Here is a 57,671-nt window from a genome sequence, read left to right as displayed (position 1 = left end):
TTGTAACTTACTTTCTTGAATACAAAAGATATCTGCATCTACTTCATTAAAAAAATCCAAAAAACCTTTTGTAACACAAGCTCTAATTCCATTAACATTCCATGATATAAGCTTCATTTAAAATTCTCCTTTATTGTTAAATTAGTTATTTATATTATATCATTTTATAGTTAATTAAATCATTTTTTAATGGTAATTATTATTGAACATACTCATTCAATCTCTCTGATAAAGTAACTAACTCATTTAAGGAATCTTTTGAGTTAATAACTTCTTTAAATAATAAATTTACTATAGAGCTTGTATTTTGAGAATTAGCTAAAGTTTGTTCTGAAACTGATGCTACATTCATAATACCTTCACTAACCTTTACATTATCTCTATTTATACTATTAATTTTTTCATTTACAGATTGAACTTTACTTGCAACTTCATCTATATCTAATTTTAAATTTTCAAGATTTATTGTAGTATCTTTCACTAAAACTTCTTCTTCTTTTATTATTTCTGTAACTTCTAAAATTGATTCTGCTACATTAACAACCTCTTTTTCTAACTCTTGTAATATATTATTTATCTCTTCTGATGATTTTTTGCTTTGTTCTGCAAGCTTTCTAATTTCTTCAGCAACAACAGAAAATCCCTTTCCAAACTCTCCTGCTCTTGCTGATTCAATGGCTGCATTTAATGCCAATAAATTTGTTTTTTCTGATATACTTTGTATTATATATATTATTGATAATACCTTCTTAGCCTTTTCTTTCAAATTATTTGATGTTTTTGACACTTTTTCATTCTTAGCTTTTATTATATCTGATTTCTTACTTAAAGCATCTACTATCTCAAATGTTTTAATAAATGTGGTTTGACTTTCATTGAAATTGTTTTCCATATCCTTTGAACTTATTACTGCATCTTCTATTTCTTTCTTTATATTACTAGTTGCTCTATTTTGTTTATCAATACTTTTAGTGGAATTTTCGCATCCATTTAATATTTCTCCTATTGCACTTTGAATATCACTTGAAGAACTTTCTATAGTAGTAAAAAAACATGAAATAGATTGAGTATTTTTGTTTAATAATTCAATTGCATCTTTTACGCCTTCTATTATTTTATTTTGTTCTTCAACTAATTCTATAGTCTTTAATGATTCCTCATTAGCTGTTTTTCTGATTTTATTAGAAATTTTTGCTACTACATATGCCATTATAAAAAACATAATTATACTTACAAGTTGTAATAAAATATATGAGTCTGTTATTGGATTTCCCATTTTTAAATAACTCCAAATTAAGTTCAAAATACTTGCCCCTACTATTGGAATCACTAAATACTTTTCATCTAAATATACCATACAAATAACTATTAATGGTACTATAGTAATAGGTGCTACTATAGAATTTGTAGCAAAAAGTGTAAGCCCGTAAACTACGGCATATGGAGTCCCTACTATATGTCTAATTTTAATATTATTTTTATCCTTTAAGTATCTAAAAAACATTGTACTTGTTGAAATTAATATTATTAACATTGTTAGTACTGCAAATTTTAATTCCATTGTATTTCTTTTTATCATGCTTACTAGACCAATAGTATTTACTGCTGCTAAAGCTGTTGTTGCCATTACAAAACATTTATTAGTAGCTTCATTCCCCCCTATTTTCATAACTACTCTCCTCCTTTATTTCCTATTATAATTTCGTAAATATTATCAAATTCTTAATATTTCTATATAATTTTTACCATCATTTATATTTTTATTATTTCATAACATATCTTCAAATTTATAAAATGATGTTATAATTATAAAGAGGTGTTTTAATTGGAAGCTATGAAAATATTAAATAACTGTAATTTATGTATAAGAAATTGTTCTATAGATAGAAATTCTGGAAAGGTTGGATTTTGTAATTCAAGTAATAAATTAAGAGTTGCAAAAGCATATCTCCACCTTTGGGAAGAGCCTTGTATCTCTGGAAAAAATGGCTCTGGAACCGTATTTTTCTCGAACTGTAATCTTAAATGTGTATTTTGTCAAAATCATATTATATCAAATGATGGGCTTGGAAAAGAAATTTCTATTGAAAGATTATCAGAAATTTTCCTAGAGTTACAAGAAAAAGGTGCTCATAATATAAATTTAGTAACACCAACTCACTATGTTCCTCAAATCATAGAGGCTTTAAATATTGCTAAAAATAAAGGATTATATTTACCTATAATATATAATACAAATGGTATAGATTCTTTAGATACTATAAAAAGGTTAAATGGTTATATAGATGTATATCTTCCAGATTTTAAATACTTTAACGATAAATATTCATTAAAGTATTCGAAGATAAAAGGGTATTCTAAAAATTTACTCACTATACTTGAGGAAATGTTTAACCAAGTTGATGAACCAATATTTAATGAAAATGGAATTATTCAAAAAGGTGTTATAATTCGTCATCTTATGCTTCCTGGGCTACTTTTTGATTCAAAAAAGGTAATTGATACTATTTATAATAAATTTGGTAATAAAGTTTATATTTCATTAATGAATCAATATACCCCTATGTATGATTCAATTAAATATCCTGAAATTAATAAACCTCTTAATCCCAAACATTATGATTCTCTTATTGATTACTCTATTGAATTAGGAGTTAAAAATGGATTTATTCAAGACACTGGAACTAATTCTAAAAGCTTTATACCAGACTTTAATAATGAAGGTGTTTAAATTAATAAAAGTCATATGAATTATATTTCATATGACTTTTATTATAAATTTTATCTTAAACATAGTCCTAATTTAACTCTAGTTCCAAACTCCTTATCTGCTTTCATAAAATTTTCTATTGCTTTTAATTGTATTCTCTTATCTACTTCCTTAAGATCATTAACTATATTATCAATTAAATGTTCTCTCTCAATTTTGTTGTATGATCTATATTGTCCTCCTGCTTGTTGAAAGTCATTTTCCTTTTCTATAGGTTTTTGCTCTATATATCCTTCTACATATTCTAAGCAAACTTTTCCTTTTTCCTTTGTAGGTTCTGGATTGCCATCATTTAGCAAATTAGGATTGTAATCAACAATGCCTGAATGCTTATCATACTGCATATTTCCTGCCCTTTGATTATTTACCACTGGTACTTTAGGCTTGTTTATTGGCAGTTGTGTAAAGTTTGTACCCAATCTATATCTTTGTGAATCTGGATATGAAAATAATCTCCCCTGTAATAGCTTACAATTTGACGCTTCTATTCCTGGAACAAAATTTCCTGGAGCAAATGCTACTTGTTCTGATTCTTCAAAAAAATTAGTTGGAGGATGTGTTAATACTAATTTACCTACTTTCATTAAAGGAAACTTATCTTCTGGCCATACTTTAGTTGCATCAATTGGATTAAATGATAATGAGTCTTCTAAAATAGGATCCATAAGCTGTACTGCAAGTTCGTATTCTACCTCTTCTCCATTATTCAAAACATCATATAATTCTCTTGTAGCAATATCAGGGTCTGAACCTGCTAATTTTTCAGCTTCTTTTCTATCAATTGTCTCGTCTCCAGCCATTGGAATCCAATGGTATTTAACATACATTCTTTTTCCTTTGTCATTTACCCACACAAATGTATTAACTCCAAAACCAGGCATATGAATAAAACTTTTTCTTGTTCCCTTATCAGAAAATACCCAAGTAATCATATGTGTTGACTCCGGAGAATTCACTATAAAATCCCAAAACCTATTTTTATCCATTAAATCAGTAACTGGTGATGGTCTAAAAGCATGAAACATATCTGGAAATTTTATTGCATCTCTTATAAAGAATACAGGAATATCATTACCAACTAAATCATAATTTCCCTCCTCTGTATAAAACTTAACGGCAAACCCCCTTGGATCTCTAGCTGTTTCTGCCGACCCTTTAGATCCTACTACAGTTGAAAATCTTACAATCACTGGTGTTATATTTTTTGTATCTGTAAATACCTTTGCTTTAGTATATTCCTTCATAGAATTATATAGTTTAAAGTATCCATGTGCACTTGAACCCTTTGCATGTGCTACCCTATCTGGAATTCTTTCTCTATCAAAATGAGCTAATTTTTCTATTAAATTAGTATCCTTAAGTAAAACAGGTCCGTTATCTCCTACTGTTAATGAATTTTTATCATTAGTAATTGGTGCTCCTTGATTAGTTGTTAGATATTGATCTCTAACTTCATTTCTTCTTGACATATCTTCCTCCAAACATTCATTACTTTATTATATTGTTGATCTTTAAAATTTATTTACTTATTCTATATTTTTATAAAAAAATAGATAAATAAAAGTATAAAATACCTTTATTTATCTATTTCAATAATTTTAGTAAAGAGAATGTTTATCACATAATCCCTTAACTCTATTTCTAAGTAATTCTACATCAATATCCGTATTTGAAAGGGCATCATTAATTATTGATGCTATTTCTTTCATATCTTCTGCATTAAATCCTCGTGTAGTAACTGCAGGAGTACCTATTCTTATTCCTGATGTTACAAATGGACTTCTTGTTTCGTTAGGAACAGTATTTTTATTAACTGTTATTCCTATACTATCAAGTACATTCTCAGCATCTTTACCTGTTATATCTTTATTTGTTAAATCAACAAGTATTAAATGATTATCTGTTCCTCCTGATACTATATTAAATCCATGTTTTATTAATTCATCTGATAAAGCTTTACAATTATCTACTACATTTTCCATATAAGTTTTATAACTTGGATCTAATGCTTCTTTAAAGCATACTGCTTTTGCTGCTATTATATGCATTAATGGTCCACCTTGAATTCCAGGGAAAATATTTTTATCTAATTGTTTTGCATACTTTTCTTTACAAAGAATTAGCCCCCCTCTTGGTCCCCTTAATGTTTTATGAGTAGTTGATGTTACAAAATCTGCATATGGAACTGGTGATGGATGTAATCCAGCCGCAATAAGACCTGCTATATGAGCCATATCAACCATTAATAATGCTCCTACTTCATCACAAATTTCTTTAAATTTTTTAAAATCTATAATTCTTGAGTATGCGCTAGCTCCTGCAACTATAAGTTTAGGTTTATGTTCTAAAGCAAGTTTTCTAACAACATCATAATCTATTACTTCTGTTTTTTTATCTACTCCATATGAAACAAAGTTAAATAATTTTCCTGAAAAGTTTACTGGTGACCCATGAGTTAAATGTCCACCATGACTTAAATCCATTCCTAAAACAGTATCTCCTGGTTCTAATATAGATAAATAAACTGCCATATTGGCTTGAGAACCAGAATGTGGTTGAACATTTGCATGTTCAGCATTAAATAATTTTTTTACCCTTTCTCTTGCTATTTCTTCAACTTCGTCTACTATATGACATCCACCATAATATCTTTTATTTGGATATCCTTCTGCATATTTGTTAGTTAAATATGATCCCATAGCTTCCATAACTGCTTTTGAAGCAAAATTTTCTGAGGCAATAAGTTCAATACCATTTCTTTGTCTATCTAATTCTTTTTCTACTAATTCATAAATTAATTCATCATCTTTTAATAATTCATTAAAATTCATTTTTTCACCCCGAATTCTTTTTTTCAATCTGTTAAGTTATATGAACATTGCTCTTCTCAACTCTAGGAAATACAATAAGTTTGACAAGAACTAATTTCCCCCTAGAAAAGGAGAGAAGAACAATGAACAAAACAAATATTAAATGTCCTCGCTGTCATTCAAATAACCTATATAAGTTTGGTTTAGACAAGCAGGCTAATCAAAAATATCAATGCCAAAATTGCAAGCGACAATTCGCTCCTGACAAAGTCAGTAGCCGAGTTTTAAAAAACTATCCTAGATGCCCTAAGTGCGGTAAAGGCACTTACTTACATCATTCCTACAAACATTATAATAGCTATAAATGTAATAATAAAAAATGTAACCATATTATAGTTAATCATCACAATTTTAACATTGATCCAGCTTCTAGCGAAGATATTACCGGATCACTTTCTATGAAAGGGATAAGATTTCCTTTACAAGTTATTATTACTGTCTTAACTTTATACTATCTAAACAATACATCAACTAGAGCTATATCTCAGTTTCTTATGAGTACATTTAATATCAAAGTATCTCATGTAACTGTAGCTAATTGTAGTAATAAATTTGCTCCTTACTTCAAACTGAAAGTTGATAAATTTAAACATCAAGTAGATTTACAATCTGACGACTGGCATGCCGATGAGACTATTGTTTTTATTAATGGTATAAAGCACTATCTATGGCTAGTTATAGACTCCGAAACACGTTTTATAGTATCTTTTCATTTAAGCAAATATAGTGATGAAAACTCTGCTTTTTCCCTAATAAATGAAGCTAAAAAATATGGCTCTCCATCTAACTTAGTAACAGACAGATGGCCAGCTTATAACGAAGCGATAGCTACGCTATTGCCGAATAAAAAACATTTACCTGTAAAACCAATGTCTAGTGATATAAACAATAATCTTATAGAATCCTTTAATAAAACCTTTAAGGCTTGGTATAAATCTAAAAAAGGATTTAATTCATTTCAAAAAGCTAATAATCTTATTTTTATGTTTATATTTCACTATAACTTTATTAGATCCCATGGTTCATTGAATAACCTTACACCTGCCGAAGTTGCTGGCTTCGCTAGCAATAATATATCAAGACAATCTTGGTTTATAGCTTCATAGTACCTTTAAATATTTTCGATTAACCTGCTGGAAAAAATTATATTTTTGCAGGTCTATTTCCTATACACAAAAATAATCAAACTTATATAATTTTCAAAAAACGGCAAATTCTAAGATTTATTAAGCTATTTTTTCATAACAGCTTAACAGATTCCTTTTTTTAAATTATATAAATTATAAATTTAATTGAAAGAATAATCAATAATTTAAAAGAATATTATCATATTTATTCATAATATTTATAAAATTAATAAAATATTTTATAAATAGCGTACCTTTTTTATTAATTTTTAATTTTTGTGCGTATTTATTTTCAATCTTCACATTTTGTAGTTTTGTGTGCAAGCTATTTATAGAATATATTTTATATTTTTTTATTTCATATATAATTTTTAAATGTTTGTGATATAATACTTTAAGAAATTTTAATATAGGAGCGAATATTATGGATGTAAATGAACTACTTCATGTAGCTACCTTTGCTGGAAAAATAATGTTAGAAAGTGGTGGAGAAACATATAGATCAGAAGAAATCATATGGAGAATTTGTAAAATTTATGGTGCTGAAGAAGCTGAAAGTTTTGTGACTCCAACAGGTATTATGGTATCAGTTTGCCATGAAAATAAAACCTTTTCCTTAATTAGAAGAGTTTCAACAAGAACTGTTGATTTGAATAAAGTAGATAAAGTAAATGATTTATCTAGAAATATTCTTTCACGCAATTTATCTGTTTCTGACTTAAAACGTGAATTGAAATTAATAGATGAAGGAGAACGATATAGTTTAACTACAAATGTAATAATTTCAGCTTTAGGTGCATTTTGTTTTGTTTTTTTATTTAATGGTACATTCAGAGATGGAATTGCTGCCTTTTTTATTGGTTTAGTAATTAAAATTATTTCAATTAAATTTTCAGAACTTAATATTAATCCATTTTTTATCAACAGTATATGTGCTGGTATTACTGCTATTATGGCAATTATTTTTTTTAAAATTGGATTGTCTAAAAATATTGATACAACTATTATTGGATCTATTATGCTCCTGGTTCCCGGGCTGGCAATTACTAATGCAATTAGGGATACCATATCTGGTGATTTACTTGCAGGATTAACTAGAGCTGCTGAAGCATTTTTAGTAGCTATTTCAATTGCAATAGGTACTGGTGCAGTACTTAGCTTTTGGCTAAATACCTTCGGAGGATTTTAATTATGATTTCTGAAACGCTAATAACATTTATAGCTACATTAGGATTTGGAATACTATTTAACATAAAAGGAAAAAAATTATTTTTTGCAGCTTTAGGTGGAGCTATCTCTTGGTTTACATATTTATTAGGATTACATTTTTATTTAACTCCTTTATCTGCATTATTTATATCCTCTATAGTTTTCAGCCTTTATTCAGAGATTTTTGCAAGATTTCTAAAGACTCCTGTTACTACATTAGTTATATGCTCACTAATCCCTCTTGTTCCTGGAGGTGGAATGTATTATACAATGTATGAAGCTATAACAGGCAATATAATGAAATCACTAGAAACAGGATTATCAACCCTTGCACGTTCTGGAACATTAGCTTTAGGTGTTATATTTGTTTCAACCTTAACTAGACTATTTGTATCTGCCAAAAGAAAAAGAGAAATAAAAGAATATTCTAGAAATAATAAATAAAATATACCCAAGTTAATTAAAACTTGAGTATATTTTTCTATTTAAAAATATTGAATATTCCTAACCCATAAAGAAAGATTATTAATATGGCTAATGGAGCTATATATTTAACTGATATTGAGTATAATCCTTTAAGTTTAAATTCAAATTTTCCATCACTAGATATTTCTTTTTCTGCATTATTAGTACCCCATACCCAAGCTACAAATAAACATATAAGTATTCCACCTATTGGTAAGAATATTTGACCAGTTATAAAATCCAATGTGTCAAATATACTTCTTTCTCCAAGTAATTTTAAATTTTTAAGTGGACCAAATGATAATACACTTGGTATAGCTAGAGCAAATAATCCTGATGTAATAATTAATATTGTCTTTTTTCTTGATAAATTAAATTGCTCTGAAATGAAAGTTACTGCCGTTTCCATTAAAGATACTGTTGAAGTTATTGCTGCAATTGCTATTAATACAAAAAACATAAATTCAAAAAATTGTCCAAATGGCATTGATTTAAACACTGCTGGTAAAGTTATAAATAATAGTCCAGGACCAGCCGTTGGTTCTAATCCATAAGCAAATACCGCTGGGAAAATAACCATTCCTGCCATCAATGCAATAATAGTATCTGCTATAGCTACTTGGTAAGATAAAGAAACTAGATTTTCACTCTTCTTTGTATAGCTACCAAAAGTAAGTATAATCCCCATACCTAAGCTTAATGTATAAAAAGCATGTCCTAAAGCTTCTAATACACCATGAACTGATAAATTAGAGAAATTAGGCTTAAATAAGAATTCTAATCCCGCTGAGGCTCCTGGTAATGTTACTGATCTAATTATTAGTAATACTATAAGCACTAATAATAATGGCATAGCTATTTTACTAAACTTTTCTATTCCTGTTTTTATTCCAAAAAACACTATAACTGATGTAATAGTCAAAACTAACAAAGTCATTATCATAGGTTCTACAGGGTTAGCTGTTAACACACTAAAATAATCTCCAAACCCCTCAGCTGCTACCCCTCTTAAAGCACCAGAAGTTGATCTCCATATATATGAAAATACCCAACCTGCAATAATTGCATAAAATGATAAAATTATAAATGCTGTTGCTGTTGCTAGATAACCCGTCCAATGCCATTTTGTATTAGGTGCAATTTTTTTAAAACTTTCTACCGCATTAACTTGGTTTTTTCTCCCAATTGCAAACTCTGATAGCATAACAGGTATTCCTATCAAAAATATACACCCCAAATATACTAATATAAATGCTGCTCCTCCATTTTGACCTGTTATATAAGGAAATTTCCATATATTCCCCAATCCTATTGCTGATCCTGCTGCTGCTGCAAGTAGCCCCAATCTTGAACTAAAATTCTCTCTGTTCATTTTTATTCCCCCTTTAATCTCAACCTTTTAACACTATATTATAAATGATATTAATTGTTAAGCATTCTGTCAATATTTTTTCTTATTTTTTAAATATTCATTAATAAATTTGCATTAAAAATATCTTTTTGTTAATTAAGTTATTCTTATATGAACTTTAATTATTACTTTCATCTTTCACCCTGTTACATTATAATCTTTATACTTTAGATATTTAAAATGGACAGGTATATCCCTGTCCATTTTATTTTGTAGTATATATTTTAAAATTTAATAAATTAATATCCCATTCATTTCTTGTAGTTTATTAACCAATATATAAATATTAATGTTATTTACTAAGAAATAGAAATAGAGGCATGATAGCCTCTATTTTTATTGTCCTTATTTTTTCTTTCTTGCTATTAATACCCCTAAAGAAGTTAATAATCCTGCAATTCCTAATACTGCTCCACTTGCTGTTCCTCCTGTTTTAGGAAGAATTCCTTTGCTTTTTACTTCTTTATTCTTCTTATTTTCATCTTTTTTTCCTGAATCAATTATATTTTTATCACTTTGTTCTTTTTCATTATCAGGTTTTATAGTTGGAATCTCTTCTTGTGGTGGTTGTGGTTTTTCTTCATTCTCATTATCTAACTTTTCTAAATTAAAATTCTTAACAACAGAATCAAAAGGTTTTTCTATTTCAACTTCTTGTAAATAATCATTTACTTTATAATCATCTAAATTCCCTGTATATATTATTGAATATACTCCTGGATCTAGTTCTACTTTTCCTTTACCTAAATTATCAGTAGTTATATTTTCTACTACTTCTCCATCTTTTATAACTTCAAAAACGCCTTCATTAACAGGAATATTAGAATTTGATTTAACAATTATATCTAAATTCCCCTTAGATGATGATTCTCCAGTATCTTTATATGAAACTTTAAATCTAGGTGTTGCTTTCATTCCTTGTCTTTTAACTTGAAGTATTATATCTCCTCCAGAATTATTTAATATAAGTGGTTGTAATACCGTTGACGTTTTATTATCTAATACTGGAATACTTACTTTAGTTGGAAATTCATCATCTATATTTTTATAGTAGTTTACTATATCTCCTGGCTTTAAATCCCCTATGTCTAGAGTAGCATAATATGAATTTAAAATAGATGATCTTCCATTTATTTCATACTTAGAAATAGTAAAATTATTTGGTATTTTAGTTACATCCCAATTTTCATTATCATAAGAAACACTTAATTTAATACTTTGCTCTTTACCATCTTGCTTAGTTGCGAAATATACTCTTCCTTCCTCCTCTCCAAAATCTAATCCTGTAAATCTAACTTCTCCCCCCTCTGATACTTTCTTAACAAATGGTTCTGTGTCCTTTATATTCTTATATAATAAAACTTCATATCCCCTAGGAACATTTCTAAATAGAACCTCATCATTTGCTCCAATATTATTTGTAGCTTTTACAGTATTCATTGGTATATTATCAGTTGTTGGTGTATAGCTATCTTTAAATAATTGGAATTCATATATTCTTATAGCTGCCCAAGGACTAATTCCCGGATGATCTATATATAATCTAAACACTTGTCCCGTTACAGGTTCTTTTAGATTTCTATCTACTATTCCTTCCTCATTATCTCTTACAACATCTACATCTTTAAATTCCCCATTCTTATCTAAAACTTGTAATCTAAAATCCTTAGTATTTGTATCTTTAGCTTCTCCACCAGCCTCTCCATGCATTGTGACCCATCTTTGTATTGTTTTTTCTTCACCTAAATCTACTTCTAACCAACCACCATACATTCCTGTTGTTGTACACCACTTACTATTATTTTCAACAGTTCCATCTACAGCTTTTATTGCAGGTTCTCCTGCATTTTGTGAACTTGCTTTCACATTTTTATTTAATGCAAGATTAATAGGCTGCTCCTTGTTAGGTACCTCTGTTGAATCTGCTGGAATACTCCATTTAAACTTTAATGTTTGAGCTTCTCCCCTATTGAAATTCTTATCAACTCCAACTACCTCAAAATTAAATTCTGATTCATTTTCATATCTATCAAATGGTGGTATATAATATGAATTATTATAAGTTGCTCCTACAAACTCCTTATTTCCATCTGGTTTTACTCGATAAATTTCGTAAAATTCTGCATTTTGTACATCATCCCAATATATTCTTGCTTCTGCATTTTTAGCATTATGAAGAAGCTGATCATCTAATACTACTTTATTAGGAGCTGGAAGAATAGTTTTTTCACTATTTTCTTTTATTGATATATTTCCTATATTTATTTTAAAATCATTTATATCTTCTTGACTTTCAAACTTTAATGATATTGCTGATATTTTTTGTCCAACATAATCTTTTAATGATATTTTAGATGTAGTCCATTCTCCTTTACTTCCATCTTTAACCTCTAAAAAAGTAAAGCTTGACTCATCATAATCATCACCAAAACATAATCCAATTTTCATATTATTCTTATTTAAAGGTGTCTTATAGGTAATAGATATTTCTGTATTTTCATTATTAATTTCCAAATTAGTACTATATAATTTAATATGATTTGGATTAGCAGCTTCTAGATTACCATTAACCATCAATGAGCTTCCTCCATTATACGCATCACTTCTATCAAATTCTGGAATCAATTTAGATCCATTAGACTCTACAATCCATCTCCATGTTGGTAAATAATCCTGAAGTGCTCTATTATTCCATTCTTTATTTCTTGATAAATTTCCATCTATATAATAAGATATACCATGTCCTAAATTAAAATTAGTTACAAACGGTAATTTATTGATAGCTGATTTATCTGCAACATAATTTGCAAGCCCAACCCATCTTTCACTTGTATCTGTTTTTGAAGGGTCCCCGGTTGGACCTACCCAAAACTTTTGATCATGCTTATAAAAATCTAGTATATCTTTTGACATAGAAAAAGTTGAATTTGGACAGTACATAGCCAAAGATAACTTAAGTTTTCCTTCAGCATCTAATAAATTTTGAACTGGAAAATTATCATTATATGCATTTTGTTGAACTTCCACTCCTGCATAGACATCATATTGACTTCTCCCTACTGACTTTGCAGTTTCTACACTTGTATTAACTTCATTAATACCCCAGTTATAATTTAAAAAGAATTCATCAATTACTCTTTTGCCATTGTTTTGAAAGAAACCAACATTTCTATGATTTAATGCATTTTGATAACTAACAGGTCCATCTGTTGTCATTGAATCATACCATCCAATTCTTATATTAGGATCCTTTTCATGCATGTATGTGAAGAATTCTACCATAAGATCTGCATCTGTTTTACTACATCCATAACTCTCTTGATTGATAAACCAACCATCAAATCCATAAAAACGAGCCATTTCAATCATTTTATCAGCAACCGGAAAACTTCCATCTTCATTTTTAAATAAGAACTCTCTTACTTGTTTGACATATTCACCTCCGGCACTTGATCCCCATGGAAATCCTACCGTTCCAAGTACTGGCACACCATTTTTATGTCCAACATCTATTACATCGGCTGTAGGTGGAACAAATATCCCCTTTGCAGACCCTCCCCAGTAAACATAGGAATCAATGTATTGCCAATAAGAAAATACATATGCATTTTCTGTATATCCACCTTGCGATGGTGCATTATCTGTTTGAGGATTTGTTAAAGCACAATTCATTATTTTAGCATTTGGATTGGCATTTTCATTAACAACTGGTCCTGTAAATCTATCCTTTAGCTTTACAGTTGCTCTATTATACCTTACTGCCTCATCACTTTCTGGAGTCCATTCTAGCAAAGTTTTAATACTATATGCATTTCCTATAGGTTGAAGTGAATCTCTTGCTACATAATTATTTGCTATTTCTTGACCTTCCACTAATTCTGCTCTTACTGGTACTGTGTATCCCGAAATAAATGATGTTCCAATAGCAAATGTAATTACATATGCCATTGTTTGTGAATGTCTTTTTTTTCTAATACTTCTTTTAGCCATAATAACATGCTCCCCTTTACCCCTAGATTTTTTTGCTAACTTTATTTATTAATATCGTTTACACTATATATTGTAAATTTTCCCTCATAATACTTATAGTGAATTTTTTCCATTTATACTGTACTTTTTATAGATTTTATAAAATATTGTATTTTTATTGAAGGATTCTTAATTTACATAAAATAATAACAATCTGCTAAAAATTTATATAAAAATAAAAAAGGTAAGATATTACCTTACCTTTTTATTTAACAAATGTATTAATTGTTTTTATTAACTTTTTCAAATTTTCTTGTTGTGCACTATCCTCTTCTATACCTAAACAATTATTAGCATAATGCTCTATAGTAAGTCCTCCAACTTTATTTATGGCGGATCTAATAGCTGAGATTTGTATAAGTATATCTCCACAGCAAACATTTTTCTCCATCATTCCTTGAATTCCTTTTACTTGACCTTCTATTCTTTTTAATCTATTTATAATATCTTTTCTTAATTTTTCATTTTCTTCAAACATTACTTTCCCTCCAATATAAATACCTATACAAGGTATTTATATTTTACCATTTATTTAGATAATTATTCAACTTTAATATTATGAATATCTTATTTATTTATAATAGTATGTTGAAAACATTTACTGGCTACTGTATTATATTATTAAATATAATATTGGAGGTTATCTTTTATGAAAAATTTTAATTATAAAAATGGTACTAAATTAATATTTGGAAAAGATACAGAACTTAAAATAGGAAAAGAAATAAAAAAATACTCTAATAAAATATTACTCCACTATGGCGGGGGTAGTATAAAAACTACAGGATTATATGAAAAGATTGTAAATTCCTTAAATGAAGAAGGAATCGAATTTATAGAGCTTTCTGGTGTTAAACCTAATCCTAGAGTTTCACTAGTAAGAAAAGGTATTAACATTTGCCGAGACAATAATTTAGATTTTATACTAGCTGTTGGTGGTGGTAGTGTTATTGATTCTGCAAAAGCAATTGCTGCTGGAGTAAATTATTCTAAAGATGTATGGGATTTATTTATGGATACTCCTATAAATCACAAATGTTTAAATCTTGCTACAATACTTACTATACCTGCAGCTGGTAGTGAAACTAGTTCTGGTACTGTAATAACTAACGAAGAAGGATGGTATAAAAAAAGCACAGGACATCCTACATTAAGACCTATATTTTCTATAATGAATCCAGAACTTACTTTTACTTTATCTAAATATCAAACTGCTTGTGGTATAGCTGATATGTTAGCTCATGTTATGGAAAGATATTTTACTAATGAACCTAACGTAGATTTAACTGATAGACTATGTGAAGCTACAATGAAATCTATTATAGATAACGGCTTAAGAGTTATCAATAATTTAAATGATTATAATTCTAGAGCTGAAATAATGCTTTCTGGTATGATAGCACATAATGATTCATTAAGTATGGGCAGAATTGGAGATTGGGCAAGTCATGATATAGAGCATGAATTAAGTGGAATATATGATATACCTCACGGTGCTGGATTAGCCATTATATTCCCAGCTTGGATGAAATACGTATATAAACATGATATAAATAGATTTGCTCAATTTGCAAATAGAGTTTTTAATATAGATATAAATTTAAACAATCCTGAAGAAACTGTTCTTTTAGGAATAAAAAAACTTGAAGATTTCTTTAAAGAATTAGGATTAAAAACTACTCTTAAAGAAATAAATATAAATAATGAACATTTTAGTGAAATGGCTAAAAAGTTAGTTGAACTAAATGGTCATGTTGGAAATTTCGTTGAAATAAAATATGAAGATGCCATTGAAATCTATAAACTAGCACTTTAATTATTAAATCTTTAAATATAATAGAATTATATTTTATAAAATATTATATAGTTTGATAAAATAAAAAACTATATAATATTACTTTATTAAAATAAGGTTACTCATTTGAGGAACCTTATTTTACTTAGTATATGTTTATGATTTATCTAATACATTTTCTAAATTCTAATATTTTAAGATACGTTAAAATACTCTTCTAAAATAACTGATCTAATTGCTTCATATTTTATCGTATCTGGCAATTGTTTTTTTATTAAGCTTACCTTATCATATCCATTTTTATTACAAGATTTAACTATTGCTTCTCTATCTCTCTCATTATAGTACTCTTTAAGATTCAAATTAAAACTAATATCTCCTGTTTCTTTTATATAATCTGTTACATATCCTAATATAGTTGATATAGATATTTCTATATCCTCTGAAATATCCTCTAATGATTTCCCCTCTTTTAAGCTATCTAATGCTATCTCCTCATTACTTCTTATTTCTCCATCAATAATTAGCTTTCTTCTCTTTTTATGAACCCAATTAGTTTTTATATTATTCTCTTCAACATATTTATTAACTTGAAGTATGATTTCTTCTCCATATAACCCTATTTTTTTAGGACCTATTCCACCTATATCTTTTAATTCTTCGATAGTTAAAGGATATCTTCCACTTATTTCTTTAAGGGTATTTTTAGATATTATTTTTTGTATAGGAACTGCTTCTTTTTTAGCAAAATCATTTCTTAGATTTATTAACCTTTTTAATAATTCATTATCTGAAGTTACCTCAAAAGGTAAATCCGATACATCATTTTCTATAATTTCTATTTTATTAATATCTATATTATTTTCTTTTATATATTTTTCTATTTCCTCTCTAAAATAAAGTCCATATTTTTGATACTTTCCTTCTCCTACCCCTGATATCTTAAGCATTTCTTCTTTTGTAGTAGGATATTTAATACTCATTTCTTTTAAGGTTCCATCCCCAAAAATAATGTAAGGTGGTAAGTTTTCTTCTCTTGAAATATTTAATCTTAATTCTTTTAAAATCTCAAATAAATTATTAGTATCTTTAATTCTTCTTTCTATCTTAAATTCTTTTAATTTAACTTCTTTTTCACTTTTTAATACCTTCATAGATAAACTGTTAAGTTTTAATGTTGGATATGTTCCTTGAACTAAATCTAAATACCCTTGAGCAACTAAAGTATTTATAAAAGTTTTAAGATCATCACTAGAATAATCTTTCATTATCCCATAAGTAGATAAACTATCAAAGCCAAATTGAATTACTTTTCTATTTTTTGATCCTCTAAGTACATCTACAACCATTGTACTTCCAAAGCTTCTTTTCATTCTATAAATACAAGAGAGAACCTTCTGTGCATCTATTGTTTTATCTATAACTTCTCCTTTATCTAAACAATTACTACAATTATTGCACTTTTCTTCCTTTCTATCTCCAAAATAATTTAATATATACTTTCTTAAACAACCATTACTATAAACGAAATCAACCATTTGCTGTAGTTTTTCATATTGACTCATTTTTCTTTCTGGATTTTCTACACTCATTTCAATTAAATATTTTTGAATTTGAACATCTCCAGGAGTAAATAATAATATACATTCACTTTTTTCTCCATCTCTACCCGCTCTACCTATTTCTTGATAATAACCTTCTATACTTTTAGGCATATTATAATGAACTACATATCTTATATTAGGTTTATCTATCCCCATTCCAAAGGCATTTGTTGCAACAATTATATTTACTCTATCATGAATAAAATCATCTTGATTTTGTTTTCTAACTTCATCTGATAATCCTGCATGGTATCTACCAATACAATATCCTCTGTTGTTTAATTCATCATAAATACTATCAACTTCTTTTCTTGTAGCTGCATAGATTATTCCTGATTGTTCTTTATTATTTTCTATATAATTTATTAAGTAATTTTTCTTAGTTCCTGATTTTATTATATTTATAGTTAAGTTTTCTCTATCAAATCCTGTTATAAATATTTTAGGATTTTTAAGGTTTAATAATTTTATAATATCTTCTTTTACTTCAGTGGTTGCAGTTGCTGTAAATGCCGATACTATTGGTCTCATAGGTAATTTATTTATAAAATTTGATATTCTTCTATAACTTGATCTAAAATCATGGCCCCATTGTGATACACAATGCGCCTCATCTATTGCTACTTGACTAATATTATTTTGTGTTACTGCTGTTATAAATTCATTTGAATCTAATCTTTCAGGAGCTATATATATTATTTTATATTTATTATTTGATATTCCATCTATTATAGAATTAAACTCTACTGTACTTAATGAACTATTTATATAAACTCCATTAATCCCCATTTCTTTTATTGCATCTACTTGATCTTTCATTAATGATATTAAAGGAGATATAACAATAGTAATTCCATCTAACATTAAGCCTGGGAGTTGATAGCATATAGATTTTCCTCCACCAGTAGGCATTATTGCTAATACATCCTCATTATTTAATATAGTATTAATTATCTCTTCTTGTCCTTTTCTAAAGTTTTTATATCCGTAAAACTTTTCTAATATATCTAGTGATTTACTAATCAAAATCCACAACTCCCTTAATTTTTAATTATATCTATAAACTATTATATCAAAATGATTTACTTAAACGTAGCTTTATAAACATTTATACACTACATTTTAATATACTTTGAAATATCATAAAATTATTTTATAATATGTGTATAATAATATTATAGGAGATATTAAATGTATAATATATTAAAAATTTATTTTATAACAATAAATTTATTTGCTTTTATTATAATGTTTATAGATAAACAAAAGGCTATAAAAAAACAATGGCGAATAAGTGAAAATAACTTAGTTTTAATAGCAATATTAGGTGGTAGCGTAGGTGAATATATTAGTATGCATATTTTTAGACATAAGACTCATCATATTAAATTCACATTTGGAATACCCTTTATAATATTCCTACAACTATTAATTGTATTTCTATATTTATTAAAATAATAATTTACATGCTAATAGTCTATACATTAGATTGATATACTAAAATTTTAAGAAAGGATGTTGTTATATGAATTATTCAGTTGATTTACATACACATACTATAATAAGCGGACATGCTTACAGCACTCTTTTAGAAAATGTTAATTTTTGCACTAAAAAAGGTATTAAAATTCTTGGAACATCTGAGCATGGTCCAGCCATGCCTGGTGCTCCTCACATATGGTATTTTCATAATTTACGTGTTTTACCTAGAACTATAAATGATGTAATTATTTTAAAAGGTTGTGAGGCTAATATTATAGACTCTAATGGTAACCTAGATATAAAAACTACATCATCTGCTCAATTAGATTATTTAATTGCTTCTTTACATGAAGCCTGTTTTCCCCCTAAATCGAAAGAGGAAAATACAAATGCTGTTTTAAAAGTAATGGATAATTATAAAGAAATAGAAATCTTAGGACATCTTGGTAATCCAAATTATGAATTAGATTACAAAAAAATATTAAAGAAGGCTCTAGAAAAAGATATAATGATTGAAATAAATAATAGCTCTTTACTTGGAAAATCTAGAAAAGGAAGCGATATTATATGCAAAGAAATCGCTTTACTTTGTAAAAAATATGGCAATAAGATTATTTTAAGTTCTGATGCACACTTTGGCTCTCTTATAGGTAATTTTGATTTAGCAATAAAAATGTTAAATTCAATAGATATGCCAAATGATCAAATTATGAATAATCCTGATAAGTTAATTAGACATCTAAAAAATAAAGGAAGACTTTTAGATTTAAGTTATTAAATTTAATAGCTAGAGAAAAAGATATAGGAAATTTTCCTATATCTTTTTTATATTTATTCTTCTTCTTTAACTTTTATATCTAAACCTAATTCTTCAAGTTGTTTTTCATCAACTATATTTGGTGCTTCACTTAAGTAGCAATAAGCATTTTGGTTTTTAGGGAATGCTATAACGTCCTTTATGTTTTCTGTTCCAGCTAAGAACATTATCATTCTATCTAATCCAAATGCCAATCCTCCATGTGGTGGTGGGCCAAATTTAAATGCATCTATTAAGAATCCAAATCTTTCTTTAGCTGATTCTTCTGTAAATCCTAATGCTTTAAACATTCTTTCTTGTAATTTTGAATTATGAATTCTTATTGAACCTCCACCTAACTCTTCTCCATTTAATACTAAATCATATGCTTTTGATCTAACCTTACCTGGATCAGTTTCTAACATATCTAAATCCTCATCCATTGGTGATGTAAATGGATGATGTGCTGCATGATATCTTCCTTCTTCTTCATCATATTCAAATAATGGGAATTCCGTAATCCAACAGAAGTTAAATTCATTCTTATCTTTAATTAAATCTAACTTTTTAGCTAATTCTAATCTTAATTGTCCTAAGCTTTGGAATACTACTGAATTTTTATCAGCAACTATTAAGATTATATCTCCAGTTTCTGCAGACATAGTTTCTATTATAGAATTCATTTCTTCTTCTTTTAAGAATTTAGCTATTGGTGATTTTATTCCTTCTTCTTTAAGAGCTATCCAAGCTAACCCTTTAGCCTTAAATGTCTTAACAAATTCACCTAATCTATCTATATCCTTTCTACCCATAGAAGCTCCACCCTTTACACAAAGAGCTCTTACAGAACCTCCATTAGCTAAAGCATCACTAAACACTTTAAAATCAACATTAGTTACTACTTCAGATAAATCTGTAATTTCCATTCCAAATCTTAGATCTGGTTTATCTGAACCGTATTTTTCCATAGCTTCTTTAAATTCCATTCTTCTAATTGGAAGTTTAACATCTACTCCTGCTACTTCTTTAAACACATGAGCTACTAACCCTTCATTTAAAGCCATAACATCGTCTTCTTCAACAAAGCTCATTTCTAAATCTATTTGAGTAAATTCTGGTTGTCTATTTGCTCTTAAATCTTCATCTCTGAAGCATTTTACTATTTGATAGTATTTATCAAAACCTGACACCATTAATAATTGCTTGAATATTTGTGGTGATTGTGGTAACGCATAAAACATTCCTGGATAATTTCTTGATGGTACTAAGTAATCTCTAGCGCCTTCTGGAGTACTCTTAGTAAGCATTGGTGTTTCAACTTCTAAGAACCCAGTATTATCTAGATAATCTCTAACAGCCTTAGTAGTTCTGTTTCTTATCATAAATATTCTTTGCATATCTGGTCTTCTAAGATCTAAATATCTGTATTTAAGTCTTATATTTTCTGCTGCATCTAAATCTTCCTTAATATATATTGGTGGAGTATCTGATTCTGAAAGAATTTTTATACTTTCACACTTAAGTTCTACAAGACCTGTCTCCATATTTTTATTTGGAGCTTCTCTTAAAACAACTTCACCTGTAACTGCAATACAAAATTCTGGTTTTACAGTTTTAGCCTTTTCAAAAGCTTCTGCATTAATTTCTTCACCAAAAACTATTTGCATTATTCCAGCTCTATCTCTAAGGTCTATAAATTGAAGACCTCCTAATTTTCTATTTCTTTGAACCCATCCCATAAGTGTTATTTTTTGTGAAACATTAGATTCTCTAACATCTCCACACATCATGGTTCTTTTTAAGCCACCTAAAGACTCACCCATTATAAATTCCTCCTTGCTATTTTAGCACTTTAGCTATTTCTTCTATATTGTCTAAATCAACTTCAAATTGTTCACCATCGCTCATTCTCTTAAGCTTAATAGTTTTATTTTGAAGCTCATCTTCACCTAAAATTGTAGTAAATAAAGCCCCAATTTTATTTGCATATTTCATTTCAGCTTTAACACTTCTTCCCATATGATTTACTTCTGTTTTAATGTTAAAGTTTCTTAATTTATTAGCAATAGTAAATGCAGCAAGTTTTGCTTCATCACCTCTAGCCCCTATATAAAGATCAAATAGATTTTCATTTGGAATATCTATTCCTTCATTTTCAAGTGTCATAATAAGTCTTTCAACTCCCATGGCAAATCCAACTGAAGGCATTTCTGGACCTCCAAGTTCTTCAATTAGTCTATCATATCTTCCGCCACCACATACTGTAAAATCATCATTTAATATTTCAAAAATTGTTTTTGTATAATAATCTAAACCTCTTACTATACCAGGATCAACAGTGTATGAAACTTCTAATGCGTCTAAGTATTTTTTTACATCTGTAAAGTGAGTATTACATTCTTCACACATATAATCTAATATTATTGGAGCATTCTTTGTGATTTCATTACATTTCTTTTCTTTACAGTCTAAAATTCTCATTGGATTCTTTTCAAATCTTGTTTTACACAAAGGACATAAACTATCATAGTTTTCTTTTAAATACTTCTTTAATGCCTCATTATAATTTGGTCTACACTTTGGGCATCCTAAATTATTTATATTTAAACTTAAGCTATTTAACCCTAAATTCTTTAATACATTCATAGCAAAAGCTATTACTTCTGCATCCATTGAAGGTTCCTTTGAACCAAATACTTCTGTACCTACTTGGTGGAATTGTCTTAGTCTACCCTTTTGTACATTTTCATATCTAAAGCATGGTATTGAATAATAAAGCTTTGTTGGTTGAGCTTCATTAAATAATCTATTTTCTATAAAAGCTCTAACTATAGGTGCAGTTCCTTCTGGCTTTAATGTAATACTTCTATTACCTTTATCATTGAAAGTGTACATTTCCTTTTGAACTATATCTGTAGTATCACCTACACCTCTTAAAAATAACTCTGTATGTTCAAATATAGGAGTTCTGATTTCTCTCATCCCATAAAACTTAGCCGTATTTTTAAATGTTTCCTCAACAAAATGCCATTTATATGCATCCTGAGGCAACATATCTTTAGTACCCTTAGGTGCCTTAATTTCCATTAATTTCGCCTCCTATTTTAAGTAAAGAGAATCTAATAATTTTTGTTTTCCCTCTACCATTTCTTTTATTCTTGATGTATATTCTCTAACGTCTTTAATGTTAGCAAATCGCTCAATTCTATTTTCCTCTAAAAAAACAACTTTTGATACAGCATCTGCACCAAGTGCTATTATAGTTTGCTTATCTTCAATCATTTGAATGTTATATATACATTCTTTTGAAACTTTTGAATATCCTAAATTCTCCATATTTCCAACCATATTTTTTTGTCTATACATATAATATGGTTCTAAGCTTAATTCCTTAGCTAAAGTTCTACTTTCTTCATACATAGAAGCTAGTTCAACTTGCTCCTTTATTTGAATTCCTTTCTTTAAAATAAAATTCTCATAAAGTATTGAAGCTCTTTTTAAAGATAAGCCATGAACTGTTAAACTATCTGGAGAAAGTTTTAAAATTTCATTAGCTGTATGCTTTGCTTCTTTCAAGCCTTCCCCTGGAAGTCCTATAATCATATCCATATTTATATCTTTAAATCCTAATTCTCTAGCTAAATTAAATTTTTCAATTACATCACTTGAAGTATGACCTCTTCCAATCATACTTAATGTTTCATCATTCATTGTTTGAGGATTTATACTAATTCTTGTAGTATTATATTTCTTCATAGTAAGTAACTTTTCTTCTGTTATGCTATCAGGTCTTCCACACTCCACTGTAAATTCTACTACATTTTTCCCTTGAATGAAAGCATTGTAAATTTCTTTCATTATATTTTCAAATTCTTCGTTATTAACAGATGTTGGAGTTCCTCCTCCAAAATAAACTGTTTCTATATTAAGTTTTCTTGATTCAACATATTTTTTCATTTCTCTTATTTCATATGTTAAAGACTCTAAATAAGTTGGAACTAGTTTTTTATTTCCACCAATAGGATTTGCTGCAAAAGAACAATAAAAACATCTAGTTGGACAAAATGCCATTCCTATGTAAACTGAAATATTTTTTTCTTTCTTATTTACAAACTTTTCTTCTTTCTTTGCAACCTCAATACATAACTTTGCTTTTTCTTCAGATGCTAAATGCTTCACTTTAAATATTTCTATAATTTCGTCTTCACTTTTTCCTTCTTGAAGATATTTTAATGCTATTTTAGAAGGTCTTATACCCACAAGTATTCCCCATGGGTAATGAACCCCTGTTAGCTCCTTTAAACTTAAAAAAATTAATCTTTTTATATCTTCTTTTATATTTTCTGAAATTTGTATTTTGTTATAAAACCCTTTAAACTTAAATTCTATATTTTCAATATCTATATTTACTATATATTCTCCATCATCTACAAATTTAAGTTCATGAAGAGGAAAATAAATATTAAACATTTGATAAACATCATATCTATATTTTAAATCATTTAATGATATTTTTACTTCCATTACTTCTCCTTATGCTAAAAATGGGTTTCTCATCTTTTCAAATATAATTGTAGATTTAGGCCCATGTCCTGGATATACTTCTACATTATTAGGAAGAACTAAAAGTTTATCATTTATACTTTTTATTATTTCATTAAAGTCTCCACCTGAAAAATCCGTTCTTCCTATTGAACCTTGAAATAAAGTATCTCCTGTAAATACCTTATCTTCTATTAAGAAACACATTCCACCCTTTGTATGTCCTGGAGTATGCAAACACTTTATTTCTAAAGATCCTATTTTCAATATATCTCCATCATTAATAAAACTATAAAATTTAGGAATCCTTCCAAAAACAAAATTGTCTTTTTCCATATATTCCTCTTCTGCTTTATTCATGTATACAGGAACATCATATTTTTTCTTTAAATCAACTACTCCACCATCATGATCTGCATGTGCGTGAGTTAATAAAATATACTTTATTTTTGCACCTATAGACTCTATTGTTTTTATTATCCAATCTGAATCTCCACCTGGATCCATAACCACAGCTTCTTTAGTATCTTCATCCATAACTATATAACAATTTGCTTGTAAACTACCTGCTGGAATCGTCTTTATTATCATATTATGCCTCCAAATTAAAAATTTCTTTTACTTTCTAAAAGTAGAGTAACTGGCCCATCATTTTGTATATCAACCTTCATATCAGCCCCAAATTCCCCTGTTTCTACTTTTAATTTTGACTCTTTAAGTAACTCTATAAATCTATTATATAACTCTTTGGCTCTTTCGCCACCTTCTGCATTCATAAAATTAGGTCTTCTACCTTTTCTACAATCACCATATAGGGTAAATTGAGAAATTGCCAATATTTCACCCTTTATATCTAATAGTGATAAGTTCATTTTTGAATTCTCATCTTCAAATATTCTTAGGTTTATAACCTTATCTCTTATATATATTAAATCTTCCTCAGTATCTTCTTTTGATATACCAATAAGTACATTAACTCCTCTTCCTATTGATCCTATAACAGAGTCATCTACTACAACCTTAGATGATGAAACTCTTTGTACCACAGCCCTCATTTATTCACATCCTTTAGTTATTCATTCTATAAACATCCATTACGCCTTTTAATCTTCTTATTTTTCTCATAAGTTCTTTTAACTGTTCTACTGAATCTATTTTAACTTTTATATTAACTATTGCTACATTTGCCTTAGATGATTTTGCATTTAACGCATTAAGAGGTAAGTTAGCATCTGTTATTATCATCATAATATCTGATAATATACCTATTCTATCTTCTGCCTTTACTTGAATTTCTGCAACATAAGCAGCCCCTTTAGCCTTTCCCCAAGTAACTTCAACTACTTTTTCCTCATCATAGTTTACCAAAGCCTTTAAATTACTACAATCTGCCCTATGTACTGAAACTCCTCTGCCTTTAGTTATATATCCTAATATTTCGTCTCCCGGTACTGGATTACAACATTTTGCAAACCTCACCATAATATTGTTAAGCCCCTTTACTGTAACTCCATAAGTATTAACTGGGATTTTTCTATCACTTTTGGAAATATGATCATCTATTGTTTTATTTACATTTTCCTGTAAATGCTTATCTTTATCTGGAATATTTTCTTCTTTTAATCTTACTATAAATGCAGAAGCTGTTATTTGACCTATTCCTATACTAGCATAAAGATCCTCCATATTATGAATATTATATTTCTTTAATAATTTTTCATAAGTGTCTCCCTTTGCTATTTCTGAGTACACAACTCCTTGTTTTTTTAACTCTTTCTCAAATACTTCTTTTCCTTTATCTATATTCTCTTCTTTTTTAACCTTCTTAAACCACTGTCTTATTTTACTTTTTGCTTGATTACTTTTAGCAATATTTAACCAATCCATATTAGGACCTTTAGCAGAATTAGAAGTAAGTACCTCTACTATCTCTCCTGTCTTAAGCTTATAATCAAGAGGGACTATTTTACCATTTACTTTTGCTCCTACACATTTATTTCCTATGTCCGTATGTATTCTATAAGCAAAATCTATTGGTGTTGCGCCATTTTGAAGATTTATAACCACGCCTTTTGGTGTAAATAAAAATATTTCATCTGCAAATAAATCTATTTTAAACCCTTCTATAAACTCCTCAGCATCTGATGTTTCTTTCTGCCATTCAAGCATTTCCCTAAGCCATGCTAATTTATTCTCTAAATTCTTTTCTTTGTCCTCACCATTATCCCCTTCTTTATACTTCCAATGAGCTGCTATACCATATTCAGCTGTTTTATGCATTTCAAAAGTTCTAATTTGTATTTCAAAGGTTTTTCCTTGTGGTCCTATTACAGTTGTATGTAATGATTGATACATGTTAGGTTTAGGCATTGCTATATAATCTTTAAACCTTCCTGGTATAGGTTTATAAATTGTATGAACAATACCTAAAACTCCATAACAATCTTTAACAGAATTAACTAATATTCTAATAGCTGTAAGATCAAATATTTGTTCTATGCTTTTATTTTTATTAACCATTTTTTTATATATGCTATAAAAATGCTTAGGTCTTCCTTCAATATCAGAATCTACTCCTGAATCCTCAAGCTTTTCATATAAATATTTAGTTATATTTGCTATGTAAGTTTCTCTTTCAACTCTTTTTTCTGCTATTTGTTTAACTAACTCATAATATTCTTCTTCATGCATATACCTTAAAGATAAATCTTCTAATTCCCATTTTATCTTTGATATACCAAGTCTATGAGCTAGTGGAGCATATATATCTAAAGTTTCCTTTGCTTTTTGCTTTTGTTTTTCCTTAGGCATAAATTTTAAAGTTCTCATATTATGTAATCTATCAGCAAGTTTAATTATTATAACTCTTATATCCTTTGCCATAGCTAACAACATTTTTCTAACGTTATCCGCTTGTTGCTCTTCTTTAGTTTTATATTCTATTTTTCCTAATTTAGTTACTCCTTGAACTAAATTTGCAACCTCTTCACTAAACATTTCACTTATATCTTCGTATGTATAATGAGTATCTTCAATAACATCATGGAGTAATCCCGCTACGATAGTACTTGTATCCATTCCCATTTCTGCTAAAATACAAGCAACATCTATAGGGTGAATTACATAAGGCTCTCCTGATTCTCTCTTTTGTTCCTTATGTGCCTCTGTAGCCAAATCATGTGCCTTTTTTATAACTTCAATATCTATATTATTACAATTTTCTTCAATTTTTTGTAATAGATTCTCAATCATTAGGATTAACTCTCCTTTTGCCTCATTAAATTCTAAAATCAATGGCTGGTTTAAAAAACCAGCCATCCTATTGTTTCTATTATATAATATTTAATTACTATTTTCAATAAATTTAGATATCATATTGAACTAATGACATAACATCATAGCCCTTTAACTTATCTCTACCTTTTAAGTCTGTTAATTCTATTGCAAATTCTAAAGATACAACTTCTCCACCAGCTATTTCAACAAGCTTTGCAACAGCCTCTATTGTTCCACCAGTTGCTAATAAATCATCAACTATAGCTACTCTTTGGCCTTTCTTTATTGAATCCTTGTGTATTTGTAATGTATCCTTACCATATTCTAAATCATAATCAACTGAAACAGTTTCTCCTGGTAGCTTTCCAGGCTTTCTAACTGGAACAAATCCAATTCCCATAGCATATGCTACCGGTACACCATAAATAAATCCTCTAGCTTCTGGTCCAACAATTAAATCTATATTTTTATCTTTAAGATGCTCAACCATTTTATCTATTGAATATTTTAAAGCTTCTCCATCCCCTATTGCAGTTGTAATATCCTTAAAGCTTATTCCTTCCTTTGGGAAACCATCAATTATTCTTATTTTTTCTTTTAGATCCATAGCAAATCCTCCATTATTAAAAATTAGAAACTATATAATTATAGTAAGTAGAAATATTAACTTTATTAATATTTTTACTAGCATTTTATTATATAGTTATCTTTGATTTATTTAAATATTTAGTTATTTGTTCTGCTCTTTCTTTTTTAGTTGTAGTTAATAACTCAATAATTATACGAGCATTGTCCATCATTCTAACTGCATTAATAGTAGGTGTTATTACCTCTATTATCTTTAAAATACACTTTTCATCCATTTCTATTATATCATAATAATCCATAATAGATCTTAATCCATGATTATTGGTGTTAATTAAAAATTTTCTTCCTTCTTTTAATATAACAGCATTTTCACCTTTCAAAGGTACTTCTGCCCATTGTTCACCAATTAAAATCAAATCCAAATATTTATTAATGCTTTTTATGTTATAATATATTGCAATTGCCTGCATTAATTTAAATGCTAATCCACTAATAGATAAATTTTTATATCTATATTGACAGCATTTTTGATTTGGATTTATGTATATGTATCCTTTATCAATATTTATCAATTTATTTTCCAAAACAATTAAATCTATACCAAGATCTTTGCAAAGCATTTGTTCTTCTTCTGAATTTAAATCTATCCCCAAAGTTATTAGAAGCTGACCCCCCAAAAAATTAACATTATTTATTATATCATTAGATGTAATTCCAGAAGTATTTGAATCATCATCATTAATTATATACTCAACGTCAGCATTTAAATATCTTAATACTAAACTCAATGATGCAATAGCACATAGCCCATCTACATTTGGCACGCCATAAATAACTATTTTTTTTCTATTATTTATAGCCTCTACCATTCGTTCAATAGCTTTGTTCATATCTTTAAGTATAAAGGGATTATATCCAGTTATGTAATTTGGACTATAAATACTCTCCCAAAACTTGCGCATTATAAACTCCTCCATAAAATTAAGAAAACACATATATTATAATTGAAAATTAACTATATTACAAATGTTTTCTACGAAAAAAACAATAAACCTCCAAAAAAATTTTGGAGGTTTATAAATCAAGTTATATTTTCAGCAATTATGCCACTTTCATTTCTTTTTTCTTTTCTTCTCTATTCTTTAATATAACCCATATTGGTGAAGCTATGAATAATGATGAATATGCTCCAAAAGCTATACCTATAAGTAATGGGAATGAGAATTCTCTAACTGTTGGTACAAATACATTAACTGAAGCTATTACAAATAAAGTAGTTAATGTTGTATTAATTGATCTAGCTAAAGTTTGAGTTAAACTTTTATTTGCAATTTCAATAGCTGGGGCTCTTCTCATATTTTTTGAATTTTCTCTTATTCTATCAAAGATTACTATAGTATCGTTTATTGAATAACCTATTATAGTTAATATAGATGCAATAAATGGTGTATTTACTGGTATATTAAATATTGCAAATATACTTAACGTAATTAGAACGTCATGTAAAAGTGCTAATAAAGCTGCTATACCATAATTCATTTTAAATCTAAATGCTATATAGATAAGCATTGCTCCACAAGCTATAATTAATGCAACAATAGAATTTCTTGTTAATTCTTTACCTATAGATGCTCCTATTTCCTCTTGTGATAATAATGCCTTATCTTCTAAGTTATATTTTTCTTTAAGCTCTTTAAATAATTCTGCTACTTTAGAAGTATCTAAATCTCTAGACTTTATTTCATATTGAGTTTTATCAACTTCATTTGTTACTGCATCATCTGCATACTTCTTTACAATTTCATCAACTTCTGATTTATTAAAATTTTCTCCTAATTCAATTACAACTTTAGTTCCACCCTTGAAATCTATTCCAAAGTTTAGACCTCTTGTAAATATAAATCCTAAGCCTATTAAAATTATTATTAATGAAATTGAGAACCAAATCTTACTTTTTTCTATTATTTTAAGCATTTTTAGCCCCCCTCTTTACTCTAAATTGTCTAATATCTTTTAAAAGGCCTATTTCAACTGATAAGTTTACTAAAAGCTTAGTAACTATTAAGGCTGTAAACATACTTACTAATATACCTATCATAAGTGTTACAGCAAAACCCTTAACAGCTCCTGATCCTATAAAGTATAATACTAATGCTGCTATTATTGTAGTTACGTTAGAATCTACAATTGATGATAAGGCATTTTCAAACCCTTTCTTAACAGCACTTTTAATACTAATTCCTTTTGCTAATTCTTCTCTTATTCTTTCAAATATAAGCACATTTGCATCTACTGCCATACCTATTGTAAGTAAGAATCCTGCTATACCTGGTAATGTCAAAGTTGCTCCAACTTCTGCAAAAATTAAAAGAACTAATGTTGTATATAAAACTAAAGCTATACAGGATAATATTCCTGGTACTCTATAGTAAATTATCATAAATATAAATATTAGTGCTATACCTACTACTCCAGCTTTCATAGCATTAGGAAGTGCTTCTGATCCTAATTGTGCTCCAACATTATTAACTGATACAGCTTTAATTGATACAGGTAGTGCACCTGAATTTATAAGTCCAGATAAATTTTTAGCTTCATCAATTGTTGAACTTCCTGTTATAATTGCATTTCCATCTGTAATAGCATTTTGTACTGTTGGACTTGAAATCACTTCTTCATCCATTGATATTGATATCTGTTTTCCTATATTTTTTGAAGTTGCATCTGCAAATTTCTTTTGACCTTCTTCATTTAACTTAAGCGAAACTACAGGTTTATTAGTTTGATGATCTAACATTGCTGTAGCTTCTTTAACATCTTTTCCTGTTAAAACTACATTTCCACTTGGATCTTTAAATGTTAGATTTCCTGTTTTACCCAAACTATCAACAATTTCATTTGAGTCAAATTTCCCTGGAATGTCTACTCTTATTCTTTTTTCTCCCTCTGTTGCTACAGTGGTTTCAGCAACTCCTAACTTATTAACTCTAAGCTCTAATAATTGTCTTGTTTTTTCAAGGTCATCTCTTGAAGAATTTTCATCCTGTATTTCCATTAATACAGAAACTCCACCTTGTAGATCTAATCCTTTGGTTATAACTTTATCGAATGACTTAAACTCCCATCCCGCAATTTTAAAACCCTTAAAGCCTGCAAATGCTAAAGAAAATATAGCAATTACACAGAGTAAAAATATTATTAAGCTTTTGCCTTTACCTTTGCCTTTTGCTTTCATGTTTTTCCCCCTCTTTTTTCGTTTTCACTCTAAATTATATTACTTATGTCAACTAATATCAAGATAAATTGCTAAATTTTTGAATAACCAAGGAATATTTTCTAAATTGTTACAAAATTTTAATAAACAAAAAAAACCTCAACATATGTTGAAGTTTTTTTATAATTTTAAAGGTTTATTCCAAGCATTCCTGATAAAGTTCCTATTAAAACACATAAAGCAAATTTTATTAAATCATACATAGCAAGACTAGCTTCTACACCACAAATAATGCCTATTATGTATAATGCTATGTAAAATGTAATGCCAACTCCTAATCCTACTATCCATCCCTTACTACCATGTGCTTTTGCTCCAATTATACTACCTATAACTAAAGCTATACATGAAATTACAACATAAATGACGTTAAAAACACCTTCACTAAAGGATACCTTTGTCATAATTAAAGAAAATATAGCAGTAATTAAAACAGTTATAATTAAAGCTCCAACCATACCTTTCAAAACACTTCGAAAGTAACTTTTAAAATCCATATAAAATCACCCCCTGATAATTAATCTTATGATATATCAGCGGGTAATATTCTAATCTTCTTTATTTAATTTTGTTGCTATTCCAGTTTTAGAAACTTTAATTTTTGTTCTTTCTGCACTAGTTTCTATAATTACATTGTTTTCTTCTATAATTATTATCTTACCAATGATTCCACCTCTAGTCATAACTTCATCATTTTTCTCTAATTGTGAAAGCATTTCATTGTACTTTTTATTTCTCTTCTTTTCAGGTAATATAAGTAATAAATACATAAGTCCAAACATTAAAATAATTGGTAATAACGTTATAAATAAATTCATTTTCAACATTCCTTTCTAAACGCTTTTATGAACTTTTTTTCATATAAAGTAATATACTTCATTTATATAGTATTGTCAACTATTCAAAATAATATATCTTACTTTTAAGCTTTAGTATTCCATTCTTTAAGCTTTTGTTCTTTAAATTCCTTAAAATATTCACCATCGATGGCATTCCTTATCTCTTCCATAAGTTTATTATAAAAATATAAATTATGAAGAACACATAATCTCATAGCTAGCATTTCTTTCGCTTTAAATAAATGTCTTATATATGCTCTTGTATAACTTTTACATGCTGGACATTGACATCCTTCATCTATTGGTCTTGTATCTAATTCAAATTTTGCATTCATAAGATTTATCTTACCATTTTTAGTAAATACATGCCCATGTCTTCCATTTCTTGCTGGTAAAACACAATCGAAGAAATCTACTCCTCTGTCAACAGCTTCTAAAATATTTTCAGGTGTTCCAACTCCCATTAAATAAATAGGTTTATCTTCTGGAAGATGTGGTACTACCGCTTCTATTATTCTATACATTTCTTCATGAGTTTCTCCAACTGCTAAACCACCAATAGCATATCCATCTAAGTCCATTTTTGTAATTGTTTTAGCATGTTCAATTCTTATATCTTCATAACATCCACCTTGGTTTATACCAAAAAGCATTTGTTCTTTATTTATAGTATTATCAAGTGAATTTAGCCTATCCATTTCATTTTTACATCTTTCAAGCCATCTTGTAGTTCTTGCAACTGACTTTTCTACATATTCTCTAGTTGATGGATTAGGAATACACTCATCAAAAGCCATAGCTATAGTAGATGCAAGATTACTTTGAATTTGCATACTCTCTTCTGGTCCCATAAATATTTTTCTTCCATCTATATGTGAAGAAAAATATACTCCTTCTTCTTTTATCTTTCTCATACCTGATAATGAGAATACTTGGAATCCACCTGAATCTGTAAGAATAGGTCTATCCCAATTCATAAATTGATGTAAACCACCTAAATTAGCAACAACTTTATCTGATGGTCTTAAATGAAGGTGATATGTATTTGATAGTTCAACTTGACATCCTATTTCCTTTAAGTCCATTGTTGAAACTGCCCCTTTAATTACTGCACAAGTTCCAACATTCATAAAAACTGGAGTTTCTATTGTTCCATGAGGTGTTTCAAATCTCCCTCTTCTTGCTTCTCCATCTTTTTTTAATAATGTATATCTTTTTTTACTCACTAATTCACACTTCCTTTTTCTCTAGTAAACTTTACTTTATAAACATAGAATCACCAAAGGAAAAGAATCTATATTTTTCCTCTACTGCTTCTTTATAAGCATTCATAACATTTTCTTTACCTGCTAATGCTGATACTAACATTATTAATGTTGATTCTGGCAAATGAAAGTTTGTAATTAAATTATCTACAACTTTAAATTTATATCCTGGATATATAAAAATGTTAGTCCATCCACTTTGAGGCCTTACTAATCCATCTTCATTTGCAATAGTTTCTAAAGTTCTTGTTGATGTTGTGCCAACTGAAATTACTCTATTTCCTCTTATTTTAGTATCATTTATTATTTCTGCATCTTTTTCATCTAATGAATAATATTCCGAATGCATTACATGCTCATCTATAGTTTCAGCCTTAACTGGTCTAAATGTTCCAAGTCCAACATGTAAAGTTAAATAAGCTATATTAATTCCCTTAGCTTTTATTTCATTTAATAATTCTTCTGTAAAATGTAATCCTGCTGTTGGAGCTGCTGCTGATCCCTTTTCCTTAGAATAAACTGTTTGATATCTTTCTCTATCTTCTAATCTTTCTGTTATATATGGTGGAAGTGGCATTTCTCCTAATTCATCTAAAACCTGCTCAAAAATTCCTTCATATGAAAACTCAATTATTCTATTTCCTTCTTCAATTATATCTATTACTTCACAGTTAAGCTTTCCGCTTCCAAAAACAAATTTTTGACCTATTTTTGCTTTTTTACCTGGTTTTGCTAAACACTCCCATTTATCTCCTTCTATTCTTTTTAATAGAAGAAACTCTATTTTCCCACCAGTACCTTCTTTTTCTCCTATAAGTCTTGCAGGCATTACTCTAGTATTATTTAAAACAATAGTGTCACCTTCATTTAAATATTCAATTATATCATGAAAATGCTTATGCTCCACATCCCCAGTATTTCTATCTAAAACCATTAATCTTGAAGAATCTCTTCTCTCTAATGGGTGCTGAGCTATAAGCTCTTCTGGTAGATAAAAATCAAAATCACTAACTTTCATATTTACTCTCCTAACTTCATAAGTACACTTAATTTATATCTATTTAAAAAATGTTTGTTGTGCATCCTTCTGTTTCTTTTTCCCTTTACTTCTTCCTAAATGTTCATAAGCTTTCTCCGTAGCAATTCTTCCCCTTGCTGTTCTAACTATAAATCCTGTTTGAAGTAAATATGGCTCATAAACATCTTCAATTGTTCCAAGCTCTTCTCCAATAAAATAGGATAATGTTTCTATTCCAACAGGGCCTCCATCAAAATTATCTATTATTGCTTCTAATATTTTATTATCTACTCTATCAAAGCCCTTATTGTCTACCTCCAGAAGTTCAAGAGCTGCCTTTGCTTCTTTAAAACTTATTAAAGAATCAGAATACACTTCAGCATAATCTCTGACTCTCTTTAATAATCTATTTGCAATTCTTGGAGTTCCTCTAGATCTTCTTGCAAGTTCTAAAGCGCCTTCCTCAGTAATATCACAATTAAGCACAAATGCTGATCTTATTATTATATCTTTTAATTGTTCTTCTGTATAATATTCCATATCACAAAGTACGCCAAATCTATCTCTAAGAGGTGATGTTAACATTCCTATTCTAGTTGTCGCTCCAATAAGTGTAAACTTCGGTAAATCAAGTCTTATAGACTTTGCAGCTGCACCTTTACCAATTACTATATCTAAAACATAATCCTCCATAGCAGGATATAATATTTCTTCTACATTTCTATTAAGCCTATGTATTTCATCTATAAATAATACATCATTATCTTTTAGGGTAGTTAATATAGCAGCTAAATCACCAGCTCTTTCGATTGCAGGACCTGAAGTTATTTTAAGCTCTCCCCCCATTTCTTTTGCTATTATATTAGCAAGGGTGGTTTTCCCAAGTCCTGGTGGACCATATAAAAGAACATGATCTAATGCTTCACCTCTATTTTTAGCAGCCTTAATAAATATATTTAGTCTTTCTTTTACTTTATCTTGACCAATATATTCATTTATAGTTTGAGGTCTTAAACTTAATCCATTACTATCTTCTAAAATCTCTTCAGGTGTTATTATTCTTTCCATAACTTCACCTCTATCCCATTAAAACTTTTAAACAACTTTTTATTATATTTTCAACAGTATCATCTTTATTAACCTTTCTTAAGGCGCTTTCTGCTTCTTTTTCTGAATACCCTAGAGCAAGTAAAGCTCCTAATGCTTCACTAATAACATTTACATTATATTTCTCTATATTTTCAATTGATTCTACGTTTTCTATATCATCAATTAACTCATCTGGTTTTAATTTATCCTTTAATTCTAGAATAATTCTTCCAGCTGTTTTCTTTCCTATACCCGGTGCTCTACATAAATGCTTATCATCACCCATCATTATAGCATATTTTAGATTATTTATTCTGCTTATAGATAATAATGATAAAGCTGCTTTTGCTCCTACACCATTTATACTTAATAACATTTTAAACATTTCTAGTTCTTCTCTTGAATCAAAACCATAAAGACCTAAAAAATCTTCTCTAACAATTTGTTCAAGATATAACATTATATCTTCTCCTACTTTAGGCATGGAGGACATTGTAGCACCTGATGTAAAAACTTTATAACCTAATCCATTGTTTTCAACAACAATATAATCTTTATTAATCCCCATATATTTACCTTTTATATATTCATACATACTAAACCCCTCCACATTTACAATAAACCTAACTTATACTTTATCACTATAGGCTAAATAATTCAACACCACAGTATAATTAAATAGGTTACGATTATAACATAAAAAAGGATAGAAAATTTATAATTTCTATCCTTTTAAATTCTTATATTTATTAGGCTTTATATAAAATCAAACTTCTCCATAAGGTTCAATCATATTTATAACTTTAACATCTGTTAGTATATTATCTAATGAATAATCGTATATGTTTAAACTTATATCTTTTTGTAATAATTTAGATATTATTTCTTCCTTTTCATCATCAAAAACTAATTGTTCTCTTAGTTTTTCTATAAAATCATCTAAATCATATACTCTACATTCACCTTCACCAACACCCATATGCTGGCAAATATTATTCCTAAATTGTCCCGGAAGCTCTGTTATATCATGATAATCTCTCTTTAATGAGCTTTTCTTTATTCTATCCTCATAATAAATATTTATATAACCCTTAGCAGTCTCTAAATCATTAAAGCCTTTTGTACTTCCATCTGTCATAACTAATAAATAATTATAATAAGGGCTAACATTCATAAAAAAATACCTCCTAAATTTAAAGCTAATGCCTTTTTGTATATTTTATTTATTCCCTTATTTATAGTTGTTATTCCTTACTACTTATTTATGATATTAATTCTGTTATATCTTCAATAGCTTTTTCTCTTGTATCATACATAAATTCAAAGTTTTTAATTTTATTTTGCTCTCTCTCCGGTAAATCCTTTAATCTCTTTTTATCTCTGAATACATCTTTTTCTGATGTTATGGCTAACTTCCCGCTCTCATCACTTTTATAAACAGCTAAAAAACCATCTTTTTCACCTATAAAAAATTTATTAGGTTCTACCTTATTAGAGTCCTCTTCTGATCTTTTAAAAATATACTTCATATCTGACATTTCATCTATTTTATATCCTTGTTTTCCTAATACTTCCGATAACATTTCCTTTGTTACATCCCCAGTTAAATTTAAACGCTCTTTTAGAGCTGACATTTGCTCTTCTGTATCTATCTTATCTTCAGTTTTTAATATAACTGTAGCACTATCTTTTACAACTTTACTTAATTGATTATAAACGGTTTTTTCCTCTTCTTGTTCCTCTTTTATCCTAGCTTTCTCTTGATTTCTCATATAATCAGTAACAAAATAACTTATACAAAAACATATTACTAATACTGTTATAGCTGAAATTGCTATACCTATCTTCTTTTTATTATTCTTATTTTCCATAAAATCACTCCTTAGTGATATTATTTCCAAATATTTTCTTTTTTAAACAACAAAAATAAAAAAGTGGCTTTCGCCACGCTCCCTTCGGGAATTTAATTTTAAGTACCTTAAGAAGCATAGAACCGATATCTGTTCTATGCTATATTTTTCCTATTAATTAATACTTTATTCCATATACTCCAGTATACTCTTTAGGCCTCATTACTCCTCCGCACTTTTCACATGAAAAGCATGGTGGTTCATCAACATTGCTTTGATCCATTTCATCAAAATATTCAACTACTTCTTTAGGAATATTTTCTTTAGCTCCGCAAATAGTACAAATATATAATATTTCCTCTGTTTTCATCTTACTTCCTCCAACTAAGTTGTTTTCGGAATTATTTTACCACTTAATATACGTTTAGTAATAGCATAATTTTCTATAGCCTTTTCTAATTTTTCTTCATTCTCTTCTATAATCTTAATTCTCAGCCGTTCCCTCATGGACCCATATTTAGGATATACAATATCATGAAATCTCATTTTATTACCACAGTTAGGACATTTACACGGATTTACACCACTTATTGCCAGTATTCTATTCTCCCAAGTTGCTATAGATCTTCTTATACTTAATATCTTTTCATCTATCATTTTTATAAAATTAAATTTTCCTTTGCTTCTTCTAGAATAAATTCCAAAGTATCTTATCATTTTAAAATTTTTCTCTGGAATATGTCTTATTATTCTTTTTATGAACTCATATACATGTACAGTTTCAACTATGACCTTATTATCTTCATGTCTAGTATATTTATAAGTCACATTTTCACCATCATATTTAAGAATCCTTGATTCCGCTATCGCAGGACGTCCCACATATCTCCCTACATATTTTGCTGCTGTCTTCGCTGATTTTATCTCAGTTTTAGCATGAACATAAAAACCTTTATCTTTCTCTTTATATAGTTTATTTTTTAGTAATTTAATTTCTTTTGTATTTCCATTTATATAAGTTATTTCATCTAACAAAACCTTTTGCCATCTTTTTCTTAATGATTCATAAGATATGTGCCTTATATGCCTCCATTCTGTTATATTTCCTCTCCCTCCTTCTGTAACCATCATATGTACATGAGGATTCCACTTTAAATCTCTTCCAAATGTATGTATTACAGTTACTATACCTGGTGTGAATTCCTCCTTTCTATTTAAACTATGCATCCAACTCGTAACAGCTCTCGCTGCGCACTTCGGCAATATCTTAAGTCTTTGTCTATCCAGTCCAAAGAATTCTCTTAATTCTTTTGGTATAGTAAAAACTATATGTCTATGCCTAACATTTATTAAATTTCCCAACATATTATCAATCCAATTATCCGTATAAATCTTTCCACATGAAGTACAAAATCTACTTTTACATGTAAATCCGATTCTCTTTGTAGTATTACAATTATTACACTTCAATTCAATAAATCCATACTTTGTATCTTTACACTTTAAAACTTTTTCTACTTCCTTTTTAACATTAGGTCTAATCTTATTTTTATATAACTTTTCAAACTCTTTCCAATGGTCTTCTAATATTCTTTTTATCTTACCTTTTTTCATCTGTTAAACCTCTAATTTATAATTAATCTAACATATTTGAAGGCTAAAAGCTAGATAATATCTAATTTTCAGCCTTCAAAATTTTTATACTTTCCTGTACATTTAAAAAATAGGAGATAACTTAAAAGTTATCCCCTATTATTCCCTATTTAAAATTATTTATGAAAAATGCTTAAAACTACTTCTGCTAATGATTGCTTTAATGGTTTTATACTAATATTCTCTTTATTATCTTTAGCTCTAATCTCTAATTTTTTTTCTTCCTTTTTATCATTAATTTTTTTAATTTCTTCTGTTTTACATACAAAAGAAACTTTACTAATATTTTCAGAATCATTTCCACTAAAATTATTATATTCTTTAGCCATTCCGGTTACTTCTTTTTCTATATCTTCTATTTTTTTAACTTCATTTATCTTTTCATTTACAGTATTATATAATTTCATTATCCCTTCGTTATTAAATTTAGTCATACCATCTGATAATGTATTAGCTCCTTTTTTTAGTTCCCCTGATGCTTCAACTAATTTATTTGTAGATTCTTCTAATTTACTCTTGCCTTCATTTAACTGTTCTTTACCATTTTTAACTCCTGAAAAACCTTCATAAAGCTGATTAACTCCACCGTTTACCATAGTTATTCCTTCTTGTAGTTTTCCAGCCGCTTCAACATATCCTGTTATTCCTTGAACATAAGCATTAGATCCATTAGATAACTCTGTAACTTTTCCCTGTAGCCCTAAAAGCATTTGCTTTTGTTGACTTTCTGGAAGTGTGGCAGTAATAGAAGCTAAAGCTTCATTTATTTTACTTATTGCTTCTGCTTGTCCTTGTGCACCTTCAATTAACTGATTACCTTTACTCACAAATATTTCTGTATTTTGTGATAAAGAGTTAGTCCCGTCATGTAATTTATTTACTCCATCTGATGCCTTTTCTAAGCTTCCCATAACTGTTGTAACTCCACTCATAAATGTATTTATTCCACCTTGATACTCTTTCATTTTTTCTGAATAAGTGGTTACTCCATCTGCTAGTTTATCTGATCCACTTACTAACTTTTTACTAGCATCTACTAAATTATCTAAATCTGATGTCATATTACTCAAATCATTTAATCCATCTATTTCTTTAGTATCTGGAAGCTTCGAAGATGTTGTTATATAAATTGATTGCATTTCAAACTCATCTATATCTCCTTCTATTTCTAATGAATCATAGGCATCCACATTATCAATATCCTTTAAGTTTTCTTTCATACCAGGTAATAAAACAGCAAATATAACTTCTCTTTTTCCATCACCAATTATTTTTCCGGCATCACTTATCTTTATATTTTTTATCTTATCTGTCTCCAAGGGTAATGCAACTAATGAATAAAAAGGTGTATATATTCTTCTATTTTCTCCTTTTATATCTTTAACTTCTGAAATATTATTTCTTTGACTTATTTTAATTTTTAATTTCCCGCTTTTTCCTGCTAAATCATTAGCTTCAATCTCTTTATCATTTAGATAATATTTTATAGATGTGTCTACAGGCAAATCTTTTTTTATAGTTCCTTGATAATATACATCATTACCATTTGTTTTCCATATTAAAGAATCACCATTTTTCTCTGGTTTTTCCTCTCCTTTTAAGTTTGTAATATCTTTAAGTAAGCTCTTATCTTTTATTTCCTTACTTCCATCTACTTCAATATGATTACTTACTGTTATATTTTTAGCCTCTCCATTAGATCCCATTGATACAAATACAACTTCATTTTTAGTTCCTGCAAAAGTTGCTGTTGTATTTAAAACTAAAGATGTTGTTAACGCTAATGCGCTTACACATATTATTCTTTTATTTCTATTTCTCATTTTAATTACCTCGCTTCCTCAATACTATTAGTCTTTTTCCAATTATGAGTAGTTTTATTTATAATAGGTTCTAAAACAAGTAATATAGATGGCAAAATAAATAATATAACTAACATACTTATTATTGCGCCTCTTGCCATCATAGATGTTAAAGAACTAATTAAATCTATTTTAGATATAAAGACAACCCCTATGGTTGCTGCAAAAAATGATGCTGCACTTGTCACTATTGATTTTCCTGAAGATGAAAGTGCTATTTCCATTGCCTTTCTTTTATCAGATGTATATAGTAACTCTTCTTTAAATCTAGTTGTAAGTAATATTGCATAATCAACAGTAGAACCTAACTGAATACATCCAATTACAATTGAAGAAACAAAAGGAATTACTGTATGTGTATATGTTGGTATTCCCATATTTATAAATATAGCAAGCTGTATAGATGCAACTAATATAATAGGTAATGTTATAGATTTTAATACAATGGCTATTATTAAAAATACTACTAATATTGATATTAGATTTACATTTTTAAAATCTATATCTGATATTGTAATTAAATCTTTTGTTAGTTGTGCTTCTCCTGTTACAAAAGCATTATCATCATATTCTTTAACAATGTCATTTATCTCTTGAAGTTGATTTGAAACTTCATCTGATGCATTTGAATATGATGAGTTTACCAAAATACGTTGATATCCATTACCAAAAAATATTTTTTTATATTCTTCTGGAATAGTTGTTGTTGGAATCATTGGTCCTATCATCTTTGGATATGCTAACACTGATTCTATTCCATCTAATTTTTCTATTCTATTTACCATTTCATTAACTTCGTTAATTGATAAATCATCACTAAATCCTATAAAATCAGTTGTTTGCATATCATAGGTTTCTTTTAAATGATTTAAAGCATCTATAGATTCCATATCTTGAGGTAATCCTCTATCCACATTGTAATAAACTTCAGTATGTTGTTGTCCATAAATAGCCGGTACAGATATTATTACTGCTATTATTATAAATAATGCTGGTTTTTTAGTTACTAACTTTGCAAGTTTATTAAATTTCGGCATTATATCTTTATGATTAAATTTGTTTATAATTGAATCTGACACTAATATTAATGATGGTAGTATTGTAATTGTTGATATAATTCCGAGAAAAACTCCCTTGGCCATTACTATTCCTATATCTTTACCTAAACCAAGTTTCATAAATGCCAAAGCTAAAAATCCAGCAATTGTTGTAAGGGCTGCTCCTGAAACTGAACTTGCTGTATTAGAAATTGCCACTGCCATAGCTTCAATTTTTTCAACTTTCTTTTCTCTTTCCTCTTCATATCTATGATATAAGAAAATGGAGAAATCCATTGTAACTCCTAATTGAAGAACTGCTGCAATAGCTTTTGTTATATATGATATCTCTCCTAAAAAGTAATTTGTTCCCATATTATAAAGAACTGCAAATCCAATACCTAATAAAAATAATATTGGAATTATAAATGAAGTTGATGTTAAAATAAGTACTATTACCGCTAAAACTACTGCTAATAGCACATAAAACCCTCTTTCATGATCTGCAACCTTAATCATGTCTTTAAGCAATGGTGCTATACCACTTAAATGATATTTTCCTGTATGATTTTCTGCTATATTTCTAATTTCCTCTATAGCCTTTAAAGTTTTATCATCAGCTGAAGATTCTGAAAGATTTATTGGTACTAAAGTACATTCATCTCTATATACCATATCTGAAATTTCTTTTGGTAGCATCTCTTTAGGTATTTCTAAGTCAACTATATCCCTTAACCATATTACGGAATCTACACCATCAACCTCCTTTACCTCTTTTACAATATCTGAAACTTCATAATCCCTAACATCTTCTAAAACCAGCATAGCTATTTCTGATGATCCAAAAGAATCACTAATTACTTCTTGACCTTTTACTGATTCCAAATCTTTAGGTAAGTATGTCAACATATCGTAATTTGTTTTTGTAGCTACCATTCCAAATATAGATGGAATAGTTAATAGAATTGCTATTATAAGCACTATTATTCTGTTTTTACCTATAAATTTACCAAACTTGTACATGTCCTTCACCTCTCTCAAAATTGACTGTTGGTCATTTGTATATTTTTACCTTAACACATTTATGACCATTGGTCAATATTTCCTTTTATATTTTTATATGGAATATATTCCTGAATTATTCTTTTTTTAATATATAAAATTAAAAAGTCAATGAATATTAATGGTTAAAACATTAATTTCCATTGACTTTATATTAATTAATATTATGTTTTAAATAATAAAGTTAAGCTCTTCCTGCAGCTAAGATAGCTAAAATACTTTCATAAAGATGTGGTTTAAACTCCTCTATCCCCACTGGTTGTCCATAAAGTATTGAGCTATAACAAGTTGAGCCAACCATTTCTATAATAGTAAATAAAAGAACTTCTGGATTTTTAAATTTAATACTTTTCTCATTAGCATTTTCCATAAATAAATCATAATAACTATAAGCATTACCTTGTCTTGATCTATCCAATGCCTTTTTATATATTCCCCAAGATAAGTTACGAGCAATCATTCTTAAAAGAAGCTTATCTTTATTTAGTTCATCTATTACATAATTGATTACAAAAATTACTTGCTCATCAAACTGAGTTATATTTTTACTTTTTAAGCTTAAAATTGCTCTTTCAAAAAGCTCTCCTGTTTTATTAGTAATTAATTTATCTCTTATATCATACTTATCCTTGAAATATAAATAAAAAGTTCCTTTAGCTACTCCTGCTGATTTTACAATATCGCTTATAGCGGTATTATTTATACCTTTAGTTGAAAATAAATTGAAAGCTGTATTAAATAAAATTTCCTCTTTTTTTCTCTTTTTCTCTTCCACTTTACTCATAATATTCACGCTCCTAAGAATAGGATAAAAACTATTCTACTACTTGTCAAATAAGATTATTCCTAGAAGTATTTATATAGCTATTATTTTTATCTACTTTCTCCTATAAAAAATAAAGCAACTGTTCCTGGTCCTGAATGAGATCCAACAGCAGGTCCAATATTATTTATAATTACATCTTTTACTTTTTTATTACTTAAAATAATATCCTTCAAATGAATAGCCTCATCTTCGCAATCTCCATGGCTTATAAAGATAACTTGCTCTTCGGAATTAACAATATTCTCATTTAATTTTTCTGCTAATGTTTTTAATGATTTTTTTCTTCCCTTTACCTTTAAAACTGGAATTAATCTTCCCTCATTATCAACATGTAAAATAGGCTTTATATTTAACATGGTTCCAAGTGTTGCTGCTGCTGCTGATACTCTTCCCCCTCGCTTTAAATGATTTAAATCATTTACTGTAAACCAATGATTCACTTTAAGCTTGTTATCTTCTATCCACTTAACAGCTTCATCTTTACTTAATCCACTATTAATTAAATTCCATAAAGTATATACCAAAAGTCCTAATCCTAAAGAAGCACTTTTAGAATCTACTATACTTATGTCAACATCTCCTATTTCTTCCTCCAACATTTCTTTTGCTAATTTAGCACTATTTACACATCCACTTAATGCAGATGAAAAACCAAGATATATAACAGAATCACCATTATCAATATGCTTTTTAAATGCTTCTTTAAAAACATAAGAATTTATTTGTGACGTTGTAGGTAACTCTCCTGTTCTTATCATTTCATAAAATTCTTTAGGTTTCATAGTTTGACCTAAGTCATCTGGTATATCTTGCCCCTTTAAATTTATTCTTATAGGTAAAACCTCTATATTATTTTCTTCAACAAACTTTATTGGTAAATCACAACAAGAGTCCGTAATAATTACTGTTCTCATATTTTATACCGCTCCTTTAAATAAATATACTTTACTTTATTAAATAATTTAGATGAAATTTAATATTTAATGATATACATTTTCATTTTTAATTATACATCCTAACTATTATTTTTTAAAGTTTATTTAATACCCTTTATTTCAAAATCAAATTTAAAATGTTTTTTACTAATGTCTTCAAAATTTACTCCTTCACATATTTTTATATGCTTGTTAGTTATTCCAAAGTATCCTTTATTAACATCTATAGGTATACAAATTTGTGTTTCTACTGGAATCCATCCTACCTTTTCTATAAATATTTCTGCCCAAGTATGATAACAATCATTAGAAATTTTACCTAAAATAAATTTTGCTGGAATATTAAGACGCCTAACTATAGCTATAAATATGTTAGTACTTTGAATACAATTATCTTCATCTTTTAACACTGATTTAATGTCATTTTTATTATCTTTAGAATTAAACATTTCTTCTGCCACTTTTTTACTAAAATTCATTGTTCTTGTATAGTTTAATACTTTCTCTATCATCTTATATTTTTCTTTTTCAAAAAAACTTAAACTATTAACTAATCTATTTAATTTCTCACTATCTATATCTTTAATTCTTAGGTTTACAATATATTTACTCAAATCATAAATATCCAACTCTTGTTGTATAATTAATGGATGTGTCTGTAAATTTATTTCATAATAAGGTTTCTTTTTATATATATGAGTAACAGATTGATGTGATGAATTTAATAACTTTAAATCCACATTTTTAGCCTTTATTGAATATTCCCTTTTTGACAAATATTCTGACCTAATAAGACTATTTCTTAATTTTTTAATTTTCTCTAATATTATGTCTTCTACATTATCTAAATTTAAATTTTCCGTATCTATATGCTCTTTAAATTCTATATGTTTAAACGCTTCCACACAATTAAGAGTTTCATTAAAACACCTTGTTCCAGGTTTATCTCCTCTTTTTAATAGCCTTTTATGAATAGTTTCTATTGATGCTGTTAAACAAAAATGATATACTTCACTATCAATTAAAGATAATCCGTGATATATATGATTAAAATATTTATGATTTCTTAATGTAATAGGTATTATTAAATTTTTTTTATATTTATTAATAAGCTCTTTTGCTATATTAATCACAAGTTTTTTCCATAAATCCAAATCTTGAAAGCTTTCAGCTTTTTCCTCATAATTTATTATTTCGTCTGGTATAATATTTCTTAACATAAAGCCTATTTCTTCCGGATTATACATCATACTATTAGGAATATTTTTAACTAGTCTCTTAGCAACTGATGTTTTTCCTACTCCAAAAGCACCATTTATTATTACTATCAAGAAATCTTCCTCCTATATTTTTATATTTAGTAATATTTTACTATATTTTACAGGTTTATTCTATAAAAATAAAAAGAACATTTTGCGATAAAGAAAATTTAATCTCAAAATGTTCCTAATATTGCTTATTTTTTTGAAATATATACTCTTTTAGCTGTTGCTTGTGGAGGTATGGATTTAGTCATGGCATCATTTAGCCTAACATAAACTTTATCCCCTTTTTCAAACTCAATCTTTTCCTTAGTATCATTAGATGAATCCATAACTACAGTTTCTTCATTTATCAAAACTAATACTTGTTCTTTTAGAATTTCACCTCCTTTTAGATATCCATCTACTAATATTTTAATAATATTTTCCCCTTCAGCTTTTTGAACTTCAATAATTTCTCCTATCATTACTGGGGATCTAGGTGGTTTTGCATATACTGGTACTACCCCTATAATCATAAAAAGTAAAAAACCTAAAATTAGTCTTTTTATTTTCATGGTTTATCCTCCTTAATATTTAAATTTTATAATAGTTTTTTATTATTGCTATCCAAATATACATAGCTATATTTCCCATAAACTACTTTACTGATACATAAGGATTATCTTTAATGTAAAATCTCCACAAAAAATCTACTGCCTCCTCTGCATAATCAATCCCTACCCTCTTTGTTTCTACTATATCAAAATTATTATAACTAGAATTTTCTATGTATAATCCTCCATCTAAATATAACTTTTTATAATTTTCAGCTTTAGTTATATTTAAAGCCATACAAAGCTTCGATGGTCCATTAGTTAAAGCTTTCTTTTGACTTCTACTTAAACTTTTATAGTCTTTTTTAAACCTAGTATTAGATAAATATTCTAAATTATCTAATGGCTCAATAGCTCTAATTAAAACTCCCTCTGCAATGTCTTTTTCACCTGAAATTACGTTAAAACAATGATATAATCCATATATAAAATATACATATGCTATTCCTCCCTCTTCATATAAAGGTTCGGTTCTTTCTGTTCTCCTACCGTTATATGCATGGCTTGCTTTGTCTATAGCTCCAATATATGCCTCTGTTTCAACTATTCTACCTCTTATTTCTATACCGTCAATTTTCCTTACTAGTACTTTTCCTAAAAGATCTTTTGCAACTTCAAGAGCATTTCTTTTATAAAATTCTTTATTTAATATCATATTAATCACCACTTAAATACTTTTATATTATAAATTATAAACAAATTTATAAATTTAATACTAAACTAAAATAAATAGAAAATCCACAGCATTTAAGCTGTGGATTTCCCATTATTAATTATTCCATTCTATTATTAATATTTTAACTTCGTCTTGTTTAAGTTCAACTCTATATCCATCTAATATAAGCCATGTAATAAGTTCCTTTTCAATTTTGTCTTTCTCAGCATCTTCTAGCATAAATATAGCTGATATTTTATTTACTCCTATGCTTTTTCCATATTCTATATTTTTTAATATCTTTTCTTTTTGCTCATTAACTCTTTCTTGCCATCCCATTTTCTAATCCCACCATTTCCATTATTATCTATATAGTTATATGATAGAATTGAATAGATTATGCTATTTTATGTTATTATAATTTATTATTTATCCTAGCTCAAAGTAACTTAAAACATTATTACATTTCATTTTAACAATCTCTTAATTTGAATAATATTCTCCCCAATCAGCTAATTTCTTTACTTCAGGAGCATTATTAGGAGTTCTATCGCCATCTTTAAATGGAGCCATCCAAACATCTATCGCTCCTTCTTTTCTCTTAGATTTTACTATAATTTTTTTTATTCCTGTATTTTGATTTTGTCCTGATGGATTTATTGACTCTTTATAAGGTTTAGCCTCTACTACTTCAAACTCTAAATTTCCTTTTGTAAGAAGTTTAACATATAATCTATTGTCTCCATCTTTTAATATAACAGCTTTACCATTTTCAACAATATCAGCATCTGCCTTTGTATGCATTTGCCAAATAACTTCGCCTTCTCGTTTTAATAAGAACTCATCTCTCATTAATAGCTCATTTCTATTTATAAAATTAAATCCTCTATTTACCTTTACTGCATAATTTTCATATGCTGAAGTTAAATCTAATACACCATATCCTCCATCTTTTCCATTAAGTTTTTTATCAATTACTTCTGAATATGCTGGAACTACTTGATTTATCTCTTTTGAAGGATTTATTACTAAAGTATTATGACCTTCTGCATTTTTTCTATAGTATGACCATCTCTTACCATTTTCGGTATTTTCCCAATATCCTTGTAAATTATAATTTTCCTTACCTAAATCCATTGCCCATCTTACACCTAGTGAATCGTATACAAAGCTACCTATATCTAAATCCCCATGTGGTGCTCCATTTAATCCACCTTTAAAACCTAAGAAACTACTTTCTTTATTACCCCAATCTTTTCTCATTGTTATTACAGATTGATTTTTATACATTTTGTCTAATTCCTTAGGGGCATCACCTTTATATAAGTTTGGATCATACCATAATAAATCATATACATTAACTATTGAATCTACTTGATCCATATAAAATTTATGATACCAAGTTAATTCTGGTCTATTTAATTCCTTTGCAAACCATAAATTTAAATATCCAACAGGATTTACTAAATCATTATCTGAATAATTATATGTTCCTGCTTTCCCTGTCATAAACATAGGATATTCAGCTGTTTCTTTTATTCCTGGTGCATTTATAAATAAATTATTACTGTTAATAGCTGAGCTTACAGCTGATAAGAAATATACAAGATATCTAGTTCCATAATCCCAATATGAAATTCCCTCAATGGAATCACCTTCTGGTGCATATTGTGGAAGCCCATGTTGTATTGACTTAAATGCTTCTTGTATTATTTGTGATGCAAGATCTGTGCTATTCCCTCCCATTATTGCTAAAGCTGAAGTAGAAAATCCTGTATTACACACAAAATTCCAATTAAATCCATCTTCAACAAAACGATGGTCATTTTTTTTATAATGATCTAATGCAATATTTAGAGCCTTATTAACTATTGCATCTTCTATACTCTTCTTTTGAGAATCATTTAAATAATCATATAACCAATCATAACCTATAGCTACACCATTAGATGTCATAGCTGTATCTAATAAATGTTTATGGCTCCAATCTGGATAGTTGATTGCAACATTTTCAAGTTCACTCCAAGCTCTATCTGCATACTTTGTATCCCCTGTAATTTTATACATAAATGATAAATCAACTATATATTTCGATGCCAAAGTATTTAATCTTACTCCATCTGGTTTATTATATGGAACTACTGGTTCATTAATAATTTTATCTATTCTAGATTTTAATTCTCCATACCATTCTTTAGCATTTACATCTGTATTTATTAATTTTTTTATTCTATTAAAATCAGATTGATTAGCTAAAATCCTAGGATGTTCAGTTTTAACAGTTGCTTTTATATTGTTAATTGAAGGTGAAACAAATATTGTTCCTTCTGCTGTTGTTTCATTTCCAGAATTATCACTTGCTATAATAGTTATGTAATCGTATCCATTAAAATTATTATTAGGTTTATATACATAAACTCCATTTGAAATATTAAATTGTCCATTTGCAGTTGATTTTAATATTTTAAAAGTTAGGGAACTACCCTCAGGATCTATTGCATTTAATGCCCCATTAATATTAACGTTTTCATTAGTCTTTATGATAAAGTTTTCAAATACAGGACTCTTATCTATTTTATCTATATTAACATTTATTTGATCTAAAGCATAATTACCACTTTCATCTTTAACTGCTATACTAAAGCTATCCTTACCATAAAAATTTTTATTTGGATAATAATCAAATTCTCCTGTATCTTTTAAATTAATAGATCCATTTGATGGATTTGCTAATACTTTATACGTAAGCATTTCTCCATTTACAGATTTTGCTTTTATTTTACCACTTGCAACTTGTCCTTCTTTTATATTTATATCATTTATATTATCAATGCTAATTTCTGATGTATCTCCAACAATTACTGGTATTTCCAATTTAATTTTTTCACTCTTTTGAGTAATTACTAATTTAGCTACTCCTTTATTTACTCCTCTAATATTACCAATGTCACTAACTGCCATAATTGAATCGTCTGATGATTCAAAAGTAACATTTTTATCAGTGGTATTTGCTGGATTAAATTCTAAACTTAAACTTTTTTCTTCTCCATCATTTAAATTAATTATAGAAGGATTTGCTTCTATACTTTTTACCTTAATATATTTTTCAACAACAGTATTATCAACCCAAACAGTTCCAATACTATCATCATATAAATACTCAAAAACTATGCTTCCTAATGTTTCCTTTGGTAAATCGATAATATATTCGAAATTTCTCCAATCCATATCCCTATCGGCATCTATAGTTATAGTTCCCATAGGCTCTATTTTATTTCCATTAGTATCTTTATACTGTAATCTTAAACTTAAACCTTTACCTTCAAACCCTGTTGTTTTGATCCATTGAGAAATTTTAATTGATTGTTTTTGCATATCTGCTGGAATATTTTTAATTATTTGATTTAATGTACCCCTTGAGTTTTTTCCTAAAGTTTCATTTTCTATTTTTACAGAAGAATTACCTTCTTTTAAAATGCTATTATCTGATGAAACTAATAATCCTCCAGTGCTTTTCCACACTCCCCAAGATTCTGGTACTCCATCACTCTTTATTTTTTCATATCCTCCATTTTTAACTAAACTATCAACTGGATTTACAGGATTATTTGGTTGTGTAATACTTATATCACCTATAGCCTTTAATACAGGATCGTTAAAATATACTTTACCTGTAGTATTAGCTGATATATAATTTTCAATTTTTAAACCATAAACCTCTTCTCCATTTAACTCCTTTGGAATATCTATGTAAGTCTCTAATTTAGTCCAATCTGTTGTTTCTGTTAACTTAGGATTTAAATCTAATATGTCAATTTTCTGATTACTTTTATTTACTATTTGTAATCTAACATTTGCTGTACCACCTTTTAAATTTTCTGTTTTAACCCATTGAGAAAACGTATACTTTTTATCTAATAGATCTTGCGTTAATTTTACAGTTTGATGAACAATAACATTATTTTTATCTTGATTTGTAATATGTACTAATAAGCTACTAGGCTTGTCTTTAATTATGTTAGTCACAGTAGAAGATATGTAATTCCCTCCTTTTGCATAATAATTCCATTCCTCTGGTGTGCCATCATTATTACTATCACTGTACTCACTATTTGTAATAATATTTACTGATTTTTTAGTTTCTGCTAACACATTTACTACTGGTAAAAAGAAATTCACTAAAAATACTACTACCATACTAGAAACTAAAAATTTTAAAAAGTGTTTTGACTTTTTTCTCATATTATATCCTCCTTAAATAAATTAATTCAAATCGGTTTACTAAACTGTAAAAGTTAACCTTTATCTGAATTATATAATATAATTATATATAATACAATAATAAAAGTTAACGTTTTCAATATGTTTTTTTAGAAAGTGAATTCAAAAAGAATTCACTTTCCTTCTCTTATTTAAATTTACCTAATAAATTAGACATTTCTATAGCTGATACTGCCGCATCAAATCCCTTATTTCCAGATTTAGTTCCAGCTCTTTCGATAGCTTGCTCTATATTTTCTGTAGTTATTACTCCAAATATCACTGGTATTTCTGTCTCTAAACCAATATTGGCAACTCCTTTTGAAACCTCAGAACAAACATAATCATAATGACTTGTGGTTCCCCTTATAACTGCTCCTAAGCATACTACAGCATCATAATTTTTACTTTGTGCCAATTTTTTTGCAACTAATGGTATTTCAAATGCACCAGGCACCCAAGTTACTGTAATACTATCCTCATCTACACCATGTCTTTTAAAAGCATCTATAGCTCCACTAACTAATTTAGATACTATAAACTCATTAAATCTTGCCGCTACAATTGCATATCTTTTCCCTTTCCCTATTAAATCCCCTTCAATTATCCTCATAATAATAATCTCCTTCAAAATTAAATTAATTTATAAAAATTTTATTTATAACTTAAGTAAATGTTCCATTTTTTCCTTCTTAGTTTTTAAATAAAATATATTATCTTTGTTACTTTCAATTTCAATTGGTACTCTTTCAACAATATTTAAACCATATCCCTCTAACCCTGAAATTTTTTTAGGATTATTAGTCATTAACCTTATTTTTTTAACTCCTAATAATTTTAATATTTGAGCTCCTATTCCATAATCTCTAAGATCCTCTGGAAATCCTAATTTTAAATTTGCTTCGACTGTATCAAATCCTTCATCTTGAAGCTTATATGCTTTTAACTTATTTATTAATCCTATCCCTCTTCCTTCTTGTCTCATATAAAGAAGAATTCCACTTCCTTCATTACTTATTTGCTTCATAGCCCTATCAAATTGTTCGCCACAATCACATCTTTTAGAACCAAAAACATCTCCTGTTAAACATTCAGAATGAACTCTTAATAAAACCGAATCATTCTCTTTAATATCCCCTTTAACTAAAGCTACATGATGCTCTCCATTAAGTCTGTTTACAAAACCAATAGCTAAAAATTCACCATATTTTGTTGGCATTTTAGTTTCTACCATCTTTTCAACTAAAATCTCCCTTTTACTTCTATAAGCTATTAAATCTTTAATAGTTATAACTCCTATACCATGTTCTTTAGAAAATTCTAATAATTCTGAAGTTCTTGCCATAGTTCCATCATCTTTAATTATTTCACATATAACTCCAACTTCTTTTAGTCCTGCTAGTTTAGCTAGATCTAAAGAGGCCTCTGTATGACCTGCTCTCTTTAAAACTCCACCTTGTTTACCTATTAAAGGGAAAATATGCCCTGGCCTTCTGAAATCATTTGGCTTACTATTATTTTTTACTATATTTTGAATTGTAGTAGCTCTTTCAAAGGCTGATATTCCTGTACTAGTTTCTTTATAATCTATAGATACAGTAAATGCTGTTTCATGATTATCTGTATTATTTTCAACCATTGGAGTTAACTCTAAATTACTTGCTATTTCCTGGCTTATTGGCATACAAATCAACCCTTTACCATGTGTAGCCATAAAATTTATATCCGCTCCAGTAACCATTTCACCCGCCATTACTAGGTCTCCTTCATTTTCTCTATCTTCATCGTCTATAACTATGATCATTTTTCCTAATTTAATATTTTTTATAGCCTTTTCTATTGTCATAAATTTACTCATATATTTGGGAAAATAAATTCCCACTCACCACCTTTCAATAAATAAAAAAATCTCTTACATAAATCCATTTTCACTTAAAAACCCTTTTGAAATCTTAGAACTTTCCTCATTAATATCTTTACAAAAATATAGCTTTTCTAAATATTTAGCTAAGATATCGCATTCAATATTGACTTTTTCACCTATAGCTTTTCTAAGTAGTGTAGTTTCATTTTGACTATGAGGAATTAATGAAATCTCAAAAGTTTCACCTTTAAGTCTAGCTATTGTTAAACTTATTCCATCAATAGCTATAGATCCTTTATAAACCATATATTTGCTTGTTTCTTTTGTAGCCTTTAAAGTTATCCATGTAGTTTTATCCTCTCTTCGAAAATTAATTATTTCAGCCATAGAATCAATATGTCCACTTACAATATGTCCATTAAACCTGTCATTAACTTTCATAGCTCTCTCTAAATTTACTTTTGAACCTATATCTAAGTATGTCAGATTACTTTTATCTAAAGTTTCTTTCATTATATAAGCTGAAAAAAAATCCTTTTCTTTAGCAATTAAAGTTAAACATACTCCATTAGTGGAAATACTATCTCCTATATCTACATCCTCTAAAACTTTCTTACACTTTATAGACACTTTATATGATTTATCATTTTTTTCTAAAAACTTAACTTCTCCAATTTCTTCAATAATCCCAGTAAACATTGAATCCTCCAAAATATAAATTAATTAACCAATAAAATTTCCTATAACTAATAAGTCTTCATTAAAACTTCTAATCTCTTGAAATTTTAAATTATATGACTCCTTTACTTCTTTAATCCCTAGACCTTCAACTGGGGTTAATGCTTTTTCACCTCCAAATATTTTTGGTGCTATAAATGTATATACTTTATTTACTAATCCCTCTTCTAAAAATGAATAGTTTAAGTTCCCTCCGCCCTCTACAAGAATGGAATCTACATTTCTTTCTCCTAACTTTTTCATTACTTCCTTTAAATTTACTTGTCCATTTTTATCATTTACTTCTATAACTTCAATACCATTACTTTTAAGTACAATTTTCTTATTTTTATCAGCTAATCTAGTAGTAAATATTAAAGTTTTTGAACTACTTTGATTCTTCAAAACAAGAGACTCTATTGGTATTTTTAATGAACTATCTAAGACTACTCTAAAATGATTACTTAAATACTCATTTATATCATCACCTCTATATCTCAAATCTGGATTATCCTTTAATATTGTATTTATTCCTACCATAATACCTTTATATTTTTTTCTTAAACTATGGACAAACTCTCTAGATTTCTCATTAGTAATCCACCTAGATTTATGTTTAGCTGTAGCTATTTTCCCATCAATTGTCATAGCCCACTTTAATGCTATAAAAGGCTGTTTATTTATAATATAGTGATTAAATATTTCATTTAATCTTTGACACTTCTCTTCTAAAACTCCTACAACTACTTCTACACCTTCTTCTTTAAGAAACTTAACCCCTTTTCCTTTTACTAACGGATTAAAGTCTAATGTTCCTACTACAACTTTTTTAATTTTATGTCTTTTTATTGCCTCTACGCATGGTGGTGTTTTCCCATAATGACAACAAGGCTCTAAAGTTACATACATAATTGCTCCTGCTAAATCTTCATTTGTATTATTTATTGCATTAATTTCAGCATGTTCCTTCCCAAATATCTTATGGTATCCTCCTCCAATAACTTTTCCATTCTTTACAATTACAGCTCCAACTAAGGGATTAGGATTTACATAACCTTCTCCTTTTTTAGCTAATTCTAAAGCTCTGCTCATAAAAATCTCATCCATAATTATTCCCCCTAAAAACTAAATAAGAGCCTTGAAAACAAATGCTTCAAGGCTCTAAAATTAAACTATTATCTATACAATCTTTTATAAAAATTATATTTTGTTTTTATAAAAATAGAAGCTCTGAACCTAAAAAGTTCAGAGCAAATAATCCTATAAATAATCATAGTTTCAAATTTATTTCTTCTTTCATCCAGACTATACTGTCGGCTTCGGAGTTTCACCGAATCATGCTAAAACTAGCTCGCGGGCTTTACCGCCGGTAGGGATTTCCACCCTGCCCTGAAGAAAATTATTAACTTTTACAAATTTATCTTACCTCTATAAGGTTAATTTGTCAATATTTTCTTTTTCATTAGTAGTAAATATTTAACTCTCTTCAGATAGATAGCTTTTAGCAAAGTTTCTTTTTATTTCTAAGAACTCTTCAATATCATTTAAAAGTTGTAATAGCTGTGATCTATTTTCAAATTCTTCTCTTGTTTTTGGTAAATCCATTTTTTTAAATTCATTTCTAAGAATTATTAACTTTCTAAGTAATTCTTTACAATCATTTGTTTCTTTTATATTTTTAGCTACTTCCTTTATAAAGTTAGACATTATAGTAGTTTGCTTAAAAGACATATAAAACTTATCAAAATGCAATCTCATTCTCTTTATAGTATCATATTGATTTATTCTCATATTTATATAATCTGTATAATAAGAATTAGTTTTTAAGAATTTATTATTTACAATCTTATAAACAGTATATTTACTATCTGTTAATTTTTCTTCTATTTCATCCATTAATTTTCCTTCATCAACATCTACAGTATGAGTAACTAATGATTTTGACATCTTAAATAGTATAATTCTAAAAGCTTCTTCTATATAATCTTTATCCTCTTTAAATTTATCTTCTAATGATGGCATAAAAAGATTAGCAATAGCTGCTGTTCCTATTCCTATTAACATAATTAATAATTCATTTACAATCCAATAAAGATTTATATTTTCTGCTATTAATAAGTGTGTTGATAAAACTACTGTAGCTATCATTCCTTCTTCTATTTTCAACTTAGATGTTAGAGGTATAAATATTATTAAAAATATTCCAAAAACCATTGGACTTTGCCCTAATAATTTGTAAAGAACAACTGATACCATTAAACCTATTAAACATGCTAGAATTCTATTTCTGCTTACTATCAATGCCTTTTTTCTAGTATCTTGGATACTTAAAATAGCTATAACTGCTGCTACTGGTGCAAAATTCAACTTTAATAAACCTGCTAAGGCTAAAGCTACTGTTGCTGATATTGACATTTTAAATGTTAAATTATAAACATACTTCACTTACTATCCCCCATTTTATATGTATTATTTCTTAACTTTATATCTCTTAGCATATCCACATTTTTTACATAAATCTTCTACTGCTTTCCTTTTTGAAAAACCCTCATAAATTTTTATTGCTCTATCAGAATTTATTATTTTTTCCATAGAACTATTAAAAATATTACCTAAAGGTATATTGCCCTCACTATCAAGGCAACATGGTACCACTGTTCCATCTACTAATATTCCTATTTGATCTCTTAATCCATAGCAAAAAACCTCTTCTTCCTCTTCTAACAAATTAATATTAGGCCAATTGAATTTTTCAGCTGTATTAAGATATAAATTTTTTCTAAGCTTTATCCCTAATTTATCTTTTAAAGATTCCTTTATACTTATATTTAAATTTAATTTTTCTTCTAATAGTCTAAATATACAATTATTTAAACTATTACTTGCTTTCATTTCTACTGTGTCCATATTCCACAATCTTAATGAACATATTATATTACTTTTTTCGTTAGCTTCATTAATAAAATTAATTATATTCTCAAGGTATTCATTAAAATTAACATCTTGATCATTAGCTTCAAAACTATGTAATGAAATATTAACTTGTCTTAAAGCTTTTGACTTTAATAAAATTTCTTTAACATTATTAATTAAAGTTCCATTAGTTGTTATATTAACCTTTAAATCATTTTTATAGCTTATATCTAGAAACTTTTCTAAATTAGAATTTAAAAATGGTTCTCCCATTAAATGCAAATATATATAATTCGTATATGGTTTTACTTCTTTTATTATATGTAAAAATTCATTTTCATTCATAAACTTATACTTTCTTTTTGTCTTCGGACAAAAATTACAACTTAAATTGCATATATTAGTAGTTTCTATATATACTTTTTTAAACCTCATATATTTCTCCTTTGATTCTGATTTAATAATTACTAACTTACCACAATATATAATTATTTGCCACTATTTTTATATTGTTATTATTATCTGAACATTTTTACCAATAATTTTTTATTGCATTTATTTATTGCTCATGGTATTATATACTAGCAGTTGGTACGAAAAGTGCTGATTACCTGTAGAGCTTGGTTTGTCCTTCGCCGGATGCCAAGCTCTACTTTATTAAAATATAAAATACTTTTTTGCCTAATTTAAAAGTTGGTTTCAATTATGAAACCGACTTTTATTTTAATTA

The 57,671-nt window shown here is 27.9% G+C and carries 50 protein-coding genes and 1 riboswitch (1 of these 51 only partly in view); of the genes, 7 read left to right on the top strand and 43 right to left on the bottom strand.

Translation table 11 applies throughout. The features are described 5' to 3' along the window. Together CP523_RS14345 and CP523_RS14340 are read right to left on the bottom strand one after the other, a co-directional pair. Window positions 1-117, bottom strand: the beginning of a protein-coding gene (locus tag CP523_RS14345) for an exodeoxyribonuclease III (RefSeq protein WP_066676779.1). The gene continues 636 nt to the left of window position 1, outside the view; the window shows 117 of its 753 coding nt (coding positions 1-117); it begins with the start codon at window positions 115-117; the stop codon falls past the left edge of the window. A gap of 82 nt (window positions 118-199) precedes the next feature. Further along, window positions 200-1,669, bottom strand: a complete 1,470-nt coding sequence (locus CP523_RS14340; protein ID WP_066676777.1) for a methyl-accepting chemotaxis protein — start codon at window positions 1,667-1,669, stop codon at window positions 200-202. Window positions 1,670-1,825: 156 nt separating this feature from the next. Between CP523_RS14340 and CP523_RS14335 the strand changes: the two genes are divergently transcribed. Then, window positions 1,826-2,731 carry a radical SAM protein gene (locus tag CP523_RS14335; RefSeq protein ID WP_176712685.1) on the top strand — a complete coding sequence of 302 codons (906 nt, stop codon included), beginning with the start codon at window positions 1,826-1,828 and terminating at the stop codon, window positions 2,729-2,731. 50 nt (window positions 2,732-2,781) lie between these two features. Here CP523_RS14335 and CP523_RS14330 read toward each other — a convergent pair whose 3' ends face one another. After that, window positions 2,782-4,239, bottom strand: a complete 1,458-nt coding sequence (locus CP523_RS14330; protein WP_120140988.1) for a catalase — start codon at window positions 4,237-4,239, stop codon at window positions 2,782-2,784. 129 nt (window positions 4,240-4,368) lie between these two features. Then, window positions 4,369-5,601 carry a serine hydroxymethyltransferase gene (locus CP523_RS14325; RefSeq protein WP_120140987.1) on the bottom strand — a complete coding sequence of 411 codons (1,233 nt, stop codon included), beginning with the start codon at window positions 5,599-5,601 and terminating at the stop codon, window positions 4,369-4,371. 122 nt (window positions 5,602-5,723) lie between these two features. On the opposite strand from CP523_RS14325, the gene CP523_RS14320 reads away from it, so the two are divergent. The 3 genes from CP523_RS14320 (at window position 5,724) to CP523_RS14310 (ending at window position 8,420) form a co-directional block, all read left to right on the top strand. After that, window positions 5,724-6,746 (top strand): IS6 family transposase, encoded by a 1,023-nt coding sequence (locus CP523_RS14320; protein ID WP_120140986.1) that lies wholly within the window; start codon window positions 5,724-5,726, stop codon window positions 6,744-6,746. A 445-nt stretch (window positions 6,747-7,191) separates the two neighbouring features. Continuing rightward, the gene (locus CP523_RS14315) at window positions 7,192-7,956 is read left to right on the top strand and encodes a threonine/serine exporter family protein (protein ID WP_066676769.1); all 765 of its coding nucleotides are present in this window, start codon (window positions 7,192-7,194) and stop codon (window positions 7,954-7,956) included. A gap of 2 nt (window positions 7,957-7,958) precedes the next feature. Beyond that, entirely contained in the window at window positions 7,959-8,420 is a 462-nt protein-coding gene (locus tag CP523_RS14310) for a threonine/serine exporter family protein (protein ID WP_066676767.1), read from the top strand. Window positions 8,421-8,457: 37 nt separating this feature from the next. Here CP523_RS14310 and CP523_RS14305 read toward each other — a convergent pair whose 3' ends face one another. The 3 genes from CP523_RS14305 to CP523_RS14295 all read right to left on the bottom strand — a co-directional run bounded on the left by CP523_RS14305 (window position 8,458) and on the right by CP523_RS14295 (window position 14,359). Then, window positions 8,458-9,813: a sodium-dependent transporter gene (locus tag CP523_RS14305; RefSeq protein ID WP_120140985.1), complete on the bottom strand. Its 1,356-nt coding sequence runs from the start codon at window positions 9,811-9,813 to the stop codon at window positions 8,458-8,460. 384 nt (window positions 9,814-10,197) lie between these two features. Then, the gene (locus CP523_RS14300) at window positions 10,198-13,842 is read right to left on the bottom strand and encodes an endo-beta-N-acetylglucosaminidase (RefSeq protein WP_120140984.1); all 3,645 of its coding nucleotides are present in this window, start codon (window positions 13,840-13,842) and stop codon (window positions 10,198-10,200) included. A 244-nt stretch (window positions 13,843-14,086) separates the two neighbouring features. Continuing rightward, on the bottom strand, window positions 14,087-14,359 hold the full coding sequence (locus CP523_RS14295; RefSeq protein WP_066676762.1) for a metal-sensitive transcriptional regulator: 273 nt from the start codon (window positions 14,357-14,359) through the stop codon (window positions 14,087-14,089). Between the two features lie 171 nt (window positions 14,360-14,530). On the opposite strand from CP523_RS14295, the gene CP523_RS14290 reads away from it, so the two are divergent. Continuing rightward, window positions 14,531-15,697, top strand: a complete 1,167-nt coding sequence (locus tag CP523_RS14290) for an iron-containing alcohol dehydrogenase (protein WP_066676760.1) — start codon at window positions 14,531-14,533, stop codon at window positions 15,695-15,697. A 173-nt stretch (window positions 15,698-15,870) separates the two neighbouring features. On the opposite strand, the gene recQ is transcribed toward CP523_RS14290, so the two are convergent. Continuing rightward, window positions 15,871-18,306 carry a DNA helicase RecQ gene (gene recQ, locus CP523_RS14285; protein ID WP_120140983.1) on the bottom strand — a complete coding sequence of 812 codons (2,436 nt, stop codon included), beginning with the start codon at window positions 18,304-18,306 and terminating at the stop codon, window positions 15,871-15,873. Window positions 18,307-18,471: 165 nt separating this feature from the next. Here recQ and CP523_RS14280 point away from each other — a divergent pair, with 165 nt between their 5' ends. Beyond that, the gene (locus CP523_RS14280; protein WP_066678485.1) at window positions 18,472-18,738 is read left to right on the top strand and encodes a DUF1294 domain-containing protein; all 267 of its coding nucleotides are present in this window, start codon (window positions 18,472-18,474) and stop codon (window positions 18,736-18,738) included. Window positions 18,739-18,805: 67 nt separating this feature from the next. After that, the gene (locus tag CP523_RS14275; RefSeq protein WP_066678487.1) at window positions 18,806-19,540 is read left to right on the top strand and encodes a PHP domain-containing protein; all 735 of its coding nucleotides are present in this window, start codon (window positions 18,806-18,808) and stop codon (window positions 19,538-19,540) included. Window positions 19,541-19,593: 53 nt separating this feature from the next. Here CP523_RS14275 and aspS read toward each other — a convergent pair whose 3' ends face one another. The 35 genes from aspS to CP523_RS14100 all read right to left on the bottom strand — a co-directional run bounded on the left by aspS (window position 19,594) and on the right by CP523_RS14100 (window position 57,376). After that, window positions 19,594-21,381 (bottom strand): aspartate--tRNA ligase, encoded by a 1,788-nt coding sequence (gene aspS, locus CP523_RS14270; RefSeq protein WP_066678489.1) that lies wholly within the window; start codon window positions 21,379-21,381, stop codon window positions 19,594-19,596. A 16-nt stretch (window positions 21,382-21,397) separates the two neighbouring features. Further along, window positions 21,398-22,645, bottom strand: coding sequence for a histidine--tRNA ligase (gene hisS, locus CP523_RS14265; protein WP_066678495.1), 1,248 nt, complete (start codon window positions 22,643-22,645; stop codon window positions 21,398-21,400). Between the two features lie 12 nt (window positions 22,646-22,657). Next, the gene (locus tag CP523_RS14260) at window positions 22,658-24,082 is read right to left on the bottom strand and encodes a coproporphyrinogen III oxidase (RefSeq protein ID WP_066678497.1); all 1,425 of its coding nucleotides are present in this window, start codon (window positions 24,080-24,082) and stop codon (window positions 22,658-22,660) included. A 9-nt stretch (window positions 24,083-24,091) separates the two neighbouring features. Then, window positions 24,092-24,691 (bottom strand): MBL fold metallo-hydrolase, encoded by a 600-nt coding sequence (locus CP523_RS14255; RefSeq protein ID WP_066678499.1) that lies wholly within the window; start codon window positions 24,689-24,691, stop codon window positions 24,092-24,094. A 14-nt stretch (window positions 24,692-24,705) separates the two neighbouring features. Next, the gene (gene dtd / locus CP523_RS14250; protein WP_066678503.1) at window positions 24,706-25,155 is read right to left on the bottom strand and encodes a D-aminoacyl-tRNA deacylase; all 450 of its coding nucleotides are present in this window, start codon (window positions 25,153-25,155) and stop codon (window positions 24,706-24,708) included. A 13-nt stretch (window positions 25,156-25,168) separates the two neighbouring features. Further along, window positions 25,169-27,352 carry a RelA/SpoT family protein gene (locus CP523_RS14245; protein ID WP_066678505.1) on the bottom strand — a complete coding sequence of 728 codons (2,184 nt, stop codon included), beginning with the start codon at window positions 27,350-27,352 and terminating at the stop codon, window positions 25,169-25,171. Between the two features lie 112 nt (window positions 27,353-27,464). Further along, window positions 27,465-27,983: an adenine phosphoribosyltransferase gene (locus CP523_RS14240; RefSeq protein WP_066678506.1), complete on the bottom strand. Its 519-nt coding sequence runs from the start codon at window positions 27,981-27,983 to the stop codon at window positions 27,465-27,467. 88 nt (window positions 27,984-28,071) lie between these two features. Beyond that, a complete protein-coding gene (locus CP523_RS14235) occupies window positions 28,072-28,926 on the bottom strand; it encodes a DHH family phosphoesterase (RefSeq protein WP_066678508.1) in 855 nt (284 codons plus the stop codon). 139 nt (window positions 28,927-29,065) lie between these two features. Further along, a complete protein-coding gene (secF, locus tag CP523_RS14230) occupies window positions 29,066-29,938 on the bottom strand; it encodes a protein translocase subunit SecF (protein ID WP_066678511.1) in 873 nt (290 codons plus the stop codon). Further along, on the bottom strand, window positions 29,931-31,199 hold the full coding sequence (gene secD, locus CP523_RS14225; RefSeq protein ID WP_066678515.1) for a protein translocase subunit SecD: 1,269 nt from the start codon (window positions 31,197-31,199) through the stop codon (window positions 29,931-29,933). Before secD ends, secF begins: the two co-directional genes overlap by 8 nt. A 167-nt stretch (window positions 31,200-31,366) precedes the next feature. Beyond that, window positions 31,367-31,735 (bottom strand): TIGR04086 family membrane protein, encoded by a 369-nt coding sequence (locus CP523_RS14220; RefSeq protein ID WP_066678516.1) that lies wholly within the window; start codon window positions 31,733-31,735, stop codon window positions 31,367-31,369. Window positions 31,736-31,786: 51 nt separating this feature from the next. Next, the gene (yajC, locus tag CP523_RS14215; RefSeq protein WP_391489242.1) at window positions 31,787-32,056 is read right to left on the bottom strand and encodes a preprotein translocase subunit YajC; all 270 of its coding nucleotides are present in this window, start codon (window positions 32,054-32,056) and stop codon (window positions 31,787-31,789) included. A 104-nt stretch (window positions 32,057-32,160) separates the two neighbouring features. Further along, on the bottom strand, window positions 32,161-33,303 hold the full coding sequence (gene tgt, locus CP523_RS14210; protein WP_066678518.1) for a tRNA guanosine(34) transglycosylase Tgt: 1,143 nt from the start codon (window positions 33,301-33,303) through the stop codon (window positions 32,161-32,163). Between the two features lie 31 nt (window positions 33,304-33,334). Then, window positions 33,335-34,360, bottom strand: a complete 1,026-nt coding sequence (gene queA, locus CP523_RS14205) for a tRNA preQ1(34) S-adenosylmethionine ribosyltransferase-isomerase QueA (protein ID WP_066678521.1) — start codon at window positions 34,358-34,360, stop codon at window positions 33,335-33,337. 39 nt (window positions 34,361-34,399) lie between these two features. Further along, the gene (ruvB, locus tag CP523_RS14200) at window positions 34,400-35,428 is read right to left on the bottom strand and encodes a Holliday junction branch migration DNA helicase RuvB (protein WP_066678523.1); all 1,029 of its coding nucleotides are present in this window, start codon (window positions 35,426-35,428) and stop codon (window positions 34,400-34,402) included. 10 nt (window positions 35,429-35,438) lie between these two features. Continuing rightward, entirely contained in the window at window positions 35,439-36,044 is a 606-nt protein-coding gene (ruvA, locus tag CP523_RS14195; RefSeq protein WP_066678529.1) for a Holliday junction branch migration protein RuvA, read from the bottom strand. 171 nt (window positions 36,045-36,215) lie between these two features. Next, window positions 36,216-36,623 carry a hypothetical protein gene (locus CP523_RS14190; protein WP_066678531.1) on the bottom strand — a complete coding sequence of 136 codons (408 nt, stop codon included), beginning with the start codon at window positions 36,621-36,623 and terminating at the stop codon, window positions 36,216-36,218. 88 nt (window positions 36,624-36,711) lie between these two features. After that, window positions 36,712-37,320: a hypothetical protein gene (locus CP523_RS14185; protein WP_066678533.1), complete on the bottom strand. Its 609-nt coding sequence runs from the start codon at window positions 37,318-37,320 to the stop codon at window positions 36,712-36,714. A 157-nt stretch (window positions 37,321-37,477) separates the two neighbouring features. Further along, window positions 37,478-37,669, bottom strand: coding sequence for a hypothetical protein (locus tag CP523_RS14180; protein ID WP_066677279.1), 192 nt, complete (start codon window positions 37,667-37,669; stop codon window positions 37,478-37,480). 14 nt (window positions 37,670-37,683) lie between these two features. Beyond that, on the bottom strand, window positions 37,684-38,913 hold the full coding sequence (locus CP523_RS14175; protein ID WP_120140379.1) for an IS91 family transposase: 1,230 nt from the start codon (window positions 38,911-38,913) through the stop codon (window positions 37,684-37,686). Window positions 38,914-39,068: 155 nt separating this feature from the next. Then, complete coding sequence (locus tag CP523_RS14170) at window positions 39,069-40,775, bottom strand: hypothetical protein (RefSeq protein ID WP_120140982.1); 1,707 nt, start codon at window positions 40,773-40,775, stop codon at window positions 39,069-39,071. A 5-nt stretch (window positions 40,776-40,780) separates the two neighbouring features. Beyond that, window positions 40,781-42,874 (bottom strand): efflux RND transporter permease subunit, encoded by a 2,094-nt coding sequence (locus tag CP523_RS14165; protein WP_066678479.1) that lies wholly within the window; start codon window positions 42,872-42,874, stop codon window positions 40,781-40,783. Window positions 42,875-43,097: 223 nt separating this feature from the next. After that, window positions 43,098-43,697 (bottom strand): TetR/AcrR family transcriptional regulator, encoded by a 600-nt coding sequence (locus tag CP523_RS14160; RefSeq protein ID WP_066678477.1) that lies wholly within the window; start codon window positions 43,695-43,697, stop codon window positions 43,098-43,100. An 89-nt stretch (window positions 43,698-43,786) separates the two neighbouring features. Further along, window positions 43,787-44,653: a DegV family protein gene (locus CP523_RS14155; RefSeq protein WP_066678475.1), complete on the bottom strand. Its 867-nt coding sequence runs from the start codon at window positions 44,651-44,653 to the stop codon at window positions 43,787-43,789. A gap of 122 nt (window positions 44,654-44,775) precedes the next feature. Beyond that, on the bottom strand, window positions 44,776-46,005 hold the full coding sequence (locus CP523_RS14150; RefSeq protein ID WP_120140981.1) for a transglutaminase domain-containing protein: 1,230 nt from the start codon (window positions 46,003-46,005) through the stop codon (window positions 44,776-44,778). A 125-nt stretch (window positions 46,006-46,130) separates the two neighbouring features. After that, a complete protein-coding gene (locus tag CP523_RS14145) occupies window positions 46,131-46,493 on the bottom strand; it encodes a DUF3221 domain-containing protein (RefSeq protein ID WP_066678472.1) in 363 nt (120 codons plus the stop codon). An 82-nt stretch (window positions 46,494-46,575) separates the two neighbouring features. Beyond that, window positions 46,576-47,187: a DNA-3-methyladenine glycosylase gene (locus CP523_RS14140; RefSeq protein WP_066678470.1), complete on the bottom strand. Its 612-nt coding sequence runs from the start codon at window positions 47,185-47,187 to the stop codon at window positions 46,576-46,578. Window positions 47,188-47,301: 114 nt separating this feature from the next. Next, window positions 47,302-47,526: a hypothetical protein gene (locus CP523_RS14135; protein WP_066678468.1), complete on the bottom strand. Its 225-nt coding sequence runs from the start codon at window positions 47,524-47,526 to the stop codon at window positions 47,302-47,304. Window positions 47,527-47,670: 144 nt separating this feature from the next. After that, window positions 47,671-51,429: an Ig-like domain-containing protein gene (locus tag CP523_RS14130; RefSeq protein ID WP_120140980.1), complete on the bottom strand. Its 3,759-nt coding sequence runs from the start codon at window positions 51,427-51,429 to the stop codon at window positions 47,671-47,673. Between the two features lie 166 nt (window positions 51,430-51,595). Continuing rightward, entirely contained in the window at window positions 51,596-52,060 is a 465-nt protein-coding gene (gene ribH / locus CP523_RS14125) for a 6,7-dimethyl-8-ribityllumazine synthase (RefSeq protein ID WP_066678464.1), read from the bottom strand. A gap of 45 nt (window positions 52,061-52,105) precedes the next feature. Next, window positions 52,106-53,305 carry a bifunctional 3,4-dihydroxy-2-butanone-4-phosphate synthase/GTP cyclohydrolase II gene (locus CP523_RS14120; RefSeq protein WP_066678462.1) on the bottom strand — a complete coding sequence of 400 codons (1,200 nt, stop codon included), beginning with the start codon at window positions 53,303-53,305 and terminating at the stop codon, window positions 52,106-52,108. Window positions 53,306-53,359: 54 nt separating this feature from the next. Then, complete coding sequence (locus CP523_RS14115) at window positions 53,360-54,010, bottom strand: riboflavin synthase (protein ID WP_066678460.1); 651 nt, start codon at window positions 54,008-54,010, stop codon at window positions 53,360-53,362. Window positions 54,011-54,034: 24 nt separating this feature from the next. Continuing rightward, the gene (gene ribD / locus CP523_RS14110) at window positions 54,035-55,135 is read right to left on the bottom strand and encodes a bifunctional diaminohydroxyphosphoribosylaminopyrimidine deaminase/5-amino-6-(5-phosphoribosylamino)uracil reductase RibD (protein WP_120140979.1); all 1,101 of its coding nucleotides are present in this window, start codon (window positions 55,133-55,135) and stop codon (window positions 54,035-54,037) included. A gap of 177 nt (window positions 55,136-55,312) precedes the next feature. Next, window positions 55,313-55,429: riboswitch (FMN riboswitch) on the bottom strand. 75 nt (window positions 55,430-55,504) lie between these two features. Then, on the bottom strand, window positions 55,505-56,473 hold the full coding sequence (locus CP523_RS14105; RefSeq protein ID WP_120140978.1) for an aromatic acid exporter family protein: 969 nt from the start codon (window positions 56,471-56,473) through the stop codon (window positions 55,505-55,507). 24 nt (window positions 56,474-56,497) lie between these two features. After that, on the bottom strand, window positions 56,498-57,376 hold the full coding sequence (locus CP523_RS14100) for a radical SAM/SPASM domain-containing protein (RefSeq protein WP_120140977.1): 879 nt from the start codon (window positions 57,374-57,376) through the stop codon (window positions 56,498-56,500). Window positions 57,377-57,671: the final 295 nt, after the last annotated feature.

Source organism: Clostridium septicum (genome assembly GCF_003606265.1).
GTDB classification, from domain to species: Bacteria; Bacillota; Clostridia; order Clostridiales; family Clostridiaceae; genus Clostridium; species Clostridium septicum.
Note: the sequence above shows the minus strand (reverse complement) of the source record. Positions and strands in the feature narration are given on the sequence as shown.

Bases quoted from the DNA above. Each gene is read 5' to 3' on its own strand.
- CP523_RS14340 (WP_066676777.1), bottom strand. From the start codon at position 1,669: ATGAAAATAGGGGGGAATGAAGCTACTAATAAATGTTTTGTAATGGCA.
- CP523_RS14330 (WP_120140988.1), bottom strand. From the start codon at position 4,239: ATGTCAAGAAGAAATGAAGTTAGAGATCAATATCTAACAACTAATCAA.
- CP523_RS14325 (WP_120140987.1), bottom strand. From the start codon at position 5,601: ATGAATTTTAATGAATTATTAAAAGATGATGAATTAATTTATGAATTA.
- CP523_RS14320 (WP_120140986.1), top strand. From the start codon at position 5,724: ATGAACAAAACAAATATTAAATGTCCTCGCTGTCATTCAAATAACCTA.
- CP523_RS14315 (WP_066676769.1), top strand. From the start codon at position 7,192: ATGGATGTAAATGAACTACTTCATGTAGCTACCTTTGCTGGAAAAATA.
- CP523_RS14310 (WP_066676767.1), top strand. From the start codon at position 7,959: ATGATTTCTGAAACGCTAATAACATTTATAGCTACATTAGGATTTGGA.
- CP523_RS14305 (WP_120140985.1), bottom strand. From the start codon at position 9,813: ATGAACAGAGAGAATTTTAGTTCAAGATTGGGGCTACTTGCAGCAGCA.
- CP523_RS14300 (WP_120140984.1), bottom strand. From the start codon at position 13,842: ATGGCTAAAAGAAGTATTAGAAAAAAAAGACATTCACAAACAATGGCA.
- CP523_RS14295 (WP_066676762.1), bottom strand. From the start codon at position 14,359: ATGTTTGAAGAAAATGAAAAATTAAGAAAAGATATTATAAATAGATTA.
- CP523_RS14290 (WP_066676760.1), top strand. From the start codon at position 14,531: ATGAAAAATTTTAATTATAAAAATGGTACTAAATTAATATTTGGAAAA.
- CP523_RS14280 (WP_066678485.1), top strand. From the start codon at position 18,472: ATGTATAATATATTAAAAATTTATTTTATAACAATAAATTTATTTGCT.
- CP523_RS14275 (WP_066678487.1), top strand. From the start codon at position 18,806: ATGAATTATTCAGTTGATTTACATACACATACTATAATAAGCGGACAT.
- aspS (WP_066678489.1), bottom strand. From the start codon at position 21,381: ATGGGTGAGTCTTTAGGTGGCTTAAAAAGAACCATGATGTGTGGAGAT.
- hisS (WP_066678495.1), bottom strand. From the start codon at position 22,645: ATGGAAATTAAGGCACCTAAGGGTACTAAAGATATGTTGCCTCAGGAT.
- CP523_RS14260 (WP_066678497.1), bottom strand. From the start codon at position 24,082: ATGGAAGTAAAAATATCATTAAATGATTTAAAATATAGATATGATGTT.
- CP523_RS14255 (WP_066678499.1), bottom strand. From the start codon at position 24,691: ATGATAATAAAGACGATTCCAGCAGGTAGTTTACAAGCAAATTGTTAT.
- dtd (WP_066678503.1), bottom strand. From the start codon at position 25,155: ATGAGGGCTGTGGTACAAAGAGTTTCATCATCTAAGGTTGTAGTAGAT.
- CP523_RS14245 (WP_066678505.1), bottom strand. From the start codon at position 27,352: ATGATTGAGAATCTATTACAAAAAATTGAAGAAAATTGTAATAATATA.
- CP523_RS14240 (WP_066678506.1), bottom strand. From the start codon at position 27,983: ATGGATCTAAAAGAAAAAATAAGAATAATTGATGGTTTCCCAAAGGAA.
- CP523_RS14235 (WP_066678508.1), bottom strand. From the start codon at position 28,926: ATGCGCAAGTTTTGGGAGAGTATTTATAGTCCAAATTACATAACTGGA.
- secF (WP_066678511.1), bottom strand. From the start codon at position 29,938: ATGCTTAAAATAATAGAAAAAAGTAAGATTTGGTTCTCAATTTCATTA.
- secD (WP_066678515.1), bottom strand. From the start codon at position 31,199: ATGAAAGCAAAAGGCAAAGGTAAAGGCAAAAGCTTAATAATATTTTTA.
- CP523_RS14220 (WP_066678516.1), bottom strand. From the start codon at position 31,735: ATGGATTTTAAAAGTTACTTTCGAAGTGTTTTGAAAGGTATGGTTGGA.
- yajC (WP_391489242.1), bottom strand. From the start codon at position 32,056: ATGAATTTATTTATAACGTTATTACCAATTATTTTAATGTTTGGACTT.
- queA (WP_066678521.1), bottom strand. From the start codon at position 34,360: ATGAAAGTTAGTGATTTTGATTTTTATCTACCAGAAGAGCTTATAGCT.
- ruvB (WP_066678523.1), bottom strand. From the start codon at position 35,428: ATGGAAAGAATAATAACACCTGAAGAGATTTTAGAAGATAGTAATGGA.
- ruvA (WP_066678529.1), bottom strand. From the start codon at position 36,044: ATGTATGAATATATAAAAGGTAAATATATGGGGATTAATAAAGATTAT.
- CP523_RS14190 (WP_066678531.1), bottom strand. From the start codon at position 36,623: ATGAATGTTAGCCCTTATTATAATTATTTATTAGTTATGACAGATGGA.
- CP523_RS14185 (WP_066678533.1), bottom strand. From the start codon at position 37,320: ATGGAAAATAAGAATAATAAAAAGAAGATAGGTATAGCAATTTCAGCT.
- CP523_RS14180 (WP_066677279.1), bottom strand. From the start codon at position 37,669: ATGAAAACAGAGGAAATATTATATATTTGTACTATTTGCGGAGCTAAA.
- CP523_RS14175 (WP_120140379.1), bottom strand. From the start codon at position 38,913: ATGAAAAAAGGTAAGATAAAAAGAATATTAGAAGACCATTGGAAAGAG.
- CP523_RS14170 (WP_120140982.1), bottom strand. From the start codon at position 40,775: ATGAGAAATAGAAATAAAAGAATAATATGTGTAAGCGCATTAGCGTTA.
- CP523_RS14165 (WP_066678479.1), bottom strand. From the start codon at position 42,874: ATGTACAAGTTTGGTAAATTTATAGGTAAAAACAGAATAATAGTGCTT.
- CP523_RS14160 (WP_066678477.1), bottom strand. From the start codon at position 43,697: ATGAGTAAAGTGGAAGAGAAAAAGAGAAAAAAAGAGGAAATTTTATTT.
- CP523_RS14155 (WP_066678475.1), bottom strand. From the start codon at position 44,653: ATGAGAACAGTAATTATTACGGACTCTTGTTGTGATTTACCAATAAAG.
- CP523_RS14145 (WP_066678472.1), bottom strand. From the start codon at position 46,493: ATGAAAATAAAAAGACTAATTTTAGGTTTTTTACTTTTTATGATTATA.
- CP523_RS14140 (WP_066678470.1), bottom strand. From the start codon at position 47,187: ATGATATTAAATAAAGAATTTTATAAAAGAAATGCTCTTGAAGTTGCA.
- CP523_RS14135 (WP_066678468.1), bottom strand. From the start codon at position 47,526: ATGGGATGGCAAGAAAGAGTTAATGAGCAAAAAGAAAAGATATTAAAA.
- CP523_RS14130 (WP_120140980.1), bottom strand. From the start codon at position 51,429: ATGAGAAAAAAGTCAAAACACTTTTTAAAATTTTTAGTTTCTAGTATG.
- ribH (WP_066678464.1), bottom strand. From the start codon at position 52,060: ATGAGGATAATTGAAGGGGATTTAATAGGGAAAGGGAAAAGATATGCA.
- CP523_RS14120 (WP_066678462.1), bottom strand. From the start codon at position 53,305: ATGAGTAAATTTATGACAATAGAAAAGGCTATAAAAAATATTAAATTA.
- CP523_RS14115 (WP_066678460.1), bottom strand. From the start codon at position 54,010: ATGTTTACTGGGATTATTGAAGAAATTGGAGAAGTTAAGTTTTTAGAA.
- ribD (WP_120140979.1), bottom strand. From the start codon at position 55,135: ATGGATGAGATTTTTATGAGCAGAGCTTTAGAATTAGCTAAAAAAGGA.
- CP523_RS14100 (WP_120140977.1), bottom strand. From the start codon at position 57,376: ATGAGGTTTAAAAAAGTATATATAGAAACTACTAATATATGCAATTTA.